Origin of the sequence: Psychromonas sp. KJ10-2 (assembly GCF_047323255.1) — a bacterium.
Taxonomy (GTDB): Bacteria; Pseudomonadota; Gammaproteobacteria; order Enterobacterales; family Psychromonadaceae; genus Psychromonas.
In genome coordinates this window covers 403,699-461,369 of the sequence record NZ_CP178827.1, presented here as the reverse complement: position 1 = coordinate 461,369, position 57,671 = coordinate 403,699, and the positions used below count along the sequence as shown (strand labels likewise).

Sequence of the window (57,671 nt, the reverse complement as noted above, 5' to 3'; positions counted from 1 at the left end):
ACCTTTAATTACCGTTATTGGGTTAGCTATAGTAAAAGTGTCATTAAACCTATCTATTATTGTTTAATGAGATAATTATTATTCCAATAATCAAACTAGCGATATTAATAGAAAGCGAGTTAAACTTTTAATAACCGACTATCTAACTTTTATACCTAGACAGTTTGTTACTATTAACACAATCTTTGTTTATTAATTGAACTAAATGATTATTTGTCAGAAAAACAGCCAAATTCTACCGTAAAATCAATATTAAAATCATCAAAATAATTGATTCTAAAGCAAAACACTGCCATGCAACTGGAAATGTGCAGCGAATAGTAAACTACTATTGCACCCCTGTCGTTTAGGATTTTATAACTTAATGTTATATAATAGAGAGTTAGCCCTTCTCTGCTTGAGAATAGAACAATTTATCAGCACTTAGCCAATAGCAATATAATCTGCATGATTTTTTATACGTGAGATCCAAGCCAAAATCGCCGGATAACCATTTAAATCAAAGCCACCTTCATAGGCCACATGCGTATAAGCAAACAAACAAATATCAGCAATACTAAAATCATCGCCGACTAAATAGGGATAATCTTGTAACCTTACTTCCATCACGCCTAAAGCTTTATTACCGCCCGCTTGTTTACCCGCTAACTCCTCAAGTCGGTCTGCTGGGCTGCCTAGGTATTTATGAATAAAACGTGCGACGGCAATGTACGGCTCATGGCTATATTGTTCAAAGAACATCCATTGCATGCAAATTGCTTGCTGATATTGAGTTTCAGGAAACAATTCACTTTGTTGTGCTAAATAATAAAGAATAGCGTTGGATTCAGATAAAAACTGTTGATCTTCGGTGACGAGTAACGGGATCTTTGCGTTGGGGTTCATGGCTAAAAAGCTATCTGTACGGGTTTCCCCTTTTAAAATATCAACCTCAACCCAATCATGCGGTATCTGTAATAAAGCACATAATAATTTCACTTTATAACAATTGCCTGACAGGCTATCTCCGTATATGGTTATTGGCATACTCTATCCTTAGGGTACTGTAGTACCGCACAATGACACAAATCATAAATGAGCGTAGCTCTCCTGACCTTATCCTGGTAAAGAAAACACTAACAATAATGGATTACTCCAAGCATGGCGACAAAGCCTAAAATAAACACGATGACAGCACTGTATGTTAATAATGCTTTAAGATCAAAATCCCCCGTTACTTTACACTCATTCTGCGAACTTTTTTAATGGCTTAAAACTATTCAAACAAGCCACCAGCAGATAATTTTATTAGCCTATACACAGGCTTTGTAATAAATAGAATGTTCAAAGACAATTAGGATAATAAATAAAATAGGCGCTTTCTCACATTATCATAGGTATCAATAGATTAAATACTAAACTATGCGTTAAGAAACAACAAAACTGCACTGATTGAGGTAACTTATAGGCCTATTTTGAGTAAAGGGATAATGTTGTGACAACTAATAATATGCCATTAGGACGCCGTATTAATACTTTATGTTTTTTATTATACTGCATTACCTTGATTATTAGTCTCCACACACTATGGCAAACCAGTTACCAGTCATTACAAATCAGCAACCAGCAACAATTAGAGCGCTTTAAACGTCACTTAGATAGTCAACTTGGACACTATGCGTTTATTCCACAGTTATTATCGGCACAGGATGTCATCTTTAACGCGTTTCAATACCCAAATAATCCATCTGTCATAGATAACATCAATAAACATCTGCAATCTATAAATAACATCGTCACTGCGTCTGACACTTACTTACTTGATAAACATGGGACTACCATTGCAGCCAGTAATTGGCAAAAAGACACTACTTTTATCGGCAACAATTTCGACTTTCGTCCCTATTTCCAAGATGCAATACAAGGGCAGCGTGCGCAGTACTTTGCGTTAGGATCTCGTTCAGGAAAACGAGGTTACTATTTTTCCTATCCAATTAAGAATGAACAACTGGTGATTGGGGTTATCGTGGTCAAGATGGACCTTTCTTTAATTGAAAAGGATTGGATAGGCAAAGAGCAGGATTTTTTGGTTACCGATAACGATGGCATCGTATTTATTTCATCAAGAGCAGATTGGCTATTTCATAGTTTAAAACCTTTATCGGAACAACAGGTCAGAGCCATCAATAATGAAAAACGTTACTTACAGCGCCCGATACCATCTTTACCACCTATTTATGGTGCATTAGATAAGCAAGCAAGTTTACTTACTTTAGCGAATAAACGCCCTTTCTCTAATTATTACTTATCCTTGTTCACTGTCTCTGAAGATAAGCAATGGACAGTAAGAGTCTTTGCGCCGATTGTCCCTATTATTATCGAACTATTAATTTTAACCTTAATAATCACCTTACTTTATTTACTCATCTATCTCTCTTTAATCATGGTTAAACAACAATTACATCGCCACCAAGAACAAGTTCGTTTAGAAGCGAAAGCAAAACAAACCTTAGAAATGACGGTATTAGAAAGAACGTCTGCGTTACAGGCGGAAATCGAAGAAAGACATAAAGCGGAAACAGCTTTACGCTCAACTCAAAAAGAGCTTATACAATCAGCCAAACTCGCAGTATTAGGACAACTATCCACCAGCATAAGTCATGAATTAAATAACCCTCTCTCAGCCATTCGCAGTTATGCTGATAACGCCATTGTTTATTTGGACAGAGACAAACTAGATAATGTTCATGAAAATTTAACGCGTATCACTTCCTTAACCGAACGTATGGCCAAAATTAGTGCACAACTTAAATCTTTTGCGAGAAAATCCGATGGAGAATTACAAGTAGTCGCGTTACAGCCGGTAATTTTAGCGGCACAAGAGTTACTTAAAGCACAATTTAAAAGTCAACAAGTTGAATTGACATTAGATATGCCAACCACCTTCATTGAAGTTAAAGCTGACGCTATCCAACTAGAGCAAATTATTATCAACCTACTCTCTAATGCTTTGCAATCCATGCAAGGTAGTCAGCAAAAACAGATAAAAGTAAGGCTTAGCTATAACGAAAATGAAGCGATTATTAAAGTACTGGATAAAGGTACAGGCATAGATAAAAACCACTTAGCACAGCTCTTTGAACCTTTTTTTACCACCAAAAAAACAGGATTAGGGTTAGGCCTTTCTATTTCACAACAAATTATTAATAACATGCAAGGTAAATTAACTGCCCAAAATAGACAAGAGCAAGGCGCTGAGTTCACCATTAGCCTGCCAATCTATCTGTCCCTTAAAACAGTTAATGAAAACAGCAGTAAGGAGCACGCTCAATGATATTTTTATTGATGATGAAGAGGATATGCGCATCGCTCATCAACAAAGCTTTGCTTTAGCAGATATACAAGCACAATGTTTTGCTGACGCAGAATCCGCGTTAGTGGCAATGCAAAGCCACTCTCCCTTAATGATCATCTCCGACATTCGTTTACCTGGGATCACAGGTCTACAACTGTTAAATACAATACAGCAAAAAGACGCCGACTTACCCATTGTGTTAATTACCGGTCATGGTGATATCTCTATGGCAGTAGAAGCAATCAGAAATGGCGCTTATGATTTCATAGAAAAACCCTTTGCCTCAGACAGGTTAATAGAGATAACCCGTAAAGCCATTGAAAAAAGACAGTTAACCCTGGAAAACCGCGAATTAAAAAGAGCCCTACAAAGTAAAGATATATTAGGCCCTAGGATCATAGGCAATACACCAAGTATTGTTGCTTTAAAGCAGATGATCTGCCGAGTTGCTGATAGTCATGCGGATATATTACTTTATGGTGAAACGGGGACAGGCAAAGAGTTAGTCGCGCGATCATTACACGAACAAAGTCAACGCAGTGAGCATAACTTTGTTGCAGTAAATTGTGGGGCAGTACCTGAAAACTTAATTGAGAGTGAGCTATATGGCCATGAAAAAGGCGCGTTTACCGGCGCAGAATCGCAACGCATAGGTAAATTCGAATATGCACAGGGAGGCACTCTATTTCTTGATGAGATTGAGTCTATGACGATGCAAGCACAAGTTAGGTTGTTAAGAGTATTACAAGAGCGTACTTTAGAAAGAGTCGGCTCTAATAAAGCCATAGACTTAGATATCAGAATCATAGCAGCAACAAAAGTAGATTTAAAAGAAACCGAAGATTTTCGACAAGATCTCTATTATCGCTTAAACATGGTCACTTTAGACTTACCGCCATTACGCCAACGTAAGGAAGATATTGCTCCGCTGTTTCATCATTTTTTACTCGTCGCAGCAGCACGTTATGGAAAAGCAGCACCCGCGCTCCCTGCTGATTCGTTACAAGCCTTAATCAGTCATGATTGGCCTGGCAATGTCAGAGAATTAAGAAATGCCGCAGAGCGATTCATCTTATTAGGAAGTTTATCAGATTTGAATCAAGCCAATAATAACATTAACGCTGGCTTAAGTTTGTCTGAACAAGTTGAGGTATTTGAAAAGACCTTAATAGAGCAAGCCTTAAGTATCAGTAATGGCTGTATTAAAGACACCATGGAAGCACTTACCTTACCGCGTAAAACCTTATACGATAAAATGCAAAAACATGGCTTACAAAAGCAGAACTTTAAAAGTGAGGAGTAGAGTGAAATAGCGAGGAGTAAGAGCCAGTTACTTATTCTAATTACTTTTGTTAAATACAAAAATGCTGGAGTCATTAGCTCCAGCATTTATTAACCACCAATATTAAAATAGACTTACTACACCCACTCAATAAGGTCTATTTAATAAAAAACTAGCTACTTAGTGATCACTTCTGGCCCCATCATCAAATTAGGTAACCAAGTAGAGACAGCAGGAATGTAAGTCACTATCATTAAGAAGATAAACATCACCCCAACTAGCGGTAGAGAAGCTTTAACCACTTTCATCATAGATAGCTTAGCCACACCCGCAGTCACAAATAGGTTCAAGCCAACAGGTGGCGTGATCATCCCTATCTCCATATTCACCACCATCATGATCCCAAGGTGAATTGGATCAATCCCTAATGCAATAGCAATAGGAAACACTAAGGGTGCCACGATAATTAACAGACCTGAAGGCTCCATGAATTGCCCACCAACTAATAACAGTAGATTAACCACTATTAAAAACTCAATCGGCCCAAGTCCTGCTGATAGCATAGACTCTGTGATCATTTGAGGAATACGCTCTTCCGTCAATACATGTTTAAGAATCAACGCATTGGCAACGATAAACATTAACATAATAGTTAATTTACCGGCTTCGTATAACGTCTTACGGGTATCTTCATGACAAAAGACATGCATCGCTTTTAACAAATAGGGTTTCGCTTTTTTATGCTCAAGCTCTTTGTCCGATAAAGGTCCCATATCTTTATATACAAAGTTAGAGATCACAAAGGCATACACCGCTGCCACAGCAGCTGCTTCAGTAGGTGTGAATACACCGCCATAGATACCACCGAGAATAATAACAATTAATAGTAATCCCCAGCCTGCGCCTTTAGCTGCATTAAACACTTCTCCCCACCCAACAAAAGGTTGGGCTGGAATTTTTTTGTATCGAGCATAAAGGTAGATGGCAAACATTAGCATTAAACCCGCTAATAAACCTGGTATAACCCCACCCAAGAACATACGCCCTACAGACACATCGGTAGCGGCTGCATAGACCACCATGACAATAGACGGTGGAATAAGAATCCCCAACGTACCGGCATTACAAATTACACCTGCGGCAAACTCTTTGGTATAACCATTCTTTACCATACCAGCAATCACAATCCCACCAATGGCCACAACCGTCGCAGGAGAAGAACCTGACAAGGCAGCAAACATCATACATGCCACCACAGACGCCATCGCCAGACCGCCACGTAATGAGCCAACCAGTGCAATTGCAAAACGAATAATACGTTTAGCCACCCCTCCCGTTGCCATAAAGCTAGAGGCGAGTATAAAAAACGGAATAGCTAATAAAGTGTAATGACCGGTAAAGGCATTAAGCAGTGTTTGCGCAATGGAGGCTAGAGACGCATCGGAATGAATCAACAGAAAGACAATACTAGAAGCACCTAAGGAGATAGCAATAGGCACACCGATCACCATCAATATGATCACCATAATAAATAGCATTAACATCGCCATTAGCTTTTCTCCTGTTTAACGTCCGTATCATGCAAAGCATCTATTTTTTCTTCAGCTTCATGGCTCGCAATCATGCGGTCCGTAGTATTAGTCATAATTTGCCATGCAATTTGTAAAAACCTAAAAGTCATTAATGCCATTGATAGTGGTAATGCAAAATATGGAATGAATCGAGGTAATCTTTCGTAGCGCTCGCCTTCATTAAACCAATCAGATAAAAACTGCAGTATCTCAGGCATTGGTATATCTTCCGTTTCATACCAAGCACGGTCAGTAATAAAGGGTACCCAATAATTCCAAGAGCCAATCAATAAAGCGATAGAAAAGAACAAGCAAGTAGCAACTGCCAATAATGCACACCCCTTTTTCAAACCTGTAGGCACCAGATTAATCACCACATCCACACCAATATGAGAATGCTTTTTAACGCCATAGGAAGCACCCACCAGAACCATCCAGGCAAACATAAATACAGTTAACTCTAATGCCCATAAAATGTTGTCGTTAAACACATAACGGACAATCACATTAGCAAAGGTCAGTAAGGTCATTACCCCTAAAAATGCAGCGATTAATGTCTCTTCAATATGGTCGGTGATTTTCCCTATACGGGTAAACAGTGTATTGGCCATTAACAACTCCTTCTTTAATGACAATCTTAGGAAAGCGGCACTCTTACTGTTGACATGAATAAGAGTGCCCAATTTACAGGTTATTTATTATTAGAGGCCTGTGCAGCTTCAATTAAGTCGCTACCAATATCCTTTTCAAACTTCTTCCAAACCGGTTTCAAAGCTGTCACCCATTGTTGGCGTTGATCAGGGGTTAAACTGCGTACCACACCACCAGCTTTGATAATGTTTTGTTTATTCAATTCATTAACGGCTGTTGACTCACTGTTACGTGTTTCTGTAACTTCTTGTAAAATAGTCGCTAGCTGATTACGCATATCATCTGGTAGTCCATCCCACCAATCGCCAGAAGTCACTACTAAGTAATCTAAGATGCCATGGTTACTTTCAGTTACCCCATCTTGAACTTCAAAGAACTTTTTACCGTAGGTGTTTGACCATGTGTTTTCTTGACCATCAATAACTTTAGTTTGTAGACCACCGTACACCTCTTTAAACGACATCTTTTGAGGGTTTGCACCTAGTTGTTCAAATTGAGCCACTAATACATCAGAGGCTTGTACACGGAATTTAAGTCCCTTAGCATCTCCAGGCACTAGTAAAGGTTTATTCGCCGACAATTGCTTCATACCGTTATGCCAGAACTCTAACCCTTTTAAACCACGACGATTCATGGCATTTTTTAATTTATCTCCTGCATCAGAGTTTTGGAAACGATCTACGGCAGCCACATCATCAAACAGGAAAGGCAGATCAAAAATACGGTATTTCTTAGTGATTTTTTCAAATTTAGATAAAGATGGTGCAGCTAACTGCACATCTCCGTTTAACAAGGCTTCTAGCACTTGGTTATCATCATATAAGGTAGAGTTTGGAAACACTTGCATACACGCCTTACCATTCATCTCTTCATTAACACGCTTTTCTAATAATGAAGCAGCAACGCCTTTAGGGTGTTTATCTGCATTGGTAACATGACTAAACTTAATAACCATTTCACCTGGGTCACAGTTTGCATAAGCTTGAGTACCTGACAGCAAAGCTGCGCTACAAAGAGAAATGACAGTAATTTTTTTAAACATGTGAAGCTCCTATATCCATATGATGCGCATCACTGCGCGGGTTTTGCTTATGACCGAACCGATCACAAATATTTTTAACATCAAACAGATATAGCAAAGCACAAGCCAACATTTAAAATAAACCATGGACCCAGTATTGACGGTAGCTAGAGGGAAGTGAGTAGGTTTGAAATAACAGCAACCTAAATATAATGGGTGGGATTTCACCCATTATATTTAGGTTAATGAGTCAGAACCCACCATTATTAATGTTTTGAAAAATAGAAGAAGAGTTTAGGCAATAAAAAAGGCCACCGAAGTGACCTTTTAAATAAGATTGGGAGTTTGTATTAACCTTTACGTTGTTGACGTCTTATGCCAACTAATCCCATTAACCCCATCGCAAACACTGCTAACGTAGTTGGTTCAGGCACAGAGGTGGTTGACGCAGTAAAATCAATATTACTGATTGCACCCGACCCATATAGATTAATCTCTATCGAAGAAACATCTGCTACATCAAAGTACAAACGGTCCCAGGTATTATCGCCACCTGTACTTGGTGTAAAGAACTCACCGATATTTAACTCTAAACCATTAACATCATATAAATGGATGGCGGTATTAGTATTTGTTTCAGTGTATTCAACATCAAAGAAATCGATACTTTTTAAAATAACACTTTCAGAGAAGTCGATAGTGAAATAACCTGCAGGACGACTGCCTTCATCATCAGGGTTACTACAGGTGAATGCATCACAAGACTTTGGATTTTCGTGGATAATTAATATATTACCTGGGTTAGATACACCTAGACTTGGGTTGTTTACATTAGTAAAAGGCGACTCTAAATCAGGATCAGCGGTATTATCTAATGTGCTATCAAATACAACGGCTAGATTTGATTTGTTTCGGTCAACATTAACACCATCAAAAGTGACACCATAAGTTGACAAATACTCATCATCAACACGTGTGCCGTTGTCTAAATCATCAAATGTAATAGTGGTAGCCGAAGCTAATGGCGCTATCACAGCAGACGCTAGTATCATCCAATGTTTAACAATCATCGTTACTCCTTAACGAATTTATAGTTCCATACAAGATAAAGTTTTTCATTCTTTGTTTAACACTTAATTATAGACACATTGCTGTAATAAGCTTATATACCATTAGTAATAATTATTGAGGTAAATGTGATTATTTATCACATTTACGCATACAATCGTTGCGCTTTTAATAAAGCACCAAACACTACCGAGCTAAACGCATCAGCAACATTAATATTGACCTCAGGATAACGCTCTTTCAGCGCGCTTTGTATTAAAGGAGAAAGTCCCATACCACCGGTTAAATAGATAATTTCAGGGGCTTTACCTGCTTCTGTAATAGCCTCATCAATCATTACAAACATCTTATCCAACCAATTAACCATAGTTTCAGAGACTTCCTGACGATCGATGTTTAACTGCAAAGTACTTTCAATAAACGAAAGCGATAACTCAGTTTGTGGTTTATCACTCAAATTTATTTTTGCAGATTCAATAGCGTGCATTAATTGGTGGGTTAAACGTTGTTTTTGAACTCGCTGTAATCGCATTAATGGTAAAGGGTCTTCACTTTCAAAAATGTACTCGGATATCAACTTAGCGCGTGCAGGTGAGAAAAATTCGCCCATTAACGGAATGTTATCGATATCGTAAACACCGGAGAACAACATATTAGGAATCGCTCTTCCAGTATCAGTTCTTCCACCACGACCAAACAATGGCGAAACAATCCCTGCGGCTAAGGCTTTATCAGACACAATACCACCTTGTCTGATCCCTTTTGTTGCAAAAATATCTGCATCTCTATCTAGATTATTGGCTTTATCCTGACTCAGTTCACAGAAGGTAACATCAGATGTACCACCACCTAAATCCACCACCATAGCATCTGTTGCTTTTTTAACGTTTTGTTCAAAGTGATATGCAGCTGCTAAAGGTTCGTGGATAAAGTCTACTTCAGTAAAACCAACTTTATGCGCTGCACGTAACATTAATGCTTCTGCTTGTTGGTTTCCTAATTCACCCATAGTGGAATGATAGTTAACAGGACGTGCGATCACCGCTTTAGTGATCTGTTTTGACAATTGTTTTTCTGCGCACTGTTTCAAGTAAGAGAGGAAACGCACTACTAAGGTTTCAAAACTATCTAGCAGGCGCTTTGGAATTTTCGCCCCTAGGAAGTTTTTAGGACTATTCACATAGCGCCCTTCATGGGGTGTTTCTAAAAAGGCTTTAAAACCTTGCTCTCCAAAAGGATCTCACCAGCGGCTAACATATCATTCAGTGTTTGCTCATTGGCTTTAGCATCATGGCTATCAGCGCCTGACTCATCATGCGCTAAATAGATAGCAGAACGTATTTTGTATGGGTTATCACTGTTTTCATCAACGACAATGAGAGTCGGTAAATTATCAACTAGTGCAGCAACAGCACAGTTACTTGTTCCAAAGTCGATTCCAATAAAATCAGCGCTCATAACATTTCCTAAATACAAAAAATAAAGGAGCGAGATATTACCCGATCCCATAATAAATACCTAGGTGATGACAGTTAAAAAAACATAAACAGTCACTGTTAGCTTAATTAGCACGCAACAATCAGGAACCAAAGCCTAAAACAAAAATTAGCAATAAAAAACCAAACGAAAAAGACAAGTAACTTATTCTTTATGGGTAACGCCCCTATTTAGTGCATAACGCTATTTTTGTTGTTCGATGGTGCAAAATAAATAGCTAAAAGATGAATCTAAAATACCGAATAAAGGTTAACTTATTGATATTTATATAAATTTAAAACATGGCACTCATCGTGCTATGTTTTACCAAGAACAACCTTGTTAATTAAATGTTAAAATGGATTTTAATGGAGGTAATAGCAATGGATGCGTTAACCAATTCTCACCCTAATCTGACTGTGTTATTAATTGAAGACAGGCCTAACGACCAGTCTGAATTGAAGCATCACCTCATCCACCTCAATTATACTATTTCTTTACACATTGATACCCAACAAGCTATTTCATCAACTTGCACTGATACCGTCGCAGACATCATGGTGATCAATACACACACACCTAGTGACCGTATTTTAAAAGAGCTCACCAACATCGATAAATTAGCACCATTACCTGTGTTAGTTTTTGCCAAACAAGATGCAAGAGAGATGATTCAATCGACATTAAAAGCCGGAGTAAGCGCGTATATAGTTGGTGAAATACAAGAAAGTCGATTGACTTGCCTGATTGATGTAGCAATAGAACGTTTCAAACAACGCCAATCTTTAATTGCAGAGCTTAAGAAAACTAAAACACAATTGGCCGATAGAAAAACAGTGGAGAAAGCCAAAGGTTACATCATGCAAGAAAAGCAAGTAACCGAACAACAAGCTTTTACCTTATTACGTAACATGGCAATGAATAATGGACAATCATTAGCCACTGTTGCAAAAAGTGTTATTGAAGTGACTGAGTTACTTGAACACAAGGTGAAATAATATTTAAACATTACCTGTAAGCTTTTTTATCAATGGCGATAAAAGCTGACTACACAAGGTAAATAGAAATACCCATTACTATCAGTAATAGTAAAGGCTATCAACGCATAAACAATGACGTTTATGTTTTAAAGAGCAACGGCGCTCATTAATTACCTAATTTATTAGGTGATTGGTGGGCGCTTTTTTTGCATAAAAAACGACTATACAATAAAAGGATTTTTATAATGAGTTGGATTAAACCAGTCAAGTTTGTCGCTAAAAAGCTAGCATTGAGCATCGCTATTTCGGCAACCGTTATCTCTTATTCTCACGCTGATAAAATTGGCTACCCAGAAAAAGAGGAACTTAAATTTGGTTTTATTAAATTAACCGATATGGCTCCCATAGCAATCGCTTACGAAAATGGTTACTTCGAAGATGAAGGACTGTACGTAACAATAGAAGCGCAAGCAAACTGGAAAGTATTATTAAACGGTTTAATTGATGGCAGTTTAGACGGCGCACATATGCTGGCTGGTCAACCAATTGCAGCAACCATGGGCTTTGGTACTAAAGCACATATTATCACCCCTTTTTCAATGGATTTAAATGGTAATGCAATCACCGTCTCTAATGAAATTTGGGAGAAGATGAAACCCAACATTCCAAAACAAGCCGATGGTAAACCAGTCCACCCTATTAAAGCTGATGCATTAAAACCCGTTGTTGAATCATATAAAGCCGAGGGTAAACCCTTTAACCTAGGTATGGTATTCCCGGTTTCAACTCATAACTATGAATTACGATACTGGCTAGCTGCTGGTGGCATACACCCAGGATTTTACGCACCACATAAAGGGGATACTAGCGGACATATTGATGGCGATGCGATCTTATCAGTAACACCACCACCACAAATGCCATCTACCTTAGAAGCTGGCACGATTTATGGTTACTGTGTAGGTGAACCTTGGAACCAACAAGCCGTATTTAAAGGGATTGGTGTGCCAGTGGTCACCGATTACGAAATTTGGAAAAATAACCCAGAAAAAGTATTTGGTTTAACAGCTGAGTTTGCAGAAAAGTACCCTAATACGACTATCCGCTTAACCCGCGCCTTAATCCGTGCAGCAATGTGGTTAGATGAAAATGACAATGCTAACCGACCAGCTGCGGTGAAGATCTTGTCACAATCTAACTACGTGGGTGCTGATTATGAAGTGATTGCAAATAGTATGACGGGAACCTTTGAATATGAAAAAGGTGACAAACGTGACGTGCCTGACTTCAACGTATTCTTTAGACACAATGCAACCTACCCATACTACTCAGATGCAATTTGGTACTTAACACAAATGCGTCGTTGGGGACAAATTTCAGAACAAAAATCAGATGAATGGTATAAGGATTTAGCGAAAAAAGTATATCGCCCTGACATTTATCAAGTTGCAGCACAATCACTGATTGATGAAAAAGTAGCTGATGCAAAAGACTTCCCTGACTTTGCCACTGAAACAGGTTACCGAGCACCACAACAACACTTTATTGATGATTTAGTGTATGACGGTAATACACCAAACGCTTACATTGATGCATTTGAAATTGGGCTTAAAAAGAGCGACAAACTTTAATTTAAACCTGGTCTTCAAATTAACTATTTAACCTTAATGGGTTAAGTAGATATCACTTAGGCTCCACTTTCACAGTGCGAGCCTAAGCATAAAGCGTTAAACAAGGAACAGTTAACATGACGACTAGCTCAGTAAGTAGCAAATCAGCCATTTCATCGGCAACAAACGTGAAAATTCAAAAGTTTGTTAAAAGTACAACCCGAATACTCGCCCTACCATTGTTAGGCATTATGGTATTTTTATTGTTATGGAGTATTGCCGCTAAAAATATACATACGTCTTTGGGTGAATTCCCAGGACCCAATGCGGTACTTAACCAATTTAGCTCACTCTACGATGAACACACCGCCGAACGAGAAAAAGCTGATAAATTTTACGAGCGTCAAGAGATTCGTAATGCCAAACGAGTAGAAGACGATCCAACCTACGTCCCTAAAATCAGAAAATACACAGGTAAAGAGACTTTTGTCGATCAAATATTTACTAGTTTAATTACCGTAACCAGTGGCTTTTTACTGGCAGCTATTATTGCCATTCCACTCGGTATCGCAATGGGATTAAGTAAAAACCTAAACTCCGCCATCAACCCTATTATTCAGATATTTAAACCCGTTTCACCATTAGCCTGGTTGCCACTGGTGACTATGGTAGTAAGTGCGCTATATGTATCAAGCGATCCATTAGTCTCTAAATCATTTGTTAACTCACTACTCACAGTAACCCTATGTAGCCTTTGGCCTATGGTCATTAACACATCAATTGGTGTTTCTTCATTAGACCAAGACTTAAAAAATGTAAGTCGAGTGTTGCGTTTACCAATTTTAACTCATATCCGCAAAATCGTATTACCAGCGTCGGTACCGATGATCTTCACCGGTATGCGTTTATCTTTTGGTGTGGCATGGATGGTATTAATTGCCGCAGAAATGCTTGCTCAAAATCCAGGTTTAGGAAAATTTGTATGGGATGAATTCCAAAACGGAAGTTCAGATTCATTAGCGCGCATTATGGCCGCCGTGATCGTGATTGGTTTCATCGGTTTTATCCTAGATAGAGGCATGTTACAGCTACAACGCTTTGCATCTTGGGATAAATCAGCAACAACAGTTTAATAATCGTTGCTTAACACTAGCAACATTAGAAATTAAGGAATAAAAATGAGCACATTACTTGATATAAGCCATATCGATATGGTTTTCCCAACACCAACGGGCGGTTTTACAGCCCTAAAGGATGTTGATTTAAAGATTAAAAAAGGTGAGTTCGTTTCATTAATTGGCCACTCAGGCTGTGGTAAATCAACGGTATTAAATGTGGTTGCAGGACTTTATCAAGCAACCACAGGTGGTGTTATTTTAGGTGGTAGAGAAGTCACAGAGCCAGGCCCTGAACGCGCCGTTGTTTTTCAAAACCATTCATTATTACCTTGGTTAACAGCCTACCAGAATGTTGAACTCGCCGTTGAGCAAGTATTTGGCTCTAAAATGGGTAAAGTAGAAAAGAAAGAATGGATTGAGCATAACCTCAAGTTAGTGCATATGGATCATGCCATGTACAAACGCCCTAATGAAATCTCAGGTGGTATGAAACAACGTGTAGGTATTGCTCGCGCATTAGCTATGCAACCGGAAGTGTTACTAATGGATGAACCATTTGGTGCATTGGATGCATTAACACGAGCACACATGCAAGATTCACTGATGGAAATTCAAAATGAATTAAATAACACCGTGATTATGATCACCCATGATGTGGACGAAGCGGTATTATTATCCGATAGAATTGTGATGATGACTAATGGACCGAGTGCAACGGTAGGTGAAATATTAGAAGTAAACTTAGAGCGTCCTCGTGACCGTTTGAGTCTGTCTAAAGACCCACACTACAATCGTTTACGATCAGATGTATTAACTTTCTTGTATGAAAAACAACGTAAGGTTGAAACAATCAAAAGTAAAACCGTGGCCAGTGCGACACAAAGTAAAACCGCTTAACTAACACCGCTTAACTAACACCACTTAGTTACTTTATTAATCATAAATATATCAGAGGGCTTAACAGCCCTCTTTTTGCATCAACACATGACTATTACCTGACATCACCTTACATACAGAGCAATAGAGATAAAGTGGCTAATTGAGCCCATTAAAACAAACAAATGCCAAATACCGTGTGCATGACGCAGCTTTTTAAGGTTATCTAATACATAGAAAATCACCCCCAAGGTATAAGCTAGCCCCCCACTGTTAACCAAATAATGCCACCACCTGGGATCACCTGCATTAAGGATGAATACTTAAAGACACAAACCCATCCCATGGCAAGGTAAATTAAGATCTGTAACCATTCAATGCGTTTTTTAATAGCCACATCCATGATTAAACCAAAGATCGCCAGCCCCCATACAATGGATAACATTAATAAACCATCGTCTCCCTGCAAAGATAACAACATATAAGGGGTATAAGTGCCCGCAATCAGCAAATAGATACAAACATGATCTAAGGTTTGGAATATCTTTTTAAGATTAGCGGGTTGCAGACTGTGATACAGGGTGGACATGGTATAAAGCAACACCAGCGTTGCCCCAAACACACTATAGCCAACAATAATGCGCCAATGTTCCTGCTGTAATGCAATGGTTAACAAGGCACCTAAACCCACTAAAGCTAATATAGCGCCAATTAGATGAGTAATACTATTAAACTTCTCGCCGTAATACATTAAAGTCTCCTGTACTTTCAACTAATAAGATGATTTATTAACAATAAATGCCATACCAGCAAACAATAACAACAAGGAAATGATATGACAGCAAATGCATTTTACCCCATTGGACAATCCAGGTGCCATGGTCAGACAAAGAGAAACAACAATGGTTTAATCAAACCGTTAGATCTCGTTCATATCTACAACAAGTGGTCACTGAATTAACTGCGTTAAGTGACGATTTCACCTTAACAAAATATGGTGAATTAACCATTAATCCAACACTATATCCACTTTATGCACTGACTTCCTCAAACTGGGATAACAGTAAACCTATTATGCTAGTTACTGGTGGTGTTCATGGTTATGAAACCAGTGGTGTTCATGGTGCGATAGCATTCTTAAAAGAACAAGCAAAACATTATCAAGGACAATGCAACATCGCTGTCTTGCCCTGCATCAGCCCATGGGGTTATGAGCATATTTTACGTTGGAATCCCTACGCCGTAGATCCAAACCGTTCTTTTGTTGAGAATAGCATCAGTGAAGAAGCTGCCAAGGCCATGCAATTTGTTGCCTCTTTAGAAGGCGAAATAGCCTTACATATCGACCTACATGAGACCACTGATTCAGATGAAAGTGAGTTTAGACCTGCGCTAGCCGCTCGTGATGGCGAAGATTATGTCGCAGGTACCATTCCAGATGGCTTTTATTTAGTAGGAGACAGTGACAATAAACAAGTCGCTTTCCAAACAGCGATCATTGAAGAAGTAAAAAAAGTAACGCATATCGCCCCCGCCGATGAAAACGGTGAAATCATAGGTTCAAAACAGGAAGGAGTAGGCATTATTAACTATGCTGTTAAATCACTGGGTTTATGTGCAGGCATGACCAATGCCCCTTACACCACAACAACAGAAGTCTACCCAGACAGTGAAAAAGCTACTGCAGAAGAGTGTAATAAAGCACAAGTCTGTGCGGTCACAGCTGCTATTGATTATATCTTAGCTTAACTTAGAAAGAGTTCACTTCCAGTGGTGTTAAATAACGCCACTGTCCTAACTCCACATCCAGTTTAACCTGTCCTATTTGTTCACGATGTAAACCAATAACACGGTTACCCACTGCTGCAAACATGCGCTTAACTTGATGAAACTTACCTTCAGTAATAGTTAACAGCACTTGCTGTTCAGATATGATTTGCACTTGTGCAGGCTGTGTTAATGCCTTTTCACCTTGTAATTGAATGCCTTGTTTAAAAGTGTTAATTAATTCAGGCTTAAACGGTTTAGATAAGGTCACTCGATACACTTTAGGGCATAAATTAGTTGGTAAGGTAATGTTGAAGGTCCAACGGCCATCGTCGGTTATCAAAATTAAACCCGTGGTATCTGCATCTAAACGACCTGCAATATGCAGTTCATCTCGTTGGTTAATGTCATTTTCTACTTCTGCCCCATTAATCTGTCTGTCTTGAGTTAATAGATTTAATGCAGATGGGTACACTTCATCAATATTAGAGCAAATTGTATTAGCCGGTTTGTTCATTAATAAATAACGAAACGGCTTTGCTAGCAAACGTTGATTGGCAAACATCACCTCGTTATTCTCATGCACTTGCTGCGCGACTTCTTGCACAACTTCTCCATTTACCCTTACTTCACCAGATTCTATAACCTGTTTGGCTTGTTGCTTGTTGAAGTCAGTACTTTTCATAACAAATTTATCTAACCGCATTAATCCTCTGTTTTAAAAATTTTTTATTTACCACTTAGTAGCACCACTTAAACGCTTACCTTCCCTTTCAAATACAATACAGCATAACCAGAGACTAAAACGCGATCATCTTGTATTTGGCAATATAAAGTTCCGCCTCTATTGGAGGCTTGGTATGCCACTAGCGACTTTTTATTTAAAGCGTTCGCCCAATATGGTGCGAGCCCCGCATGGATAGAGCCTGTAACAGGGTCTTCATCTCCACCATTGGCAGGCCAAAAATAACGAGAAATGAAATCATAATGTCCTAAGTCTTTATAATGTTGAGATTGCTTACTGGCGGTAACAACTACATCTAAAGGTGTTAACTTTTTTAATAGTTCGGACTTATAACTTATATTTAATACTTGATCCACTGAAGCTAACACAACAACATAAGCTTGACGGTTTTTTAAAACCAGTAAAGGCTTAATCGATAAAGCTTCTATTAAAGCTGTTGGTGGTTGTTCTAATAATTTCGGAGACTGATTAGGAAAGCTCATTTCAATACGTTGATCATCAAGTTGTTGTACTGTTAATTTACCCACTTCTAAGGTAACAAACTCGATATCACCCGTCATCCCCAAATGATGATAAAGCACAAATGCACTCGCTAAAGTCGCGTGCCCACAAAAATCTATTTCAGTTAATGGTGAAAACCAACGAATTTCATAAATGCCCTGTTTAGTTTCAACAAAGAACGCCGTCTCAGACAAATTATTTTCGATAGCAATCTTTTGCATCAAGTCATCGTCAATCCAGTTTTCTAAAGGTACGACTGCCGCTGAATTGCCTTTGAATTGCTGTTCGGTAAATGCATCAACCACATAGATATCCAGTTCCATTTGATTTCTTCCTTTGAATATATAAAAGCAACAGTGCATATTAAATGCAGTCATTAATAAAGATACAGTTTAAAAACTAACAAACAGTACAGAAAAGTAACATCTATTGCGTTTAAAATAAAAAAGCAGGCCGATGCCTGCTTGATAGAAGAGATTAAGCTAACGACTGCTTGCTAGCAATAGGCTAGATAGGATTAACCACGGTAGTAGCTTTGTGCAACAACCGGCATTTTTGTCACTGTCATGGCTAGTTTTTTACCACGTACTGCTGCATAAACAACAGACTCGAGCACCGCATTTTCAGTTTTTACGTAACCCATAGCCACTGGCATTCCGTAAGTTGGACCAAAGGTACCACTGGTCACAACACCGATTTCATTATCGTCAGCATCAAATAATACCGCACCTTCACGTACAGGAGCCTTTGATTGACCCACTAAACCAATACGCTTACGGCTAACATTTTTAGTCGCAATTTGATCTAAGATGATATCGCTACCAATAAATCCACCTGGACGTTCGCCATCACTGCGGCGTGCTTTGCTAATTCCCCATAACAAGCTAGCTTCAACAGGAGTTGTAGTTTCATCAAGGTCATGTCCGTAAAGACATAAACCACACTCTAAACGTAAAGAGTCACGTGCGCCCAAACCAATCCACTCTACTTCTTCTTTTGCAAGCAGTTCACGTGCTAGTTGTTCTGCTTGTGCAGCAGGTACTGAAATTTCATAACCATCTTCACCAGTGTAACCAGAACGACTTACGTAACATTCAACGCCAACTAATTCAATTTTAACAGCATCCATGAACTTCATTTCTTTAACGCTTGGATTAAGCTCACCAAGTACAGCTGCAGCTTTTGGCCCTTGTAAAGCAAGCAGCGCTCTGTCTTCGATAATTTCTATTTCTACATCATCAGGCAAATTAGCTTGTAAGTGTGCAATATCTTGTGCTTTACAGGCTGCATTAACCACTACAAATAGGTGATCACCAAAATTAGTTACCATCAAGTCATCACTAATGCCGCCTTGCTCATTCGTTAAGAAAGCATAACGCTGTTTACCATTAGGCAGGTCAATAATATCTACCGGTACTAGTTTTTCTAAACCAGCCGCTGCATTGGCACCTTTCAAACGAAGCTGTCCCATGTGTGAAACATCAAATAAACCAGCAGATTGGCGACAGTGTAAATGCTCTTTCTTCACACCTAAAGCATATTGCACAGGCATATCATAACCAGCAAATGGCACCATTTTTGCGCCCATTTCGATATGTAAAGCATGTAGGGGTGTAACTAATAATGGTTCAGACATTGAGTAGATCTCCATTCAAACGTTAAGTATGTAACCAGTTATAATAAAACTAATGATTAATATTCTAAGATGCAGTCACCCATAGGATTTGCGCATCGTCTTCACTAACAGAAGCAAGCATATGCCCCATGTTAGCGTCGTAATAAACTGAATCACCTTCAACTAGGTTGACCGGTTCATAATATTCAGAGAAGAAAGTTATCTCCCCTTTTAACACTAATAAAAACTCTTCACCGTCGTGACGTATCCAATCACTGTAATCATCAAAACTGCGCGCACGTACCAATGATTTAAAAGGCATCATCTTTTTATTAGATAACTGTGTCGCTAATAACTCATGTTCATAGGTTAAAGTTGGATGTGATTTACCCAACTCATTACGTGTAATATCTCGACGCCCTGTTGTGTTGACCTTTTTAGGCGTTGCAAACAATTGCGGAATATTAATATCCAAACCAGTTGTCAGCTTTTGCATCGCTTGGAAAGTCGGTGATATTTGTTCATTTTCAATTTTCGACAGAGTCGAACGGGCTAAGCCAGTCTTTTGGCTAGCCTCTTCTAAAGTTAACCCTAATGCGCGTCGAATATCTTTTAATCGCTCACCCAACTTAATAGGGGCGATGTTTTCAGTCGATTGCTCTGTCGAAATGGTCATTGATGGATATACATCTTGTTGATCAGTCATGGCCGACCTCCTCTCTTTCTTTTACTTATCGTTTTAAAGAAAGCACATTACTACAAATATAATAGTTAAAGTGAAAAACCAAGTTTCCTTTAGGAAACTTATTTCTACTTATATTAATAACATTTACACAAATGTCCATATATTAAGCGCTTAACCTGTAAATAAGTGTTTTCAGCCATAATTTTAACCACTTGGTTAACTGTTAACCTAGAAAATAAATCCACTATAGGAAACATTTACTATTGATATCTTTTTCTAATATGGTAAAAATACATAAAATTGCGCGGAGTTTCGACGCAACCTATAAATCAAACTGCATTTTTAGCTAAGGGATCATTATGGAAAGCAACTTAAAATTCACGGAAACACACGAATGGGTATTGGACAACGGTGACGGTACTATCACTATGGGTATTTCTAACCAGGCTCAAAAATTATTAGGTGACGTGGTTTACGTTGATTTACCAGAAGTGGGTGATGATGCAGAAGCAGGTGAAGCTTTTTCACTGGTAGAGTCTGTAAAGGCGGCTTCAGACCTGTACGCTCCAGTAACGGGTGAAGTAGTAGAAATCAATGAAGAGCTTGAAGGTAGCCCAGAGCTTATCAATGAGTCACCTTATTCAGCGGGTTGGATTGTTAAAATTAAACTATCTGACGCTGCAGAATTAGATGGCTTAATGTCTAGTGAAACTTACCATGAAGCAAACGAGGAATAAGCAACTTGCTTATCTCTTTATTCAGCAATAACTGTAAATAGAGTAAACCTAAGGCGGCTTCATTGGAACTCGCCTTTTTTTAAACATAACTTACTGCGACTGTTTAGGATGAATATGACTGCCAACACATTACTTGACTTATTAAGTGACCAACAAGAATTTGCAACACGCCATAATGGCCCTGACTCAACTCAGCAACAAACTATGCTGGAAATCATTGGTGCAGACAGTTTAGACCAATTGATTGATCAAACCGTACCTGCCGCTATCCGTCTTAAAGACAAGATAAACCTTGCTGAACCACAAAGTGAATCAGCAATGTTGGCGTCATTAAAAACCATCGCAGAAAAGAATGTGGTTAACCGTAGTTTCATCGGTCAAGGTTACTACAACACCTTAACGCCTAACGTAATATTACGTAATGTGTTAGAAAACCCTGGTTGGTACACAGCTTACACGCCATACCAACCAGAGATTTCACAGGGTCGTTTAGAATCATTACTGAACTACCAACAAGCAGTGATGGATTTAACTGCAATGGATTTAGCCAACGCCTCTCTTTTAGATGAAGCGACTGCAGCTGCTGAATCAATGACACTCAGTAAGCGTGCGAGTAAAAATAAAAGCAACGCTTTCTTTGTGAGCAATGATTTACACCCACAAACTGTTGATGTGATCCGCACTCGTGCTGAATATATCGGTTTTGAGATTATTACTGGTAGTGTTGAAGAATTAGAGCAGCATGATGTGTTTGGTGCCATTCTTCAATACCCAAGCACCACTGGTAACGTGACTGACTTAACTGACGTTATTGAAAAAGCACATGCTAAAAAAACCTTAGTTACCGTTGCTTCTGACCTATTAGCGTTAACTATATTAAAAGCACCTGGTGAAATGGGCGCAGACGTCGTGATTGGTAGTGCACAACGTTTTGGTGTACCAATGGGCTTTGGTGGTCCACATGCAGGCTTCATGGCAACACGTGACAAATTCAAGCGTACCATGCCTGGTCGAGTAATTGGTGTATCAAGAGACAGCAAAGGCAAACAAGCCTTACGTATGGCAATGCAAACACGTGAACAACATATTCGCCGTGAAAAAGCCATGTCTAACATCTGTACTGCACAAGCATTATTAGCAAACATGGCTGCATTTTATGCACTTTACCATGGTCCTGAAGGTTTATTAAAAATTGGTCGCCGTGTACACCACTACACAGCCGTACTTGCCGCTGCTTTACAAAGTGAAGGTATCGAACTAGAAAACACCGCGTTCTTTGATACGATCACAATTAACACTAATGAGCATACTAAAGCGATTTATCATCGTGCATTAGCAGAAGGGATGAATCTTACGTAAGTTCCCTGCAGTACCTAATAATGATGCAGACAATACAACAACAGATAATACACCAATTAAATTGGGTATCAGCCTAGATGAAACCACTACAGTAAAAGATGTAGAAGACCTAATTCTAGCAATAACAGGCAAAGCATTAAGTGTTAGTGACTTTAGCGAAACCATTGCACAAGATGAATTTGCAGCTATTCCAACAGCGTGTCGTCGTACCAGCAAATACCTAACACACCCAGTTTTCTCAGCACATCATAGTGAAACACAAATGATGCGCTACATGAAAAAACTAGAAAATAAAGATTACTCATTAACTCACGGTATGATCCCGCTAGGTAGCTGTACCATGAAGTTAAATGCAGCAGCTGAAATGTTACCAGTTACTTGGCCTGAATTTGGTCAAATGCACCCTTTTGCACCAACAGAGCAAAGCTTTGGTTACCAAGAATTAGCTGAAAAGTTATCAGCTATGTTGTGTGAAATAACTGGTTACGATGGCATGTCATTACAACCAAACTCAGGTGCACAGGGTGAGTATGCGGGTTTAATCGCTATTCAACGTTACCATCAAAGTAACGGTGATTCGCATCGTAATGTTTGTTTGATCCCAAGTTCAGCTCACGGCACTAACCCTGCATCTGCGGCAATGGTATCAATGAAAGTTGTGGTTGTTGGCTGTGATGATGAAGGTAATATCGACCACGCTGACCTTAAAGCTAAAATTGATAAGCATCGTGATAACCTGTCGTGCATCATGATCACCTACCCTTCTACACACGGTGTATATGAAGAAGCAATTCAAGAAGTATGTGATTGGGTACATGAAGCTGGTGGTCAAGTTTACCTAGACGGCGCTAACATGAATGCACAAGTTGGTATAACAACACCAGGCTTTATCGGCTCTGATGTCTCACACCTTAACTTGCATAAAACATTCTGTATTCCACACGGTGGTGGCGGCCCAGGTATGGGACCAATTGGTGTTAAAGCACACCTTATTCCATTCCTACCAGGACACATTGAAGTCACTGAATCTGCAGATAATAAGCACTATGCAGTGTCAGCAGCTGAGTTAGGTTCAGCATCAATCTTGCCTATTTCATACGCTTATATTGCAATGATGGGCGAACAAGGTTTAACGCAAGCAACTAAACTAGCAATCTTAAACGCCAACTACGTAATGGAGCGTTTACGCCCTCACTACCCAGTTTTATACCTAGGTAAAGAAGGTCGTGTTGCTCATGAATGTATTATTGATATTCGTCCAATTGAGTCAGTATCTGGCATTTCTGGTGAAGATATCGCAAAACGTCTAATGGATTATGGCTTTCATGCACCAACGATGTCATTCCCGGTTGCTGGTACATTGATGATTGAACCAACAGAATCAGAAAACCTAACCGAGTTAGATAGATTCTGTGATGCAATGATCGCAATCCGCAACGAGATCAAACAAGTCGAATCAGGTGAATACACACTAGAAGACAATCCACTAGTTAATGCACCTCATACTCAAGTTGACCTAATGGAAACAGAATGGACACACACTTACTCACGTGAGGTTGCGTGTTTCCCATCTGAATTCAGTAAAGGCGCTAAATATTGGCCAGCTTCAAACCGTGTAGATAATGTATTTGGGGACCGTAATTTAATTTGCTCTTGTCCAAGTATTGAAAGCTATATGGAAGACTAACCAGTCACTTAGCAGTGCCACTGTGTGATAATAACATATTGTTTTTATCACATCTCATCCAAACGACATCTTTAATCGGGTGTCGTTATTTAAGCCATTAATTAATAAAAATTAATCTTTTTAAAGGTGACGATTTCACTCGTTCTAAATTTCTACTTTTCGCAAAATAAGCAATATCAAGGCATCTATTTATAAGTATAAAACACTAAATTTAAGGAGTTAAAAATGAAGGATAAAGAATCAATAGTACCCACTTATGTTATCACTGCAGACTGCCCTAGCCGCTCAGGCACAGTGGATGTTGTAACACGTTTTTTGGTTGAACAAAGCTGCTACATTAATGAAATTCACTCATTTGTGGATACCACGGAAAATAGATTTTTTATTCGTGTTGAATTTAGGTTAGATTCAGACGCCAATTTCGACCAAACTGAATTTAGTGAAAAGTTTGAACAACGCGCACAACAGTTTGCGATGAAATGGCAACTTACACCAAGTGATTACCAATCTAAAGTAGTGATCATGGTGTCAAAGCATGACCATTGTTTAAATGACTTACTTTACCGCTACCGTACAGGCGATCTTAATATACAAATTCCAGCGATTATCTCTAATCATCCGGACTTAGAGGAACTAGCTGACTGGCACGGAATCCCTTATTACCATTTACCAATCACCAAAGAAACCAAGCCAGATCAAGAAGCAAAAGTGTACCAAATCATTCAAGATTGTAATGCAGACCTAGTGGTTTTAGCACGTTACATGCAAGTACTCTCACATGAAATGTCTAAAAAACTGTCAGGCAAAGCAATTAATATCCATCATTCATTATTACCTGGTTTTAAAGGTGCTAGACCTTACTATCAAGCCTACGATCGCGGTATTAAACTAGTAGGTGCAACAGCTCACTATGTGAGTGATGATCTAGATGAAGGCCCAATCATCAGCCAAAGTGTGGATACCGTAGACCACAGTTACTACCCACAAGATTTAGCGGCAAAAGGCCGCCATATTGAATGCTTAACTTTATCCCGTGCGGTGCGTTACCACATAGAAAACCGTATCTTCCTTCATGGTAATAAAACCGTTGTATTTGGTAAGTAATCATTTTTTAAAGGTGGATTTAGAATCTGCTCAAACCTGAGCAGATATTTTACAATCATATTCAAAGGGCTTTACTTTAATAGGCTAGAGCATTGTTCTTACAAAAAATAACAGAAGATTTCCTGGAGAGCATCGCTTATTTCTCATGGTTCAACTTTCATTATATCTAAATACAGAGTAATTTAGCCTGACCCCTGATACGAATCCAAATTTAAAAGCTCCAAAAAGAAAGTAAAACCAGTAGACTTTACTTTAAAAGATTACTAGGAGTATTATAACTTGCTAATAAATTGAGATTAATCAGTAAAATTATCCCATCCAAAATTACCTTAATTTGTTAAATATTGATTTTAACGAGTATTCAGCATTAAAATATAATCCAAGATTGAGGCGGTGAATTTAAAGATATGTCAAATGATACAAAAATATACCAAAAAATATTAAATGCGATTGTAGAGCATCAACTTCCTCCAGGTTCCAAACTTCCAGAAGATAAACTTTCAGAAGTTTTTGGTGTAAGCAGAACAGGAATTAGGAAGGTGCTTCAGCGCCTGGCTGTTGAACAGTTTGTTACTATCAAAACGAACAGAGGCGCATATGTAAATAGCCCTAGCGAAAAAGAAGCCAATGAAGTTTTAAATACTAGAATTTTGCTCGAACCTTTATTGATAACAGATATCTTAAAAAATTGGAACAAAGCTCATTCGGACCAATTTAAAAAAAGTGTAAAAAAAGAAAAGGTAGCTGAAAAAAACAAGAATTTACCAGAAGCAATACAATTAACAGCTCAATTTCATTATGAGCTTGCTAAATTATCTGGAAATGATTTATTAGCGGATTTTATTAAAAAACTTTGTTTTAGATCTTCCTTAGTTGTTGCTGCGTATGGTTCAAAACATAGTGTGAGCTGCGAGTGTGGTGATCATAATGAATTATTAAATTTAATAGATGAAAACAAAGAAGAAGAAGCCAAAATATGGATGTCCCGTCACCTAGAAATAATAAAAGCCTCTCTTAATCTAAATATAAAAAACGATACCCAGATCAATTTTAAAGATATTTTTTAATATACCTAACATTTAAAAAAGAAGATACATTATGCTAAATTTGTAAGAGTAGTGACTGTTGATACTCAATATGAACAGTCACTTGAATTTAAACTCCTTCAACCACTTCTGACGCCCAATTTTTTATTATAGATAATGCCTTATCCGGTTCATGCTGTGATGAACAGATTACCCTTTCTTCAATCGGCATACCTACTTGTTTTCTTGAGATCATCTGTATCACAATTTTTATAGATAGAGTTTTTTAGTGGTTCAAAATACTCAGTACAACTTGATAAGTCTGACGCATAATAAATAGCATCAATACCCACAACATAAATTGTAGCAACACAAATAGAGCATGGTTCACAGGATGTATAGAGTTCACACCCTGTTAAATCAACAGTATTTAATCGTGTACAAGCATTTCTTATCGCTTCAATTTCTCCATGTGCAGTAGGATCAAGTTTACTTAAAACTTGGTTGTAGCCCTCACCCACAATTTCTCCATTTTTAACGACAACAGCACCAAAAGGTTGTCCCTGGTTATGTTCAACCGCTTTCTTAGATAAGCTTAAAGCAAGATACATAAATTTCTGATTATACATTAGTTCATCCCTTCTGTTTTTATGATGCTAGTAGAAATGCGTTATTCGCATTCCAAGATAAAATTAAATCAGATCCATGTTTTAAATTTAATGATTCAACTTCATGCTGTTGCTTTTGAACTCTAAATTCTTGCCCATTTTCGAGCTCAACAAACAAAGTGATAACAGACCCTACAAACTCTTCACCGCTAATTCGACCATGAACTTTTTGCTCTCCTTTACCATCAAGTCGAATACAATCAGCAGCAATAACCATTTTAGCAGAATCACCTTGCTTAACTCCTTTTAATGGTTTTACATTAAAAGCACCCAACTCAGTGGTTATCGCAGCTAAACCAGAACTTTCATTTTCTGATATAGTCCCATTTAATAAGTTATTCATCCCAATAAATTCAGCTACGAACGAATTAGATGGTGCACGATAAATTTCTTTTGGTGAGCCTATTTGTTGTATTTCCCCCTTATTCATAATGACAACTCTATCTGCCATCGTAAACGCTTCAGATTGAGAGTGAGTGACATAAATAAAAGTAATCCCTAATTCTTTATGTAACCTAGTTAATTCGGTTTGCATTTTTATTCTAAGGTGTGCGTCTAAAGCGCTCAGAGGCTCATCAAGCAAAAGTATTCTTGGCTCTGTTACTAGTGCTCTAGCTAAGGCGACCCTTTGTTTTTGCCCACCAGAAAGCAGAGATATTTTTCTTTTTGAAAACTCAGTTAACCCCATTCGTTCAATCCACTCTCTAGTCTTCTGAGATCTTTGCTTTTTATTAACCCCTTCATTTTCAATGGAAATTCAATATTTTCTTCGACATTAAGGAACGGAAATAGAGCAAAATTTTGCCATACCATAGGCATTTCTCTCTGCTCAATTGGCAATTCTAATTGTGATTGTCCGGCAAGAAGTATATCCCCTGATGTTGGAGCATCTAATCCAGCCATCATACGTAATGTAGTTGACTTACCACATCCACTTGGCCCCATAAGCGATATAAATTCTCCTGCTTTTATATCAATACTTAAATTCTTAACAGCTGTAAAGTCAGTATATTCCATTGAAATGTCTTTCAAGCTAAGTAATATTCTATTCATAATAAAATCCTTATATATATAAAACCTTACTTCGGTTTCTTTCTCATAAACCAAAGTGCACTAATAACTAAACTAAAAGTTAAAGTGAAAATTAATGTACCTATTGAATTAATTCGAGGGCTTACTTGTCCTTGAAGCAGGTTTAAAATGCGGACAGGCAGAGTTTCATTCATCCCCCCGACAAACCAAGAAATCATAAATTCATCAAATGATATGGCAAAAGAAAGAAAGAATGCTGCGAATATGGCATTTCGACAATGCGGTATAATTACAAATAAAAGCCCTTGTAATCGTGTTGCACCAAGATTCCATGCAGCTGGTTCGATTGATGAATCCAATTCTTTTAAGCGTTGGCTTATCAATGCCATAGAAAATGAGGATGCAATCGCTATATGAGCAAAGATAATTGACTTCAGTTCACCAAACACACCTACCCTTGATAAGAAAGCTAACAAAGCAATCCCCATTACAGTTGGTGGTATAGCTGGAGGTATGACAACCATAAAATTTAAAGCTGACTTCCCTCTAAATTTATATCGATAATCAAGATATGCAGCTAAAAAACCGATAATAGTTGCTCCTATTGCAGTAAATAGACCAACAATAAAGCTGTTTATTGCACTATCTATAACCATAGGCTCATTAAATATAGCTTCATACCAACGAAAGCTAAACCCGCTCCAAGGGAAGCTGGGAAAGCGCCCTTCATTAAATGAAAAGACTATAATGACTGCAATTGGAAGTGCGATAAAAGTAAAGACTAGTAATAAATATAGTCTTTCTAATAAACGAATCAGAATAGAATTCATGATTAAGTTCCTCTTTTCGATATATATTGAGATAGCGTTAATACAAGCCCTATACAGAACATCATTACAATTCCAATAACAGCAGCTCTAGGCCATTGAGAACCAGACTTTATAGTATCAACAATTAAGATACTTAATGTTGGAGGGTTGCTACCAGACAGTAGCAAAGGGGCAATATAGTCGGCAAACGTCAACATAAAAATGGTTGTTATAGCTAAAAATAATCCTGCTTTTATAGATGGAATTAATACATACCAAAAGACTTGATAAGGAAGGCATCCCAGGTTTGAGGCTGCTTCTAAATGGCTTTTATCTATACCTAGTAATGCGAAAGTTAAGATCAAAATGACGACAGGAAGACAAAGCGTTATGTAGCCTATTTGAAGAGCAAGGTCACCACCTAACATATATTGAGTGTCGAGACCTATAAAGCTAATAACCCAGTTAATCAAACCATTGGGGCTTAATATAATTTGCCATGCGTAGGCACGTAAAACATAACTTGTAAAAACAGGTACAATTAATAATGCGATAAATAACGGCTGGTACTTCTCAGATACACGTAATGCAATGATCATAGCTGCAGGTAAAGCAATTAAGATAATCACGACAGTACTAATCAAAGACATTTCAAATGTATATAAAAATGCTCGTTGAAATGAATTAGAGCTTAAAACCTTAATCCAATTATCTAAAATAAATGCAGGAACGGGTTTATAAGACTCAACTTTCCAAAAAGTTAATATAATCAAGAATGACATAGGCAGTATAAAAAATATAAATTGCCAAAGTAATGGTGGTAAAGCCAATAAAACAGGAAAAGGGTTGGCTTTTTCCTGTTTTTCAACTTAACACTTGTTGTTGTTTTAAGTGTTAATGCATTCATACCATTCTCCAAGTTTAAGAACTTTTAAAGTCAGACCAAAGATCATTCCAGACTTCAATTGATTGGTTAGAAGGTAATTGACGGTAAGCTATTTTTTTAGATCTGAATTCATCGATAACGTTCGGAGCATTTAGTTCCATGCGAAGTAATTTTGCTTCATCTGGTAAGGTTTTATTTAATAACTCCCAACCCGCTTTACTAGGAATACTCTTCTTATTATCAGGCTTAGTTGCCATTAAAACTTGACCCTTAGGGAAGTTGTCCATTGAATAAGTTTTTTTGCTAATTCCTTCTTAGGGGAACTCTTTATGATAGACATTGATTCAGTCCACTGTAATCCTCCCTCCTTTGGAATTAAGGTATCTACAGGTACTCCATTTCCCCTCAAACCTAAAGTTATCCATTCACCAATACCAGGAATCAAAGTAGCTTGCCTATTAGAAAAAGAAGAGAAAATATCTGCAATAGAGTAAAATCCTGAAGCCTGATCCCTAAGCGACATTAATTTTTTCCATAGATTTAAATTGTGTTGCAGACAGGTCAAAAGGGGCACTATTGCCACTTGCTAAACTAATACATCCCATTGAAGGTAAATAAAAATCAAAAAATCCAACCTTACCTTTCGCTTTTTCACTCCATAAAGCCTCATATGATTCAAGTTCTTCTGGTTTGTATATATCAGTGTTATACGAAAGCCCTAAATATCCAAAATCAGTCATTACAGAATATAAGTCGCCATCGAACCAATGTAATGGAAATTTTTGAAATTCAGGCCAAAAGTCTTTGAGGGGTAATCATCTGGGTCTAATTTATCTAGGAAGTCACCTTCTTTTAACAAATGCATATATTCAGCATCTGTCATTACTACATCAAAGGTTCCAGGAGGAGCTTGATGTAATAGAGCCATCATTTGATCGCCTCCTACGTACTCCTTAATTCTAACTTTAACATTATGAACTCTTTCGAATTCTGCAATGACATATGGGTCAGCATTTCCAGGCCAAGCCAAATAATTGAGGATAGTTGGGGATTTATCATCAGCAAAAACCATACTTGGTAAAGTTGTAGAGACCGCTGCTGCGGCTCCCCCTACTGCAGTTGCTTTCAAAAACTTCTGCGAGACAGATCTACCAACTTGCTACTTTTACACTTCATATTTATATCTCCGTATACAATAAAATCAAATAAACAAGAGCAAATAACATGCCTAAAATAATAATAAAAACAAAATTGAAATTAAAACAAACGCTTACAACAAACCAAAAAACAAGCTAAAAAATAAAAGCTAATAAACAAAAAAATATTGTATACAATAAACCACTATTTTGTTCAGCAAGACACCAAATTGGTGCGTAATGCACCAACTTGGAATCATTTTTTGTACACGGAAAATTATTTTTTCCAATTTCTTTCTTGTAAATATGGGGTTGGAGTAGTTTTATTAATTGACTTCAAATCAAAATATTCGCGCGTTCTAACGTATCCATGCCCACCCATTCTCCCTACCGCATCTAGGCCAATTTGATCAATGTACAAATTTTTAAATTCAATTAGATCTTCATCTATATGTGCCATAACAATTTTCCCCAAAATTAGGTCGCCTCTTTCTCCGGTTGATATTGCATCATGTAGAACGCACTCCAATGATATTTTTGACTCTTTAATTCTCGGAGTTTTTATCAAAGTACCAGGCTCTTTTGAAAGGCTTGCCATGGTTAGTTCATCAACATCACTTTCAAAATCAATTCCACAAATATTCATTGCTTCAACTAGTTCATCAGATACGATATTTACTGTAAATTCGCCTTTATTAACAATGTTTTTATAAGTATCTTTTTCGGTTCCATCTACTCCTCTTTGAATACCAAATCCCAACAGTGGTGGGTGAGCAGATAAAGCATTAAAAAAACTAAATGGGGCAGCATTTACAATGCCATCATCACCCACTGTTGTTACAAGGGCTATAGGCCGAGGTACTACGCTCCCAGCTAAAACTTTGTATCGTTCATGACTTGATATTTTTTCAAAATTAATACTATGCTTACTTTTCATTTTAATTCTCCTATAAATAAAATTAACTTTGTATACAATAAAGCATTTTTCATGCCTGTTTTTTGAGGTAACTAAATAGTATTTTTAATGGAGAAAATGGAATTTCGCTACAAACAGCGTTGAAACTAGTTATAACAATAGGAGTCAAATGATAAATAGCTTGATTATTTCATTAAGGAAATAGATGTAAATTCTCGTCCTCCCCACTAACAGTAAGCCTTCTTTATCAAACAAAAAAATAAAAAAATCGTATACAAAAATAGGTGAGGTTATTATAGTGAAAGTCAAAACTATAAGATTTAAATGAAATCATTTAACAAAGGTTTCATAGAAAAGCATTAAGGAGGAATTATGGCAGGTATCAGTTTGTGGCAATTAGTTATTGTTGGAGTTATTGTCATTATGTTATTTGGAACTAAAAAATTACGGGGTGCAGGAAGTGATTTAGGGCAAGTAATAAAAGGGTTTAAAGATGCTACTAAAGAAAAAGAGTTAGATAAAGTTGATGAAAAAGAAAGAACAAAAATAAATTAGAACCTCTTTCAAACACTATATGTAACTGCTATTTTTAAGCCTAGTCTTTAAGGTTACTTTTGAATCCATATAGACCAAAATTATATTTATTATTAGCAAATTATATTATTTTAATCCACTCATTCCAGAGAAAGAAACTACCTTTGTTTAGCTTATAATAAATGTTGTGAATTTCAATATATGTTCGTACTAACCTAATTATTGAATATTGTCGAGATATTGAATATACAATGCCCCTTTTGTCTACTACAAGCAAGCCTCCTATGATGATATACCTTCAAGTCATAATATTACTTTTGGATACGCACGCTTTTATGTGTTTCCGTATTGATGACTCTTTAACTTTATGATTTAGATAAAACTAATTAAACTATAAAGCATTAATGTTAGGGTGTGTTGATCTTTCAAGAGTGATTTTTGAACAGCATAATGGAAATGTATAATGGTTTCGCCAAAAATCAACATACAAGAATACCACCATGCCAAGAACAATGTTAACAGATGCACTGTGGTTAAAGCTATTACAGTTAATGCAACACAGTGGAATAATTTATAATAAGCCCGAACATAGAATGACCTTTGAGGGGATCCTTTTTAGAATGCGAACCGGTTGACCATGACGAGACTTACCATCTGAATTTGGAAAATGGAGTGCTGTATTTCGGCGCTTTAATTTATGGTCAAAAAAGGCGTTTTACTTAATTTATTCAATTGGTTATCAAAAGATACAGGTTCATAATGGCTGTTTATTGATGGCAGTATAGTCCGTACTCATCAGCATTGAACAGGGGCTGCCACAAATGACGATGAAATGGCAACTTACACCACGTGATTACCAATCTAAAGTAGTGATCATGGTGTCAAAGCATGACCATTGTTTAAATGACTTACTTTACCGCTACCGTACAGGCGATCTTAATATACAAATTCCAGCGATTATCTCTAATCATCCGGACTTAGAGGAACTAGCTGACTGGCACGGAATCCCTTATTACCATTTACCAATCACCAAAGAAACCAAGCCAGATCAAGAAGCAAAAGTGTACCAAATCATTCAAGATTGTAATGCAGACCTAGTGGTTTTAGCACGTTACATGCAAGTACTCTCACATGAAATGTCTAAAAAACTGTCAGGCAAAGCAATTAATATCCATCATTCATTATTACCTGGTTTTAAAGGTGCTAGACCTTACTATCAAGCCTACGATCGCGGTATTAAACTAGTAGGTGCAACAGCTCACTATGTGAGTGATGATCTAGATGAAGGCCCAATCATCAGCCAAAGTGTGGATACCGTAGACCACAGTTACTACCCAGAAGATTTAGCGGCAAAAGGCCGCCATATTGAATGCTTAACTTTATCCCGTGCGGTGCGTTACCACATAGAAAACCGTATCTTCCTTCATGGTAATAAAACCGTTGTGTTTGGGAAATAAATATCCTTAAAAGGTGAGCATCATTGTCACTTGTTATAAGCCATTTACACCTTATCTTTTTCAAGACTTTTCATGTACCTGATTACACTTGAATCAGGGTTAGATTTGGATATGTTTTTAAAATGTTTAAATACTTCAGCTGCTCCGGATTCAGAGATAATCATATCTTTAGATTCAGCATAAGCTTGCATGATTTTTGACTTTTCTGCTTCTCTAACAACGGGATCTGAATAGCCCATCACATCTTCCGCTCCCATGTATGCAGATGATACTTGAACAGTAAGGTATTTATCTAAATAGAACTGATTTTTATCTGTGTATTCACAGATAGGAATAATTACTGAGCTAGCAATATCTTTGCGTTCATCTTCTGACAAGCCTTCATGTTCCATTAGATTTGATACAACGGAATAAGAGTCCTGCATCAAACCAAATAACTCTTCGTGAATCGATAACCTTTTATCAAATACCTTTTGAGAGTAGAACTCAATCCTATTTTTACGGCGAAAGTGCTCTGCACACAAAATACCTACTAACACACCAACCAAGGCTATTAAAGCATTCTCCATTTGCAACTCCTAATCATCGATGGCTTATAACGCTTCAAGCTGCGGCTGCGAAGCAGTCCGGCAGACTTGACTTTTTATGTGCGATGCAAGTAATTGTTAAGCTCCTCGACTAACTCAAGTGCTTCACTTTTTGTCAGATAAGGTACCTTTATAGTTCTAGCCCAAAAGAAACTTTTACCTGTTTTTGAGCTAACTTCTGAAAAAGGCATAGCCAACAGTTTGTTATCTTTACGGTTCGGAATAGGAGTCAAAAACTCTACATCTCGATACAAAGTTTCACTGTCTGGAGCTTTAACCTCACCTTTTACTTTTGCGGCAGCTATTAAGCCGCACCATTTGTGCGAAAAGAAAACAATATCTCCTACATGAACATGGTGAACAAACCTCTTTGCATCACCATATGCCTCAAGACGACTATTACCCATCATCGACCAAATAGAATTCTCATCCCAACTACGATTTGTATCAAATAATACACCTTTTACATCACTTGGATTTTTGTGCTTATCATATGGAAGCGCAAAAAATTCAAAGTACTTTTCTCCAGCGAGTTCGTAAATTCGATATGGTAGGAAATCAATAGATATACCATTTTTCTTCCAATAATCGACGGAAGATGTTAATGATTCATCGGCTGCACTACCGATAACTAATAAGTGTTGTTTATTATTTATTTCTTTTGGATCTAATTCATGCTCAAGACTAAAAGCCTCTCTATGGGCTTCAACAAGCGACATTTCGCCTTTACTATATTCTTTGAACTTTTTTTCTAATTTTTGGTAACTCCATTGACCAGCATCTTGCGCATATCTTAATGCTTGATGGACGGCATCTTTCCCAGCTGATGAACGCTTTAATTCAAATATAACTAATTCACCATTTTCATTAAGTGCATATATATCAGCTTCTGCTTGCCATTGTCTTTCCTGAAACACAGGCATTAATCTAGCATCTTCAAACAATACATCTAAAATGCTGTTTGCAATTAAGTTTTCTAGATCTTTCTCAAGTTTTCCAAAACTAGAAAAGTCTTTGAACTCTACAGGCTCTAACTTTTCAAAAACTTCGGCTTTTTCTTCTATTTTGTAGAGCATCTCTGCATTCCTTTGAGTACATAACGAGGCTGTAGAATTTTTCATTTTTAGCCTGATTATTTAAATTAAACACCACATTAATTCATATTTAGTTGAGATTCCAACAGATAATTCGATTTTCAATAAATGATTGATTAATTTGAGTTGTAAAGACGTATATAAGGTTAATTAGGCTGAATTATGGCGGTTTAAGGGTTTAGCCTTTGGCTTAATGTAAACTATTCCTTAACTTCTCTATATTATGAACAAGGCAATACATTTGCCATTACGCATTCACTTTCTCTTACCCCCGCAGTGTGAATTTATTCATCCCTTTATTCACACTAATATTGCCGAACACAGGTTCAATGGCTCCGAGTCGTTTACTGTATTCTCGCCGCCAGGACTGCTGTCTATTTTGACTCGCATTTTATCAGTATACGAGATGGGTTTTGCAGATACATTTATTTCAAACTGTACCTGCCGGCCTTGTTTTGTGGGTTTCTTTCTCATGCATTGAGTTTGCAGTGGGCAAACGCGGCAATCTTTTAAATACCCTGAGTAGCGAACATAATGCCGACCTGCTGTTTCCACATCTTTTACACTCAACCACATTTCCTTACCTCCTGGGCAATGGCACGTTTGTTTCTTTTCATCAAAGTGGAAGTCATTACTATTAAATAATCTAGACCGGCCTTTACTTCGTTTTAATCGTCGTTTCTCTTGCTCTATTTGATACGTTTCACTTTGACTAAATAAGGGGTACGACTTCTAAAGGCGCTATCTGCCATGTAAGCATCGAGTCCCGTCGTTGCCATGAATTCAAGATTAACTTCACTATGGAAACCGCTATCTGCGGTAAATTTAGTGGTTGAAAAAGTATCAGGAGTGCCTAACTTGGTAAGTTGTGTTTGCAGCTGTTCGATGGCAGGTTTTAAGGTTTGTTGTTCACCCACTGAGCCCCATGTTTGCGCTTGTAGGATGATTTGATGTTTATCGTCGTTAATGGCAATGCCATTGTAGCCTTGAATAGTGCCTTTACTAGTCGTCATTTTCGCACTGTCTGGGTCGGTGATATTACTTTTCACAGGCGTCTTACGACTGACTAACTTTTCTTCATTCATTGCTAAAAATGCTTTAATTTTATTCACACTTTTATCAAGCTTGGACTGCTGTTTTAAATCATGCGCAACTTCATCTTCATTTAACCCATCTTGCGCTTGATGACGTGCAAGTATGCGTTGGCTTGCTCGACGTAGTTTTGCTTGTTTACGCTCAAGTTCATCGAATGTACCACTCCATTCTTTACTGGCATTCGATCTTATTTTACATCCATCAATCGCAAACATGTTTCGACCAATAAACCCTTCACGGTCGCATATCATTAATACTTGTGTAAATAACGGTTCAATTTGGTCTTTCATTTTAGCGACAAAACTAGCAATAGAAGTGTAATGAGGTTGTTCATCACCAGATAAACTCATAAAAGTAATATTGGTTTCACACACATTTGCAATACGACTGCTACTGACTAACCCACGCGAATAACCAAACAGAACTATCTTCAACATCACTGACGGTGAGTAAGCTGCAGCGCCACCTTTGTAGTTGTCATACCATTTATCAAAAGAACTTAAATCAAGGTGTTTGTCCACAATATGGAAAAGTGCATATTCAAAAAGTACCGGGATAATTTGCTGGGCGAAATCAATCGGAATGAATTTACTTTGGCAAGATAAGTCAGGTTTGTAGTTAGCCATCACATTTAACTCTGAGCGAATAATAACTATTAGGTCACAGGCGACAAGCTCAACCAAGGTTGTTTTTTTGTACAATGAAAGATTATGAAAAAAGAACGTAAAAACGTTCTTTTCGGAGAAATTCTACAGCTTCAACGCCGCACTAAGCGGACTAAAATAGTGGGTTATAATGTTTAGCGAAGCGAAACCTAACCCACTGTTTTTGTTCTATTTAAATGCCCTTTTTAGGAGTTTTCAAGGCATTCCATTGATGTTTACGAAACAATTCCCTACCTGACCGGAGTATCCAGACGTGTGGAACCCTAAATAGCTAAGGTATGCTTTAGGTTCTTCACCTTTTACATAATTTAGGGTTGAATAAGGATGAAAGCCTGAAGGGTCACAAATACCCATTTGTATATGACCGCCTACTGTTTCATATTTATCTGTTTGCACGATTTCTTTTAGTACAGTCTGTGGCGCCCTTTGCCATAAAATATGATCCGAAGAGTAACTTGTGCGCTTATTGTTTATTTCTTCGTTAATTTCATACCTTTTGTCTCCTAGTAATAATACGAAGTTATTATCAACTTCGCTTTCAAGGTATGTAATTATTTCTATATCAAACATACCACTGCTCAAATCTGGTTTTAAGTGATACATTTTTAATTCATTATCTACATGACAATAGCCGAACATCGAGAACTCGCACAATGCCCCTCGATCTGCACTTACGGCTAATGTACTTATATAGCTTTTAATAATGTTTTTTGAGAACTCAACAATAGAATCCATACTTGGAGCTATCCCAGTCCCACCCAAATTCGCAAATACTGTCGTTAAAGCTGCTTGAACATTTAATCCAACTAAAGAACTACCTGCGTATGCCAAACCAATTTTAGTTTCTAAAAAAGTTGAATCAAGAAAACCTGACTTACCAACCCCCTTACAAATTAGTGGAATACTAAAAATTTTTGCACCAATATCTATTAACATAGAACTAGTATTTGTAATTTTTGAGTCACCAACGACCCATATTGAATCATGCCCTTCATTATGGAACCAACTTGCTATTGATGTCATCGAATATATTCCTAACGAGGCTGTAGAATTTCTCATTTCCAGCCTGATTTTTAATTATACAAACACAGTATTTTATATTTACGTGATATTCAAATACATTATTGATGTTTTAAATAAATAATTGATTAAATTGAGTTGTAAAGACGTATATAAGGTTAATTAGTCTGGATTATGACGGTTTAAGGGCTTAGCTCTTAGGTTAATATAAACTATTCCTTAATTTATCTTTTATGAACAAGACAATACATTTGCCATTGCGCATTCACTTTCTCTACCCCCGCAATGTATTCTGGTCAAGCACAACTGGACACCTGACTTTGTAAATTTTCATAATTAACCGGAGTTAAATTTCCGAGTGTTGTATGGAGTAGCTCATGGTTGTAATAGCGGATATATTCTTCTACATCAGCCATCATTGACTCTCGTGTTAAATGAACAATATTCAATAACCACTCATTCTTTAAACTACCAAAAATCGCTCTACCACTCGTATATTGAGAGCCTCGATCACTATGAAACAGCAACCCTGAACTCGGTTGTCTAATATTAATAGCCATTTGCAACGCACGTTCAACCAAATCAACCGTCATCCTCGCGGAGATAGCCCAGCCAAAAATCCGACGAGAATACAAATCCATGACAATAGCTAAGTACATCCAACCTTGATTCGTTCTTAAGTATGATACGTCACCAGCCCAAACTAAGTTTGCCTGGGCTGGGTTAAATTGCTGACTTAAAACATTATCTGCAAAACTATTACTATGCTTACGCTTTGTTGTGACTTTGTAAGCCTGCCGCTGCTTCACAACAAGTTTTAACTTACGCATGATGCTACGTGTTCGATACCGTAAAGCCTTCCGCTCTTTACTTTTTGCACAGCTGGCGACAGCCTAATCTGCCACGGCTACGTTTAAAAAACTGCCGTGCGGTAAGGTATAGGTTCAGCTCTTTTCACTAATTATTGTAGCTTGCCGTTCAAGCCAATCATAAAATGCACTACGACTTACTTTCAACGTTTTACAAAGTAATTTTATGGGATATTTAGAACGGCATGCCCGAATATATCGAAGCTTTATTCATTTCTTTTGCGAAGATGGCTCTGGCCTTTTTTAGTATTCCTTTCTCCATTCGGAGGGTTTTAACTTCTTTTCGTAGCGCTAATAACTCAGTCCGCTCATCAGAATTTACGGTTGAATTTGCACGCTCTTCCACTTTTTGTTTCCAGCTGTAAAGTAGGCTAGTCGTGATGCCCAATGCTGATGCGGCTTCTGAACGGTATAACCTTGCTCACTGACTAACGATAAGGCTTCGGTTCTAAATTCACTGTATAAGTTCTGTATTGACGTTTTGTATTCATGTTCGCCTCGATAGTGAATAGTATTATCCAGAATTAAAGTGTCCGGTTCAATTAGACCAGAATACTTTGTCATGTGGATAGGCAGAAAAAGTCCGTACTAATAGTGGGAATATGGACTGTCGATAAAATGTATATGAAGGCTAAAGTCTCAACCAACAGTTAACCTTTAGAAAATTTAACTATACATAAAATGCATTTGGGGGAAAGAAACTTGAGTTGTTATTTGCAAGAACCAAAAAAGTAATCTCCGTAATACTGAACAGTTTAAAATTGAATGACATTACGAAGATAATTCTATTTTCACTCAAGAGAATAAAAAAGAAGTTAGTACTTATCAGTTTTACAAAGCTACGAACAACAAGCGCAATTACGTTTGGTTTTTTCCATCTTCCCAATGCACTGGGTTAAAAGTATTGGTTGGGTCTAATTTTTTGTAAAACTGTACTAACCCATCTTCTGCTTTATAAAGGTGACCTACATTATGTTCCGCTGGGTATTTTGCGCCACGAGCATCTAATATTTTGAGCATTTCCGCTTTCACTTCTTTGGCATTAACACCTTTTTTCAATACATAGTCTTGATGAAAAACATGGCAGAAGAAATGCCCATAATATAAAGGTTTATCGATTTTATCTTGCAGGGAAGCCGGCAGTTGCTCGACCCAATCAAATTCATTTCGACGTAATGCGATATCCAACGCAATTAATTCACCAACTTGCTTTTGATTTAGCAACTCGTAACGTATTGCCGCGCCCGCTGCGGCAAAGCGATGTAAAGCTGCACTAGTGGCTTCTTCTGCATTACATGCAAAATATTCACCGTTGCCTTTATCCGCAAAGAACTCAGGTAAAAAAGCTTCGGTTTCAGCGATCCCACCATCACTTACTTTTAAAATAAGGTAATGCTCGTACTTTTCTCTATATTCAAGTAAACGTTTTGGAAGGTGCTGCGGAAATAGACTTGCTACAAATTGCATGACACGATCGGAGAGGTGACTCGGTAGCCATTTAACATTCTTTAAAGTGGAATCGATTCGACCTTTTAACGCAAATAATTTAGGCATTCTATCTGTTCCAAAATGTTTCACGCTCAGGAAAGTGTCTTTACCGTAATTTTGGGACACATCAAAGATATCACGATGCATGTATTCACCTACTTCGGGTAAGTTTGTAAATTCGCCTAAAATTTTACGTCTTAGATTGGTTAATGCAGTGGCGCTGTTTGTCCCGATATAAAAAGTTTTCACTTTTTTAGGCACCGGAAAGCTATCAAGTCTCACAGCAAAAACAGCCAATTTACCAGCACAACCGCTTGCTTCATATAAGCGAGAGGTGTCTGCATTATAGCGGCTTGGTGTATCGGCATCGACATCACGCAATAATGCTTGGTAGTTTCTGGCACTGGCTTGTTTTCTAGTACCTGTATCTGGGGTGTCACTGGTTTCTGGAGCAACATAAGCATGATCAAATTGACCATTTTCAAGATTTTGTAACATCTCTTCTGGGCTATTGCCTAAATCGATACCAAGGTGATTGATGAGACTTAGCTCGCCTTGTTCATTCACTTGAGCAAAAAGCGCTAATTCTGTATAGGCAGGACCACGTTTAACTAACGCACCGCCGGAGTTATTCGCAACACCACCAACCACAGTTGCCCCCAAACCAGACGAGCCAATCACAGAATGTGGTGAACGAGATAAAGGCTTTAGTGTCTTCTCTAACTTATGAAGCGTTGTACCGGAAAGCTAACTATTTGCTCACCGTCACCCAGCATAATAAGTTAATCACCACCACCTCGTGATCATAATCATCACCACTCGGTGTAGACCCTTCAGTAAGCTCGGTTTTAGCAGCCTGCATGATAACGATGCAATTATGGGTAATACAAATATCTAAAACACGCCAATACTCCACTAAGGTCTGAGGGAAAAGTACCGCTAATGCAGTACCTATACCAGAGCGCCAACCAGAACGATAATGCTCCGTTCGGCGTGGATTAGTTACAACATGCTCTTGTGATAATACATTTTGAAATTTTTCGACGGCAGGATGTTGAGACATTTTTTCTCCGAAAGATAAGTATTTGTGTTTATGAGGGGACTTAATAAGTTAAGAAATAGCAGAGATGTGACTCTCTTACCCCCTGAAAAATTGGACATCAATATGTTTGTTGTTAGCAAAAGTGCCTCACATTAATAAATGCTTAATGTGCAATGACTATATCCTATAACTAATAGGCAAGCTTAACTGCGTCGGACTTAGCACTTTAGGAAAAAGCCAAAACACCGAATGACCGAAGAATACATCTATAACATTCCCCCTATTTTCCAGGATGCTAGAGATTAATTTTCGAGAATTTTTATCCCTGCAGGGATGCCAAGCAATCTTGTTTTTCACTTAACTGAACATGCTTACTCGGTTATATTCGGATCTAAATAGTACATTCTATTTTCACCTGTAGAACACAACTTAGCTGAATTAATATTTACACTGCAAAACAATGTAACTTTAACAATTTACTTTGGAACATTTTTCATCCTTACCTTTTCCAAATACCCTTTACAAACACACTAAAACTTAATTATTCATTTAAATTCAAAAACTTAAAACAATCCTGCAAAGCTGGCATTGCCTTTGCTACGTTATAGTTACTTATGCAATAAAGAGGTAACTGTTAAATGAGTAATTCAATACAAACGATCAACCCTTTTACTGAGAAACAATTAAATGAATACAGCTTACTTAGCCATGATGAAGCTAAAGATGCTGTGGCTAATGCCAATGATTGCTTTGAAGAATGGAAGCTTGTTCCTATTGCAGAACGTGCAAAATTAGCTAATAAATTAGCTGACGTCATTGAAGAAAATCGCGAATCATTAATTGAATTAATGGTCAGTGAAATGGGTAAAGTCCAGTCACAAGGTGAAGGTGAAGTCACACTGTGTGTGAATATTTGTAAATACACAGCAAAAATGGCAGAGAAAGAGTTAACCAACGAGAAACGAGATTATGAAGGTGGTGAAGCCATCATTACTTACCAACCTATTGGTGTTATTTTAGGTATTCAACCTTGGAACTTCCCACTTTACCAAGTAATTCGATACAGTATCGTTAATCTAGTTGCAGGTAATACTACCGTCATGAAGCATGCATCAAACGTGTTTGGTATGGCTGAAAAAATACAGTCTCTCTATGAGCAAGCAGGTTTCCCAAAATATGCTTACCAATCATTATTAATCGATGGCAAAACCGCAAGTAAACTAATTAGCCACAAAGCGGTTAAAGGTGTCACTTTTACAGGTAGTGATAAAACTGGTAAAAAAGTAGCAAAAGAAGCTGCAAAACGCAGTAAGAAAACAGTATTAGAGCTGGGTAGTAATGATGCTTATGTTGTTTTAGATGATGCAGATATTAAGTTAGCAATTGAAACTAGCGTTAAGGGTCGTATCGTTAATAATGGTCAAACCTGTGTATCAGCGAAACGCTTTATTGTTACTGAAAAGAATTATGACAAGTTTAAAGAAGGATTCACCCAAGCGATGTCGGCGCTTAAAACTGGTGATCCAAAAGCAGATGACACTGACATTGGGCCATTAGCGAGAAAAGACTTACAAGAGAAACTACACAAACAAGTGACTGATTCCATTGAAGCAGGTGCAACCGCACTTTGTGGTTGTGAAGTTCCTGAGGGTAAAGGTTTTTTCTATCCGGCGTCTATTTTAGAGAATGTTTCACCAGGTATGCCGGCTTACGATGATGAGTTGTTTGGTCCTGTAGCAGCACTGATTAAAGCTAAAGATGACGATGATGCAATGCGCATTGCCAATGATTCACGCTATGGTTTAGGTGGTGGTATTTTCTCTACCGACGAAGAGAAAGCCACAGAGCTTGCGATTAAACACTTTGATACGGGTATGGTGAATATTAATGGCTTTGCCCTATCACAACCTAACCTACCCTTCGGTGGTGTAAAAAGCAGTGGTTACGGTCGTGAACATGGCGGTTTTGGTTTAAAAGAGTTTGTTAATATCAAGTCAGTCATGGTTGCTAAAAACAGCTAATTACTGACTTTTAACGAATATTTATAGCACTCAATATTAAAGGGTTATTTACTGAGGTAAATAACCCTTTTTTCTTCTAACTATTTGTCTTCCGACTTATTTTTCAATGAGTCAGCGAGATATCTTAACAGCCTTTCTCAGCTGCCTTAAGTGGGTTTAGCGATTGAAACTCAGCACTGGATCCACTGATTTTTTTGTATTGTTTTAAAAACATTGATCCGCCTACTAAGCCCGATAAGAAATTACCAACGGTCGCACCAGCCAAAATACCCATTAGCCCAAATAACTCAGAGCCTAACCATATCAATGGCAGATAACAGGCAAATAATCTTAGTATTGAAATGATTAATGCCGACTTAGGCAAGCCCATTGCATTACAGGCAGAGACACAGATCATACACACACCCAAAGCGCCATAGCTGATCGGTACTATCCATAAATAGTGTAATAATAACGTCTCAATATCTGAACTTACTGATAATACATGCGCCACGGGTTTAGAAATCACTAAAATAATCAGTGTTATTGCTAGTTGAGAACAGATAACCGTATAGGCTGCGGTTTTCACTAGAATAAAAATCTCACTAATTTCATTTCTACCTTTCAGTTTTCCAATCATAGGGGGCAATGCCATGGTTAACGCTAAAATCAAGGTAATAGAAATATATTCAATACGATTCGCTAAACCCCAAGCGCCTACTGCGAAACTACCGTAAGATGCAATAATAACTGTCACTAACATCGCTGAAACAGGTGGTATGAACTGACTCGACATGGCAGGGATCGTAAACTTAACAATCGTGCTGATGCCTTTTTTGGCGCGATCAATACTGTACAACATCGCGATATAGGGCTTTTTAATAATCGCTCTAAAGATGATCATACAACCGATTAAAAACGCAACGCATGTTGCCCATGCAGCGCCTGCTAACCCCATGTCAAAGGTGAACATGAAGATCGGATCTAAGATTACGTTAAGTATGCTGGTGATCACCATCACTTTGCCAGGCAATAGAGTCTCACCATGCGCTCGGCAGATACTGTGGCCAAAGTATAAAATTGCACCTAGCCAACAACTTAAAAGCCAAGGGAACCAATAGCTATTTAATAAGGTAAATAAGGAAGCCTCAGCGCCTAAAGCAGCGGCAATGGATTCTTGATAGTACCAAAGTAACGTGCACAATAAGGTGATCACGATAAATCCAATAAATAACACCAGCGTAGCCAGGTATTTGGCATATAACAGTCTGTTACAGCCTATCGCATTGGATATCGAGGCCGTCGTTGCGATGCCTAAGCCCACTTGAACGCCAATCACCAATTGATAAATTGGAATTGAAAACCCAACGACAGCTAATGCCTCTGAACCCAGTTGTCCAATAAAAGCACTATCAACCAGTTGAGAGCCCATAATAGTGAATAGTCCCAACAGCATTGGCCAGGTTTGTTTGTATAATAATTTGAATTGTTGTGTTTTAAATATGTTCATGGCCTGTTACACATCGCTTTTTGTATTTTAATATTTCGTTGAAGGTACTTAGAGCTAAAATAAATAGAGTTATTTTGCGCTGTCTAGTGAAGTCCGTTCACGCTGCTGAGTGCCACATAGGTTTTAACATAAAAATGACATGTAAAAATAAGCCGTCAATATAAGCTGTGATTAAGTCCTTTTCAAGCAGTCAATGCCTGTCCCTTGTTTGTCATTAAGTGCAACCAGTACACTCTTTCTTTACTCTATTTTGAGGTCATCGCGTTTTGCGGAACACTAACTAATAGAATCAGTATATTGATAAAATCAATATTTGATAATACAGCGAAACAGCTAATCAATTTATACTTTTTGTTAATAATCACTGATTCGGTGCTATTTGAAATGGGTTAACAGGCAGTCATTGGGAATGCTTCTGAGAGAATGATAAATACCCTTTCGGTAAAAGGTAAGAGGTAAAGGAAAGAGATATCGAAAGTAAACTTAGTACTTTCAACATCTCTTATTCACTATTTACGCTTTGGTTATTTGTAGGTAAAGGGAGTCTTTTAATCCGGCTCTTTCATGTTTTAATTGGTGGAATGGTTCATCTTCGATGGGTGCATTTCTTAATTCTAGTTTTCGAATCTCAGAGTCCAGTTGATGGTAACGCTTAGCACTTGATGCAAATGCTGGGTCTGTTTGGTTTAACTCTATGATTTTATCTTTATGAGCTGGAAACTCGTTCAGTAATGAATGATCTTCACCTAACATAATAACTCCTTATCAATTAATGTTTATTCTAACGTTTATGATTAAAGTTTCAGTAACAAGGCCCTTTGTATTCAGTTTGAGCCTGTTACCTGACTATCTTAATACTAACAAGCCTTAATTATTTTGATAACGGCATGCTTTCTGTAAAGAGATTATAGAAAATATTAATAATCGACTATGATTCTGGGCTTTTAACTGCCCAGGCTTTATCTAACGCAATTAATTTGCACAAGGCATGATTGCCTCTGACGGTATTCAATGGGATAGACAAAGTAATGCGCGGTATACAACCGATGTATTTTATAACGCGGTTTATAAGTTAGATATACAAGGTAAGCTGACTTTATTGTCTAAAAATGGCGATACCAACGGGATAAATGGTGAGCTTGATGCACCAAATGAAATGATTGTTCGCGGAAATAATACCAATTGTATTAAATAACTGATCTAAATTTTGTGCCGGAAAAATGGCTTAGTTTGAGGCGTAAGTTGATGTATATGGTTGTTCCCTATACGAAACTTACAACGAAAAAATAAGTTGTTTTAACAAGTAAAATAGATCAGTTACTTACTATGATTGGTATAAAGCATTGATGCCGCTTTTGGCGTTCCAAATATGGTCAACACAACATCAAATGTACCAGTGACATTGTCCGTTATTACGTTAGAATAATTTAGCTTCAAAAAGCGAGTGTTAAATTAATATTCGCTTTTTCACTAATTTTTCCAATGACTTAAAGATTAATATCACTTAATTTTCACACCTAAAGCTAGCGATACTAAAGTACCAACCACTATGGTGATCACCATAGATAACAAGGAACCAATTAAGACATACTCAGTCATGCTACGGTCACCGGATTTACTTAACTCACCAAATCTGAATATTGATTTAGCCGCTAACACAAACCCCACAGCCGCGTAACTGCCTACTAGGGTAAAGGTAAGTATTAATACTCGCTCTAAATAACCGATCAATTCACCACCAGCCACTAATCCATTGGCACTCGTATTATCATTGCAATTGGTAATGGGGTACTTTCTTAACACTGTACCAATCACAACTCAGGTTGGTTTAAGAATTAACAAATAAGCAAAAATCACCATTAAGCCATCAAACAACTTATTATGTTTTAACACACCTTCAATAGTGACACCTTTTGCCATATAAAAAGCGATCATCGCCAACAGCAAAAAATACACAGTTTGTTGCATAACAAAGTGAGAGAACTTGCCCTGCTTCTCGGTACTTACTTTCCATAAATCCACAATGAAATGACTAGTCGTGACAATAGCAAGCAAGTAAGCCGTTGTTTTTAAATCAAAGGCTAACAACCAAGCTGGCAACAGTATTGCCAAACCATGTAATAAAGAATTGAAATACAATTCAGATGAACGGATACCCTTTTCTTTTTTAGCTTCTAGCCACGTTTTTGGTTGCAGGTAAAATTCACAAATAATGTGCATCATTAACAAGGGGATCAAAATATTTAAAAAATCAATCATAGTTAAGCGCCATCACTTGTTGATTAAACTTCAAGTTAAGCGCTTTAATAAGAGACCAACCTGAGGCTTTTAATGATTTACTTGCCGTCGCTGTGGCGATATCAAGTTGCTCCGCTAATTCGCTAATGCTTAACTCTTGTTGATTTTGAAACATGGGCAACATCACTTCACATTGTCGCGCAGTTAACTCTGTAAGTTGCTTATCAAGATATTTAAACAATAAATCAAACTGTTCAGTCAGTGTTGGTTTGTCACTATTAAAAAGTAAGCGCTGGTTTTTTATCCCTTTTAATCCTCTACCAGACAGCACAAAGGCTTCGCCCATGGATTCAGAAATGGAAGATCTCAGATCAGCGTTTGCTGCAATAGCAAAACTAATACGGCAATCAAAGGCTTTACCAAGTGCTTTAATCGCTAGCCGATAAATAATGGTATACCTGAGTGCTTCTTCAATATCATGAATAACAGACTGAAATTCATCACCACGCTCAATGCTGTGAGCATTAGCGCGATTCGTTGTTGTTATCCACTTTTGAACATCTTTAATACACAGAATTAATTGTTCATACTGTTTAGCATTCAACTTAGTTGAACTCACAATATCACCGCTGATCACCGCAATCGATTTGAAAATAGGCTCCACACTAATACCCCTTTTAACATCCAGCCTCTAATTTAGCCGTTTTCATCTAAAAACACAAATTTAGCCATTTTCGGCTAAAACAAGAAAGATTGCTATTTTTGGCTAAAGTGTAATACCAAAACCTATTACTCATACTATCCATTCTGTGGGTAAACATCATGACCAGCTAATAACATAATTACAGCGTTCATTATTCGGTGAAGATAGTTAGGGAAATTATGAAGACGTTTATTTATTAAAGGGAGGATTAGCTGTGTTGTAAATAATCATCTGTCACTTCCATCTCATACACTGTTTTTGATGGAGCGATACAATCCCTCATATTCTTTCTGGCTAAAACAAACTGTTCATTGCTAAATGTATGCTGCTCAGCCCAAACTTCACGACTCGGCCATTGTGCATAACCAACAAATACTAATTCATTGTATGTTGCATGTAACCTTGAGTCTTTACTGCCAAACTATTCATAAATGCCCTTGGTTGGTGCTAACCAAAAACGCCTAAAATCCTCAGACAAACCAGATTTAATTGTAAATTCGTATACAGCAATGAAGATAGGGTTTCCTTTGGTGTTTAATAACCACAATAAAGTCAAAAAAGAGAATTAAAGTAAACTTCCCTGTTTTTGTTACTGCTGCGCATTTAAAATTGTATTTACTTTGCAAAACATTGATTTAGATACTCATAAATGAGTAATTTTGTACTAGAATAATAGAGGTGGGATTTATTCACATAAGGATGTGTAGCTCACTTAGATAACTAGTTGCTATATGGCACAGAAAGTGACTTTATATTACTCTAATTTTAGGCTTATCTTATATGCATTTCAAAAACTTAAATATAAGTTCACCTCAAATATGCTTAAGCAGGATGCTGGCGGTATTTGTACTTATTGTTATGTCATCTCATTTACTTGCACTAAGCAGCACAACTGAATCATCTTCAGAAAAGACGATAACTACCGATCAAACCATCAACATTCAATTGGATGGCATTAAGTCACTTATAAAACAAAAGATTATGCGGCAGCGCAGTTAATGGTTAATCTCTTATTCGATGAAGTTAATGAGCAGAACAATTCAATTAAGCAGATTGAGCTCTATACCGTTTCAGGAAAGCTTTACTATAAACAAAAACAATATTACAAAGCGATTAATCAATTTGAAAAAGGGATTACACTCATTACAGCAAAAGACGATCAATCTAAGAAAACATTAGCCGGCTTGTATCATGAAATTGCACAGAGTTATAAACACTTACAGAATATTCCAAAGTCTATTGATAATTATAAAAAAGGTTTAAAAATACAAAAAGAAAGAAAAGATAATTTTTTTATCGCAACGGCTTTAAAAAACATTGCAATGGCTCAGAACAAACAGCAAAACTATATGAAAGCGCTGGAATTGGCTCAAAAAAGTTTAGCCATTCTAGAATCAGGTAAATGGCCTTTACGCCATGCACAAGTACTACTCATTACGGGAATTATTTACCGAAATATAGGCCACTATGAGAAATCATTGGATTATATTCAACAAGCGAAAGCTATTTATGAACAAGAAGATGATATACAACATTTAGCCGAAGTTGATAATCAAATAGGTTTGATCTACACCAGTTTAGATCAGTTAAACAATGCGAAGTCTTTTTATCAACAAACCCTAGATTTACCTATTGAAAGCGTTAAACCTGAAACGCGTGCAGCTGCATTTCGTGAATTAGGCGTCATTAGTTACCACCAAGGTAAACTAACAGAATCTAAAAAAATGTTACGCTCTGCTCAGGATATTTACGAATCAATGACTAAACTATCAAAAACCACACGTATTGAATTGTTATTAGGACGTAATTATCTACAACAAGGCAAGCCTGTTACTGCAATGGGTTATTTTAAACAGTCATATGCTTTAGCCAGTGAATTTGAGCAAATTGAATTACAAATTGAATCACTTAATTACTTAGGTGAAATTTTGATGAAGGACGACATTGATCAGGCTATCTCTTTATTTGAAAAAGCGTTAACCCTCTCCGAGAAAGTAGATGCTAAAGATCAAAAAATGAAAACTTATCAATGGTTAAAAGAGATTGAAAAACAAAGAGGTAACCTAGAAAAATCACTTGAATACTCAGAAAAAAGATACCAATTATCATTAGCTATTCAACAGGAGCGCAAAAACTTAGACTTTACTAAAAACCAAGTTATTTTAGCCTCTTTTAAATTAGAGATGGAGCTTGAAGGGTTACGCGAGAATGCGGAGTTGAATACCTTAAAGTTAACCAAGCAACAAAATGAACTCGCTATCATGAAGCAGTTGCAACAAATATCTGAATTAGAAATTAAGAAAAATCGTTTTGCTAATTGGTTGCTGATCACCCTACTGCTGGTATTTTCGTTGCTTGCTTTGTATATGCTATATCAATATAAAAATACCCGTGCAAAAAATAAAGAGCTTGATTATTTAGCCTCAAGAGACCCCTTAACCAACTGTTTTAATCGACGAGTATTATACCTACGCTTTAACAAAAGCCTTGAACAGCAGGAAACACTGCAGCACTACTCAGTGATATTAGCTGATATAGATTCGTTTAAAGCGATAAATGATACATACGGCCACACCACTGGCGATCAAGTCATACAAGGCGTAGCTAACATTTTACAAAACAATACTAGTGAACATGATACGGTAGCGAGATTTGGCGGTGAAGAGTTTTGTATTTTACTGCCTAATGCTAAACAAGAGGAGGCAGAAAAAGTAGCTGAAAAGATGCGTCTTGAAATAGAAAATAGCCGCTACGAGTCAGTTAAAGTGACCTGTAGTTTTGGTATTGCCTCCTTGAATCATCAAGTGGAATCTAACTTAACCTTAATTGAGCGTGCGGATATGGCGTTATATCAATCGAAATACCAAGGTAGAAATCAAGTATCAGTATGGAAGCCTCAAGACATAGATTCAAAGGAGTCATAGACACATTTGAATCACTATAAGTTAAAAGAATTAAGGTATTTAGTATTAGGTTCAACTACTTTACTAGCGGGTTGCAAATCCGCAGTTTTTAACTAGTCATCTATCGTCTGTGCGATATAAAGTAAATCTGCTTTGATTTCGATAAAAGCGTCAACGACATCAGGATCAAAGTGGCTACCTGAAGCTTGTTTAATATAATTAAAGGTATCGTCAAACCCTACGGCCTTTTTATATATACGTTTGTTTATCAACGCATCAAATACATCTGCCACTGCCATCACTCTTGCTGACAGAGGTATAGTATCGCCTTTCAAGCCAATTGGATAACCACTTCCATCCCACTTTTCATGATGATAATTGGCAATTTCTATAGCAATGTTAAGGTAAGGATTCGGCCCTAACTTTTTAATTGTTTGTCTTAAGATATCCGCCCCTAATGTGGCATGTGTTCTCATGATCACCAGTTCATCGGCAGATAATTTACCAGGTTTGAGTAAGATATGGTCGGGAATACCTACTTTACCTATATCGTGCAATGGTGAAGCAGCAGAGATAAATTTAATGTAATCATCATTGATTTGATGTTTGTATTTAGGTTTTGTTTGTAGCTGTTTAATCAGCGCTTGCACATATAACCGAGTCCTAGTTATATGCCCACCTGTTTCAGAATCTCTTAATTCCGCTACCGTCGCCATACAATCAATAATTGATAGATTAGCGTTAGCAATGGCATCTTGAACAGAGGCTAACTGTCGTTCTGCGCAATAATGTTTTAATGTCATGATCCCAATGAAAACTGTGATTAAACTAATAATAGCGATAAATGGGGAAAGGTACACTTGTGTAGTATAAAGAAAAATAGCTGGTAAAAAGGACAATAAAAATAGTAAACAAACGGCCGATATATTTAAGACATTAACGCTTTTACATATCATTAATAAAGACAGCACTGCCCCAACTAGCAGGATAATGATCGATTCAGCAGCTTCAAACCACACCGGTATTGTTAACACATCGCCACTGATTACATTGTCAATTATCGTTGCATGTAACTCTATGTTAGGGAAAACAGGATCCAAGTAAGTATTAGAAATATCATTCAATGCTGACGCTGTAGCTCCAACTAGCACTACTTTCCCGGTAAAGTAGTCGGGTGAAATAGCACCACTCAATAATTTTAGTATTGGAATCGTCTGATAATGGCGCCCTTTTCCCCTAAAATTGATAAGCGCATCACCGGATTGATCAACTGGAATATGATTGTTATGTAGATCAACAACTGGCCCTAACAGGTCATTAGTAATAGAAAAATCACTGCCAAACATAACCGTTAAGCCAGCCAGAGATAGACTTGGCATTAGCTTTTTCTGGTATTGTTTAACAATAGGCATCCGCCTAACTAGACCATCTTTATCTATACTTGGATTAATAAATCCGGTTGCTGCACTATGTTGATAAAACTGTTGTAAAGGGCAAATAATGCCTTGGTACTGCTCGGAATTAAGGTTAGGTAAACGGCTCGCTTGTTTCTCTGTAACGATTTGTTTATTAATGACTTGTTTAATATTACTATTAACGCACTGTCCTTGCTGTTTCACTGTATGTTGAGAAAGTAATGAAGGCATGATAACAGGAGCACCATCAATGACCTGTGAAAAGTAATCATCATAATCCTTTAAACCTGGTGGGATAGATGATAAATCTAAATCGATAGCAAATCGTGAAGCAAAGAGTTGTTGAATATTTATGAGGGAAGAACCGTCTTTCTCCGCTAATAATATATCCATCAAAATAGAGGATGGTCTGCCTTCAATAATAAGACGTAACGCTTCAGCAATTTGAAAACGAGGCCATGGCCACTGCCCAATGGTTTCTATACTTTGGTCATCAATATCAATAATGATGATGCTATCGTTAGGCTCAGATTGTGGATAATGACTATTATAAAAATCGTATACTTTCCAGTCTAATACTCTCTCATTAATCGGCGTTGATATTGAGTAATAAGCAAACAAAGCAGTAATAATAAAACCGACTAATGACGGTAAGTAGTTTGTTGGTTGAGTAAGCATAGCAGTTAAGATGCTTCTCATAGAAATGAGTTACCAAATTTCAACTTCGACCCGTCTATTTTGTGGTTCAACCTCTTTATCAGACTTAATCAGTGGGTCATTTTCTCCATATGAATCGATTCTATATTCAGCCCCTGTAATATTCTCAGACTGTAATAATTTAGCGACAGAATTTGCTCTTTCATTAGAAAGCTTCAAGTTGTATTCACTGCTTCCTGCTGCATCAGAATGACCAATGATATTGATAATAGGTGATTTTCTGGCCTTAGCGGCTTCAATAATGCTGGGTATTAAAATTTGCGATTCATTAAGTAATACTGCCCCATTACTTTCAAAATAGAGTAGAAAGTTAGCGGGTTTTTCAGGTTGAATAGCAAACAAATCAGCGTGCTCAGACTTTATACTTTCCAAGTCGACTTGTTCTGGCTGTGTCGGTAAATCATCATTAGAAGTGACCATCACAGCATAACCTTGCTGATCAACCTGTTGCGAGCCTGATTCATTTAGGACAATTATTTTACTATTTTCTTTGTCATCAGGCAGTAACGTCACCGTCGTGATTGTTGACTGAGTTGCGCTTAATATCGCTACCACAGTAAAGGTAATTAAAATGAAGATTTCCATATATTACTCCACCTCCACTAGGAATTTTGTACCACGCACACCAATCGTGGCTTCTGGTGTTTGTACTTTAATTGATTCTGGAGATAGTTCACCAAGTTTGCCCGATGAATAGATAGCGCTGCCTTTCTCAATCATCACATCAAAGGAATACTGTTTTTGTTTAGGAGAGAATAAGTAACGATTAATAATAACTTGGGAGCTTGGGCCAATAGATAATTGCGTACCATCGATAAACACGAGACCAATATTACTATGGTCCTGTGTTGCGATCAGATAACCCTCGTAAAGTTTATCATTTACTTGTGCGTCAAATGTGCTTGAGCCAACTTGGATTGATACCTTGCCTTGCAGCGTTTTTATAGTACCAATGAACGCTGGATCTGCATGCGCAGAAAAGCAAGATAGAAAAAGCGCCAATATGACGTAAGAAAATACTCTGGTTCCCATACAAATCCCTTTAGCATGATGAATTGAATACATTTCAGTTATGAAAGCATAAATCTATAATAGACACACAAAATAATAATACAATAGCATTTAAATATAAGTATGTAGAAAGTGATCTGTTTTACTAAATGATGGAGTTTAAATTAAGGGTATGAATTATTAATCAGCAACTTTCCTTTAGAATTTAACAGGTTATTTCCTCAAAATAGCAACAAAACAAGTTGTTTTATTAGTTAATAAAGAAGGCTAAACAAGCTCTTGAATAGCCTTATCGTTTACATTACTTCTATTTTTACAAATAACGTGTTTCTAAATGCTTTTTAAAATGAGCTGCATTTAAAGTTTCACCTGTAGCGCGTTTGATCAAGTCGTCAGTATTGTGCAATGAAGCTTGTGACCAAATATTATCACTTAACCAAGTAAAAATTGGGCTTAGGTCACCGCTTTTAATGGCACCATTAATATCAACAGTTTGCTGCATTGTCGCTTTATATTGTGCGGCATACATCGCACCTAATGTATAAGATGGGAAGTAACCAAAGGCCCCATCGGTCCAGTGAATATCTTGCATACAGCCATTTTGATAATTACCTTCAGTAGTAAGCCCTAATGACGCTTTCATTTTCTCATCCCATAACGCAGGTACATCGCTATGTTCTATTACACCATTAATCAGATCACGCTCTATTTCATAACGCATGATAACATGTGCAGGATAAGTCAATTCATCAGCATCAACACGAATGAATCCTTTTTCAACTTGAGTGTAAATTTTATAAAGATTGTCCTCTGCAAATACTGGATCTTGATGAGCATTAAAAGCATCAGCAGAGAGTTGCGACAAATGAGAAATAAACGGTTTACTGCGACCAATTTGCATCTCAAAAAACAGCGATTGGGACTCATGCACACCCATTGAGCGCGCTTCACCAACTGGCAAACCAGCAAAGGCTTTCGGTAAACCTTGTTCGTAGCGTGCATGCCCTGTTTCGTGAACAATCCCCATTAGTGCTTGTACAAAATCTTTCTCATCATAACGAGTGGTAATTCGCACATCCGATGGTACACCACCACAAAATGGGTGAACACTTTGGTCCAGTCGACCATGGTCAAAATCAAACTTCAGTAGTTTCATGGTTTCAACACCTAAGGCTTTTTGACTTGCTGTCGAAAAAGAACCTGAAGGCATAATGACCGATTGTGACTGTTGTTTATCTAAGGCTTTTTCGATTAATTCTGGTAACCAGATTTTGACATCTGAAAATAAAGTGTCTAATGAAGCCGTTGTTGTGCCTGGTTCATATTTGTCAAGCATCGCATCATAAGGCGTTAAACCCAGTGCTTTACTACGAATTTTGGCTTCTTCACGGGAGAGTTTAACTACCTCTTTCCAGTTCTTTTCAAAACCTACCCAGTCATTCGCTGGACGTTGTGAGCGCCATGCATGTTCACATTTAGATCCGGCAATAGACTGAGCTTGTACTAGGTCTTCAGGTACTATGGTTGCCTGTTGCCATTGTCGTTTCATTTCACGTAAGCTAGATTGCTGTTCGCTGCTTAAAGATTCCTGTTGAGCTTTATCAAACCACTCACCAAGTTGTGGTTGTGTTGATAGACGGTGTACATGTACCGATAATTCAGCCATTGCTTGTGAACGAGCATCATTACCACCAGCAGGCATATTCGCAGCTGCATCCCAGCCCAACATGGATTGAGCATGATTAAAATGGTCAATGGTTTGGTAATGCGCAGTAAGTTGGTCGTAGTTTGACATAATCTATTCGCTTCCTATTTTATTTCGGCTTTATCGACAACATATTATTACAGTATTGAACATTGGAACAGTGGTGAATGCGTTTGCGAATAATTGAGCAGGTTTGATTCGAAAAAATACCGTAGCTACCAAGCTTCAAAAATAAATTTATCAGACTATTTACAATAGTCTTTAAAACAATCAGTGTTTCAATAGCTTCAACTTCATGTAGTACTATAAATAACATGAAAGGTGTTAAAGCAATGAAAAGTGCCTTCAATGCCAATAAGGAAAAAATTAAGCTATTTGAGAAAGGAGAGCATCAAGTGACTCATATTGAATAAAAATAATCGGAGATTCAATCTCAATAATAACCACCGAAGGTGCAAAATTGGAAGACCACTTATTATTAGGAAATAATACATTTACCTTCAGCACCCCTGGTAATATAGAAAAACGTTTTACATATATAACGAAAACTACTCCCTCCCCAACAACTTGAGTGCAAAACAACCATTATTGTATATTGATAATCAAATAAACATAAAATATCATCAGTGTTATTAAGATTATGAAAATTTGTTTGTTGAGGGGCCCACATGAAAAAGATGAAAACACTATTATTTGCGTTATGCGTAGCGCCATTAATTATTATTGATAGCGCGCACTCTGACACAATGAAAATGGAGCAATGTAGCCGTCTTGAAATAAACCAAATATATCAGCATGATCAATCGAAAGATCCGCAAACGACTTCACAATTATATGGTAAACAGATTACAACGTTAAATAATATTGCAGAAAAAGAAGGGTTACATACATTAAGTATAATACCAGTAAACCCTGAACACGCTACAGATGATGAGATTACCGATAAATCAGAGCTCGCTATTTTAATGACCTTCACTGGAAGTCATGACAATCAGATTCTTGATAAGATCAACGCAGATTTAAAACCATTAAACTTTACATACTCTTCATTAATATTGAAAAAAGTGAGTTGTAACGTCTAGTCATCAGTATTTCCCAGCAATCTGCAAACATTTGAGCAATAAAAAACGAAGCATGCCGCTTCGTTTTTTTATTTACTAGTTTATTAGAAATGCCATTTGACTAATAAGTTAGGGTTATTCTCTGTTTCCCCATCGACACCAAATTTATTTTTCCAATAAACATATTCAATACCAACATCTAAACGCCCTGTTTTTAAATCTAACATAGGAGCAATATTGTATTTGATTTGTGGAGTGAAATTAAAGCCAGCTTCAGTATCACCAAATGCAGTATCAGCAGAATCAACAATATCCAGGAAACCATCAAAACGGAAATTACCTTTATCAAACTGCCAAGTCACAGTTAATTGATTGTTATCCCCTCTATCAATACCTAGATCCTCCTGAAAGCGACGATAATAAATGATATTAAAATAGTTAGCACCAGGTACAGCAAGACTAACCCCTAAACCCATTAAATAGTTATTAAAATTAGAATCCCCAGAACTAAACTCTACTTGTGTAGCTAAAAATACACTCTTTAGCAAGCTATCATCTTTATATAAAGTAGGATTAATGCTGAATTCACCGTAGGTGTCATCCGGATTGCTTAGCCTATCGACAAACAAGAAGGTTCCCCCCAATTGTGCCCAGAGGCATGTTCAAAGGTAAACACCTTACGTGTATCTTCAGTACTGGAAAATGGATCGACATATTCGCTTCCTACCAAACCACTTAAACTAAAATCTGACCATAGTTGTTCCGCTGAGGCATTTGTAACATGACATGCTAACACCGGTAGAATGGCTAATTTTCCGATTGTTGTAAGTTTCATATATTCCCTTATTAATAGTTAAAATATCATAGGTTGTTCTACCCGCAATTGGGTTAACTTACT

At 37.4% G+C, this 57,671-nt stretch carries 49 protein-coding genes and 8 pseudogenes; 18 read left to right on the top strand and 39 right to left on the bottom strand.

Annotation, left to right across the window (positions count from 1 at the left end; translation table 11 throughout):
* Window positions 1–423 precede the first annotated feature (423 nt).
* Window positions 424–1,020: a glutathione S-transferase family protein gene (locus tag ACLKL2_RS02225; protein WP_413694230.1), complete on the bottom strand. Its 597-nt coding sequence runs from the start codon at window positions 1,018–1,020 to the stop codon at window positions 424–426.
* 454 nt (window positions 1,021–1,474) lie between these two features.
* Here ACLKL2_RS02225 and ACLKL2_RS02220 point away from each other — a divergent pair, with 454 nt between their 5' ends.
* Together ACLKL2_RS02220 and ACLKL2_RS02215 are read left to right on the top strand one after the other, a co-directional pair.
* The gene (locus ACLKL2_RS02220) at window positions 1,475–3,313 is read left to right on the top strand and encodes a sensor histidine kinase (protein ID WP_413693212.1); all 1,839 of its coding nucleotides are present in this window, start codon (window positions 1,475–1,477) and stop codon (window positions 3,311–3,313) included.
* Window positions 3,282–4,637, top strand: a complete 1,356-nt coding sequence (locus ACLKL2_RS02215; RefSeq protein ID WP_413693211.1) for a sigma-54-dependent transcriptional regulator — start codon at window positions 3,282–3,284, stop codon at window positions 4,635–4,637. The genes ACLKL2_RS02220 and ACLKL2_RS02215 overlap by 32 nt, the downstream gene beginning before the upstream one ends.
* A gap of 155 nt (window positions 4,638–4,792) precedes the next feature.
* On the opposite strand, the gene ACLKL2_RS02210 is transcribed toward ACLKL2_RS02215, so the two are convergent.
* The 6 genes from ACLKL2_RS02210 to ACLKL2_RS02185 all read right to left on the bottom strand — a co-directional run bounded on the left by ACLKL2_RS02210 (window position 4,793) and on the right by ACLKL2_RS02185 (window position 10,385).
* Entirely contained in the window at window positions 4,793–6,166 is a 1,374-nt protein-coding gene (locus tag ACLKL2_RS02210) for a TRAP transporter large permease (RefSeq protein WP_413693210.1), read from the bottom strand.
* The gene (locus tag ACLKL2_RS02205; protein WP_413693209.1) at window positions 6,166–6,798 is read right to left on the bottom strand and encodes a TRAP transporter small permease; all 633 of its coding nucleotides are present in this window, start codon (window positions 6,796–6,798) and stop codon (window positions 6,166–6,168) included. Before ACLKL2_RS02205 ends, ACLKL2_RS02210 begins: the two co-directional genes overlap by 1 nt.
* An 80-nt stretch (window positions 6,799–6,878) precedes the next feature.
* Window positions 6,879–7,880, bottom strand: a complete 1,002-nt coding sequence (locus ACLKL2_RS02200; RefSeq protein ID WP_113820229.1) for a DctP family TRAP transporter solute-binding subunit — start codon at window positions 7,878–7,880, stop codon at window positions 6,879–6,881.
* Window positions 7,881–8,209: 329 nt separating this feature from the next.
* The gene (locus tag ACLKL2_RS02195; protein WP_413693208.1) at window positions 8,210–8,929 is read right to left on the bottom strand and encodes a PEP-CTERM sorting domain-containing protein; all 720 of its coding nucleotides are present in this window, start codon (window positions 8,927–8,929) and stop codon (window positions 8,210–8,212) included.
* A gap of 143 nt (window positions 8,930–9,072) precedes the next feature.
* Window positions 9,073–10,107: an Hsp70 family protein gene (locus tag ACLKL2_RS02190; protein ID WP_413693207.1), complete on the bottom strand. Its 1,035-nt coding sequence runs from the start codon at window positions 10,105–10,107 to the stop codon at window positions 9,073–9,075.
* Window positions 10,108–10,130: 23 nt separating this feature from the next.
* Entirely contained in the window at window positions 10,131–10,385 is a 255-nt protein-coding gene (locus tag ACLKL2_RS02185) for a hypothetical protein (RefSeq protein ID WP_413693206.1), read from the bottom strand.
* A 386-nt stretch (window positions 10,386–10,771) separates the two neighbouring features.
* Between ACLKL2_RS02185 and ACLKL2_RS02180 the strand changes: the two genes are divergently transcribed.
* The 4 genes from ACLKL2_RS02180 (at window position 10,772) to ACLKL2_RS02165 (ending at window position 15,008) form a co-directional block, all read left to right on the top strand.
* Window positions 10,772–11,401: an ANTAR domain-containing response regulator gene (locus ACLKL2_RS02180; protein ID WP_413693205.1), complete on the top strand. Its 630-nt coding sequence runs from the start codon at window positions 10,772–10,774 to the stop codon at window positions 11,399–11,401.
* 227 nt (window positions 11,402–11,628) lie between these two features.
* Window positions 11,629–13,014 carry a CmpA/NrtA family ABC transporter substrate-binding protein gene (locus ACLKL2_RS02175; protein WP_413693204.1) on the top strand — a complete coding sequence of 462 codons (1,386 nt, stop codon included), beginning with the start codon at window positions 11,629–11,631 and terminating at the stop codon, window positions 13,012–13,014.
* A gap of 116 nt (window positions 13,015–13,130) precedes the next feature.
* A complete protein-coding gene (locus ACLKL2_RS02170) occupies window positions 13,131–14,126 on the top strand; it encodes an ABC transporter permease (RefSeq protein WP_413693203.1) in 996 nt (331 codons plus the stop codon).
* A 45-nt stretch (window positions 14,127–14,171) separates the two neighbouring features.
* Window positions 14,172–15,008 (top strand): ABC transporter ATP-binding protein, encoded by an 837-nt coding sequence (locus ACLKL2_RS02165; protein ID WP_413693202.1) that lies wholly within the window; start codon window positions 14,172–14,174, stop codon window positions 15,006–15,008.
* 104 nt (window positions 15,009–15,112) lie between these two features.
* Here the strand turns inward: ACLKL2_RS02165 and trhA are convergent.
* Window positions 15,113–15,738: pseudogene (gene trhA, locus ACLKL2_RS02160) on the bottom strand (PAQR family membrane homeostasis protein TrhA).
* Window positions 15,739–15,822: 84 nt separating this feature from the next.
* Between trhA and ACLKL2_RS02155 the strand changes: the two are divergent.
* A pseudogene (locus ACLKL2_RS02155) lies at window positions 15,823–16,736 on the top strand (M14 family metallopeptidase).
* Between the two features lies 1 nt (window position 16,737).
* Here ACLKL2_RS02155 and ACLKL2_RS02150 read toward each other — a convergent pair.
* From ACLKL2_RS02150 to ACLKL2_RS02135, 4 genes are all read right to left on the bottom strand, one after another.
* Complete coding sequence (locus ACLKL2_RS02150) at window positions 16,738–17,460, bottom strand: pseudouridine synthase (protein WP_413693201.1); 723 nt, start codon at window positions 17,458–17,460, stop codon at window positions 16,738–16,740.
* A 47-nt stretch (window positions 17,461–17,507) separates the two neighbouring features.
* A complete protein-coding gene (locus ACLKL2_RS02145; protein ID WP_413693200.1) occupies window positions 17,508–18,323 on the bottom strand; it encodes a PhzF family phenazine biosynthesis protein in 816 nt (271 codons plus the stop codon).
* 194 nt (window positions 18,324–18,517) lie between these two features.
* Complete coding sequence (gene gcvT, locus ACLKL2_RS02140) at window positions 18,518–19,636, bottom strand: glycine cleavage system aminomethyltransferase GcvT (RefSeq protein WP_413693199.1); 1,119 nt, start codon at window positions 19,634–19,636, stop codon at window positions 18,518–18,520.
* Window positions 19,637–19,700: 64 nt separating this feature from the next.
* Window positions 19,701–20,321, bottom strand: coding sequence for a helix-turn-helix domain-containing protein (locus tag ACLKL2_RS02135; RefSeq protein WP_113820241.1), 621 nt, complete (start codon window positions 20,319–20,321; stop codon window positions 19,701–19,703).
* Window positions 20,322–20,659: 338 nt separating this feature from the next.
* Between ACLKL2_RS02135 and gcvH the strand changes: the two genes are divergently transcribed.
* The 4 genes and pseudogenes from gcvH to ACLKL2_RS02115 all read left to right on the top strand — a co-directional run bounded on the left by gcvH (window position 20,660) and on the right by ACLKL2_RS02115 (window position 26,254).
* A complete protein-coding gene (gene gcvH, locus ACLKL2_RS02130; protein ID WP_113820242.1) occupies window positions 20,660–21,037 on the top strand; it encodes a glycine cleavage system protein GcvH in 378 nt (125 codons plus the stop codon).
* Window positions 21,038–21,151: 114 nt separating this feature from the next.
* A pseudogene (gene gcvP / locus ACLKL2_RS02125) lies at window positions 21,152–24,083 on the top strand (aminomethyl-transferring glycine dehydrogenase).
* Between the two features lie 225 nt (window positions 24,084–24,308).
* Complete coding sequence (purU, locus tag ACLKL2_RS02120) at window positions 24,309–25,187, top strand: formyltetrahydrofolate deformylase (protein WP_413693198.1); 879 nt, start codon at window positions 24,309–24,311, stop codon at window positions 25,185–25,187.
* Window positions 25,188–25,594: 407 nt separating this feature from the next.
* On the top strand, window positions 25,595–26,254 hold the full coding sequence (locus ACLKL2_RS02115) for a GntR family transcriptional regulator (RefSeq protein ID WP_413693197.1): 660 nt from the start codon (window positions 25,595–25,597) through the stop codon (window positions 26,252–26,254).
* 179 nt (window positions 26,255–26,433) lie between these two features.
* Here ACLKL2_RS02115 and ACLKL2_RS02110 read toward each other — a convergent pair whose 3' ends face one another.
* The 10 genes and pseudogenes from ACLKL2_RS02110 to ACLKL2_RS02065 form a co-directional block, all read right to left on the bottom strand.
* Window positions 26,434–26,841 (bottom strand): nucleoside deaminase, encoded by a 408-nt coding sequence (locus ACLKL2_RS02110; protein WP_413693196.1) that lies wholly within the window; start codon window positions 26,839–26,841, stop codon window positions 26,434–26,436.
* 19 nt (window positions 26,842–26,860) lie between these two features.
* A complete protein-coding gene (locus tag ACLKL2_RS02105; protein WP_413694229.1) occupies window positions 26,861–27,097 on the bottom strand; it encodes a TOBE domain-containing protein in 237 nt (78 codons plus the stop codon).
* Window positions 27,098–27,505: 408 nt separating this feature from the next.
* Window positions 27,506–27,825 (bottom strand): annotated as a pseudogene (locus tag ACLKL2_RS02100) (ATP-binding cassette domain-containing protein); the annotation flags it as partial.
* A gap of 134 nt (window positions 27,826–27,959) precedes the next feature.
* Entirely contained in the window at window positions 27,960–28,742 is a 783-nt protein-coding gene (locus ACLKL2_RS02095; RefSeq protein WP_413693195.1) for an ABC transporter permease, read from the bottom strand.
* Between the two features lie 2 nt (window positions 28,743–28,744).
* Window positions 28,745–29,551: an ABC transporter permease gene (locus ACLKL2_RS02090; RefSeq protein WP_413693194.1), complete on the bottom strand. Its 807-nt coding sequence runs from the start codon at window positions 29,549–29,551 to the stop codon at window positions 28,745–28,747.
* A 91-nt stretch (window positions 29,552–29,642) separates the two neighbouring features.
* A complete protein-coding gene (locus ACLKL2_RS02085) occupies window positions 29,643–29,864 on the bottom strand; it encodes a hypothetical protein (RefSeq protein WP_413693193.1) in 222 nt (73 codons plus the stop codon).
* Window positions 29,864–30,130: a hypothetical protein gene (locus ACLKL2_RS02080; protein ID WP_413693192.1), complete on the bottom strand. Its 267-nt coding sequence runs from the start codon at window positions 30,128–30,130 to the stop codon at window positions 29,864–29,866. The genes ACLKL2_RS02085 and ACLKL2_RS02080 overlap by 1 nt, the downstream gene beginning before the upstream one ends.
* Entirely contained in the window at window positions 30,120–30,347 is a 228-nt protein-coding gene (locus ACLKL2_RS02075) for a hypothetical protein (RefSeq protein WP_413693191.1), read from the bottom strand. Before ACLKL2_RS02075 ends, ACLKL2_RS02080 begins: the two co-directional genes overlap by 11 nt.
* Window positions 30,347–30,736: a hypothetical protein gene (locus tag ACLKL2_RS02070; protein WP_413693190.1), complete on the bottom strand. Its 390-nt coding sequence runs from the start codon at window positions 30,734–30,736 to the stop codon at window positions 30,347–30,349. The genes ACLKL2_RS02075 and ACLKL2_RS02070 overlap by 1 nt, the downstream gene beginning before the upstream one ends.
* Window positions 30,737–31,020: 284 nt before the next feature.
* Window positions 31,021–31,680 carry a flavin reductase family protein gene (locus ACLKL2_RS02065; protein WP_413693189.1) on the bottom strand — a complete coding sequence of 220 codons (660 nt, stop codon included), beginning with the start codon at window positions 31,678–31,680 and terminating at the stop codon, window positions 31,021–31,023.
* A gap of 351 nt (window positions 31,681–32,031) precedes the next feature.
* Between ACLKL2_RS02065 and tatA the strand changes: the two genes are divergently transcribed.
* The 3 genes and pseudogenes from tatA (at window position 32,032) to ACLKL2_RS02050 (ending at window position 33,650) form a co-directional block, all read left to right on the top strand.
* Window positions 32,032–32,214 (top strand): twin-arginine translocase TatA/TatE family subunit, encoded by a 183-nt coding sequence (gene tatA, locus ACLKL2_RS02060; RefSeq protein WP_413693188.1) that lies wholly within the window; start codon window positions 32,032–32,034, stop codon window positions 32,212–32,214.
* A 479-nt stretch (window positions 32,215–32,693) separates the two neighbouring features.
* A pseudogene (locus tag ACLKL2_RS02055) lies at window positions 32,694–32,995 on the top strand (transposase); the annotation flags it as partial.
* Between the two features lie 19 nt (window positions 32,996–33,014).
* On the top strand, window positions 33,015–33,650 hold the full coding sequence (locus ACLKL2_RS02050) for a formyltetrahydrofolate deformylase (RefSeq protein ID WP_425475320.1): 636 nt from the start codon (window positions 33,015–33,017) through the stop codon (window positions 33,648–33,650).
* A 44-nt stretch (window positions 33,651–33,694) separates the two neighbouring features.
* On the opposite strand, the gene ACLKL2_RS02045 is transcribed toward ACLKL2_RS02050, so the two are convergent.
* The 6 genes and pseudogenes from ACLKL2_RS02045 to dld form a co-directional block, all read right to left on the bottom strand.
* The gene (locus ACLKL2_RS02045) at window positions 33,695–34,219 is read right to left on the bottom strand and encodes a hypothetical protein (protein ID WP_413693187.1); all 525 of its coding nucleotides are present in this window, start codon (window positions 34,217–34,219) and stop codon (window positions 33,695–33,697) included.
* 74 nt (window positions 34,220–34,293) lie between these two features.
* Entirely contained in the window at window positions 34,294–35,358 is a 1,065-nt protein-coding gene (locus tag ACLKL2_RS02040; RefSeq protein ID WP_413693186.1) for a hypothetical protein, read from the bottom strand.
* A 220-nt stretch (window positions 35,359–35,578) separates the two neighbouring features.
* Window positions 35,579–37,052, bottom strand: a pseudogene (locus tag ACLKL2_RS02030) (transposase).
* Between the two features lie 234 nt (window positions 37,053–37,286).
* Entirely contained in the window at window positions 37,287–38,114 is an 828-nt protein-coding gene (locus ACLKL2_RS02025; RefSeq protein ID WP_413693184.1) for a hypothetical protein, read from the bottom strand.
* Between the two features lie 293 nt (window positions 38,115–38,407).
* Window positions 38,408–39,471 (bottom strand): annotated as a pseudogene (locus tag ACLKL2_RS02020) (IS3 family transposase).
* A 348-nt stretch (window positions 39,472–39,819) separates the two neighbouring features.
* Window positions 39,820–41,531: pseudogene (dld, locus tag ACLKL2_RS02015) on the bottom strand (D-lactate dehydrogenase).
* 617 nt (window positions 41,532–42,148) lie between these two features.
* Here dld and ACLKL2_RS02010 point away from each other — a divergent pair.
* Window positions 42,149–43,531, top strand: a complete 1,383-nt coding sequence (locus ACLKL2_RS02010) for an NAD-dependent succinate-semialdehyde dehydrogenase (protein WP_413693183.1) — start codon at window positions 42,149–42,151, stop codon at window positions 43,529–43,531.
* 124 nt (window positions 43,532–43,655) lie between these two features.
* Here the strand turns inward: ACLKL2_RS02010 and ACLKL2_RS02005 are convergent, their stop codons facing one another.
* Together ACLKL2_RS02005 and ACLKL2_RS02000 are read right to left on the bottom strand one after the other, a co-directional pair.
* Complete coding sequence (locus ACLKL2_RS02005; protein ID WP_413693182.1) at window positions 43,656–45,020, bottom strand: MATE family efflux transporter; 1,365 nt, start codon at window positions 45,018–45,020, stop codon at window positions 43,656–43,658.
* A 513-nt stretch (window positions 45,021–45,533) separates the two neighbouring features.
* Window positions 45,534–45,773, bottom strand: a complete 240-nt coding sequence (locus ACLKL2_RS02000; RefSeq protein ID WP_113820256.1) for a YdcH family protein — start codon at window positions 45,771–45,773, stop codon at window positions 45,534–45,536.
* 235 nt (window positions 45,774–46,008) lie between these two features.
* Here ACLKL2_RS02000 and ACLKL2_RS01995 point away from each other — a divergent pair, with 235 nt between their 5' ends.
* A complete protein-coding gene (locus ACLKL2_RS01995) occupies window positions 46,009–46,215 on the top strand; it encodes a hypothetical protein (RefSeq protein WP_413693181.1) in 207 nt (68 codons plus the stop codon).
* A 305-nt stretch (window positions 46,216–46,520) separates the two neighbouring features.
* Here the strand turns inward: ACLKL2_RS01995 and ACLKL2_RS01990 are convergent, their stop codons facing one another.
* From ACLKL2_RS01990 to ACLKL2_RS01980, 3 genes are read right to left on the bottom strand one after another with little or no spacing between them, the layout of a single operon-like run.
* A complete protein-coding gene (locus tag ACLKL2_RS01990; protein ID WP_413693180.1) occupies window positions 46,521–46,823 on the bottom strand; it encodes a hypothetical protein in 303 nt (100 codons plus the stop codon).
* A gap of 15 nt (window positions 46,824–46,838) precedes the next feature.
* On the bottom strand, window positions 46,839–47,279 hold the full coding sequence (locus tag ACLKL2_RS01985) for a DUF3307 domain-containing protein (protein ID WP_413693179.1): 441 nt from the start codon (window positions 47,277–47,279) through the stop codon (window positions 46,839–46,841).
* Complete coding sequence (locus ACLKL2_RS01980) at window positions 47,272–47,922, bottom strand: hypothetical protein (RefSeq protein WP_413693178.1); 651 nt, start codon at window positions 47,920–47,922, stop codon at window positions 47,272–47,274. Before ACLKL2_RS01980 ends, ACLKL2_RS01985 begins: the two co-directional genes overlap by 8 nt.
* A gap of 1,037 nt (window positions 47,923–48,959) precedes the next feature.
* On the opposite strand from ACLKL2_RS01980, the gene ACLKL2_RS01975 reads away from it, so the two are divergent.
* Window positions 48,960–50,885, top strand: a complete 1,926-nt coding sequence (locus ACLKL2_RS01975; RefSeq protein ID WP_413693177.1) for a tetratricopeptide repeat-containing diguanylate cyclase — start codon at window positions 48,960–48,962, stop codon at window positions 50,883–50,885.
* 92 nt (window positions 50,886–50,977) lie between these two features.
* Here ACLKL2_RS01975 and ACLKL2_RS01970 read toward each other — a convergent pair whose 3' ends face one another.
* From ACLKL2_RS01970 to ACLKL2_RS01955, 4 genes are all read right to left on the bottom strand, one after another.
* Window positions 50,978–52,978, bottom strand: coding sequence for a CHASE2 domain-containing protein (locus ACLKL2_RS01970; protein WP_413693176.1), 2,001 nt, complete (start codon window positions 52,976–52,978; stop codon window positions 50,978–50,980).
* A 9-nt stretch (window positions 52,979–52,987) separates the two neighbouring features.
* Window positions 52,988–53,581, bottom strand: coding sequence for an OmpA family protein (locus tag ACLKL2_RS01965; protein ID WP_413693175.1), 594 nt, complete (start codon window positions 53,579–53,581; stop codon window positions 52,988–52,990).
* A 3-nt stretch (window positions 53,582–53,584) separates the two neighbouring features.
* The gene (locus ACLKL2_RS01960) at window positions 53,585–54,028 is read right to left on the bottom strand and encodes a FecR family protein (protein WP_413693174.1); all 444 of its coding nucleotides are present in this window, start codon (window positions 54,026–54,028) and stop codon (window positions 53,585–53,587) included.
* A gap of 292 nt (window positions 54,029–54,320) precedes the next feature.
* Window positions 54,321–55,802: a carboxypeptidase M32 gene (locus tag ACLKL2_RS01955; protein ID WP_413693173.1), complete on the bottom strand. Its 1,482-nt coding sequence runs from the start codon at window positions 55,800–55,802 to the stop codon at window positions 54,321–54,323.
* A 578-nt stretch (window positions 55,803–56,380) separates the two neighbouring features.
* Here ACLKL2_RS01955 and ACLKL2_RS01950 point away from each other — a divergent pair.
* Window positions 56,381–56,794, top strand: coding sequence for a hypothetical protein (locus ACLKL2_RS01950; protein ID WP_413693172.1), 414 nt, complete (start codon window positions 56,381–56,383; stop codon window positions 56,792–56,794).
* A gap of 83 nt (window positions 56,795–56,877) precedes the next feature.
* On the opposite strand, the gene ACLKL2_RS01945 is transcribed toward ACLKL2_RS01950, so the two are convergent.
* Together ACLKL2_RS01945 and ACLKL2_RS01940 are read right to left on the bottom strand one after the other, a co-directional pair.
* The gene (locus ACLKL2_RS01945; protein WP_413693171.1) at window positions 56,878–57,402 is read right to left on the bottom strand and encodes a DUF5020 domain-containing protein; all 525 of its coding nucleotides are present in this window, start codon (window positions 57,400–57,402) and stop codon (window positions 56,878–56,880) included.
* The gene (locus tag ACLKL2_RS01940) at window positions 57,384–57,608 is read right to left on the bottom strand and encodes a hypothetical protein (protein ID WP_413693170.1); all 225 of its coding nucleotides are present in this window, start codon (window positions 57,606–57,608) and stop codon (window positions 57,384–57,386) included. Before ACLKL2_RS01940 ends, ACLKL2_RS01945 begins: the two co-directional genes overlap by 19 nt.
* Between the last annotated feature and the right edge of the window lie 63 nt (window positions 57,609–57,671).

What these genes read in the sequence shown, in the direction of transcription:
- ACLKL2_RS02025 (WP_413693184.1), bottom strand. Translation starts at nt 38,114, where the DNA reads ATGACATCAATAGCAAGTTGGTTCCATAATGAAGGGCATGATTCAATA.
- ACLKL2_RS02170 (WP_413693203.1), top strand. Translation starts at nt 13,131, where the DNA reads ATGACGACTAGCTCAGTAAGTAGCAAATCAGCCATTTCATCGGCAACA.
- ACLKL2_RS01975 (WP_413693177.1), top strand. Translation starts at nt 48,960, where the DNA reads ATGGTTAATCTCTTATTCGATGAAGTTAATGAGCAGAACAATTCAATT.
- ACLKL2_RS02215 (WP_413693211.1), top strand. Translation starts at nt 3,282, where the DNA reads ATGAAAACAGCAGTAAGGAGCACGCTCAATGATATTTTTATTGATGAT.
- ACLKL2_RS01985 (WP_413693179.1), bottom strand. Translation starts at nt 47,279, where the DNA reads ATGATTGATTTTTTAAATATTTTGATCCCCTTGTTAATGATGCACATT.
- ACLKL2_RS02115 (WP_413693197.1), top strand. Translation starts at nt 25,595, where the DNA reads ATGTCAAATGATACAAAAATATACCAAAAAATATTAAATGCGATTGTA.
- ACLKL2_RS02050 (WP_425475320.1), top strand. Translation starts at nt 33,015, where the DNA reads ATGACGATGAAATGGCAACTTACACCACGTGATTACCAATCTAAAGTA.
- ACLKL2_RS02150 (WP_413693201.1), bottom strand. Translation starts at nt 17,460, where the DNA reads ATGCGGTTAGATAAATTTGTTATGAAAAGTACTGACTTCAACAAGCAA.
- ACLKL2_RS02135 (WP_113820241.1), bottom strand. Translation starts at nt 20,321, where the DNA reads ATGACTGATCAACAAGATGTATATCCATCAATGACCATTTCGACAGAG.
- ACLKL2_RS02005 (WP_413693182.1), bottom strand. Translation starts at nt 45,020, where the DNA reads ATGAACATATTTAAAACACAACAATTCAAATTATTATACAAACAAACC.
- ACLKL2_RS01995 (WP_413693181.1), top strand. Translation starts at nt 46,009, where the DNA reads ATGATTGCCTCTGACGGTATTCAATGGGATAGACAAAGTAATGCGCGG.
- ACLKL2_RS02175 (WP_413693204.1), top strand. Translation starts at nt 11,629, where the DNA reads ATGAGTTGGATTAAACCAGTCAAGTTTGTCGCTAAAAAGCTAGCATTG.
- ACLKL2_RS02195 (WP_413693208.1), bottom strand. Translation starts at nt 8,929, where the DNA reads ATGATTGTTAAACATTGGATGATACTAGCGTCTGCTGTGATAGCGCCA.
- ACLKL2_RS02110 (WP_413693196.1), bottom strand. Translation starts at nt 26,841, where the DNA reads ATGTATAATCAGAAATTTATGTATCTTGCTTTAAGCTTATCTAAGAAA.
- ACLKL2_RS01960 (WP_413693174.1), bottom strand. Translation starts at nt 54,028, where the DNA reads ATGGGAACCAGAGTATTTTCTTACGTCATATTGGCGCTTTTTCTATCT.
- ACLKL2_RS02095 (WP_413693195.1), bottom strand. Translation starts at nt 28,742, where the DNA reads ATGAATTCTATTCTGATTCGTTTATTAGAAAGACTATATTTATTACTA.
- ACLKL2_RS02205 (WP_413693209.1), bottom strand. Translation starts at nt 6,798, where the DNA reads ATGGCCAATACACTGTTTACCCGTATAGGGAAAATCACCGACCATATT.
- ACLKL2_RS02040 (WP_413693186.1), bottom strand. Translation starts at nt 35,358, where the DNA reads ATGAAAAATTCTACAGCCTCGTTATGTACTCAAAGGAATGCAGAGATG.
- ACLKL2_RS01955 (WP_413693173.1), bottom strand. Translation starts at nt 55,802, where the DNA reads ATGTCAAACTACGACCAACTTACTGCGCATTACCAAACCATTGACCAT.
- ACLKL2_RS02045 (WP_413693187.1), bottom strand. Translation starts at nt 34,219, where the DNA reads ATGGAGAATGCTTTAATAGCCTTGGTTGGTGTGTTAGTAGGTATTTTG.
- ACLKL2_RS02000 (WP_113820256.1), bottom strand. Translation starts at nt 45,773, where the DNA reads ATGTTAGGTGAAGATCATTCATTACTGAACGAGTTTCCAGCTCATAAA.
- gcvH (WP_113820242.1), top strand. Translation starts at nt 20,660, where the DNA reads ATGGAAAGCAACTTAAAATTCACGGAAACACACGAATGGGTATTGGAC.
- ACLKL2_RS02010 (WP_413693183.1), top strand. Translation starts at nt 42,149, where the DNA reads ATGAGTAATTCAATACAAACGATCAACCCTTTTACTGAGAAACAATTA.
- tatA (WP_413693188.1), top strand. Translation starts at nt 32,032, where the DNA reads ATGGCAGGTATCAGTTTGTGGCAATTAGTTATTGTTGGAGTTATTGTC.
- ACLKL2_RS01950 (WP_413693172.1), top strand. Translation starts at nt 56,381, where the DNA reads ATGAAAAAGATGAAAACACTATTATTTGCGTTATGCGTAGCGCCATTA.
- ACLKL2_RS02185 (WP_413693206.1), bottom strand. Translation starts at nt 10,385, where the DNA reads ATGAGCGCTGATTTTATTGGAATCGACTTTGGAACAAGTAACTGTGCT.
- ACLKL2_RS02200 (WP_113820229.1), bottom strand. Translation starts at nt 7,880, where the DNA reads ATGTTTAAAAAAATTACTGTCATTTCTCTTTGTAGCGCAGCTTTGCTG.
- gcvT (WP_413693199.1), bottom strand. Translation starts at nt 19,636, where the DNA reads ATGTCTGAACCATTATTAGTTACACCCCTACATGCTTTACATATCGAA.
- ACLKL2_RS02145 (WP_413693200.1), bottom strand. Translation starts at nt 18,323, where the DNA reads ATGGAACTGGATATCTATGTGGTTGATGCATTTACCGAACAGCAATTC.
- ACLKL2_RS02165 (WP_413693202.1), top strand. Translation starts at nt 14,172, where the DNA reads ATGAGCACATTACTTGATATAAGCCATATCGATATGGTTTTCCCAACA.
- ACLKL2_RS01970 (WP_413693176.1), bottom strand. Translation starts at nt 52,978, where the DNA reads ATGAGAAGCATCTTAACTGCTATGCTTACTCAACCAACAAACTACTTA.
- ACLKL2_RS02075 (WP_413693191.1), bottom strand. Translation starts at nt 30,347, where the DNA reads ATGACTGATTTTGGATATTTAGGGCTTTCGTATAACACTGATATATAC.
- ACLKL2_RS01940 (WP_413693170.1), bottom strand. Translation starts at nt 57,608, where the DNA reads ATGAAACTTACAACAATCGGAAAATTAGCCATTCTACCGGTGTTAGCA.
- purU (WP_413693198.1), top strand. Translation starts at nt 24,309, where the DNA reads ATGAAGGATAAAGAATCAATAGTACCCACTTATGTTATCACTGCAGAC.
- ACLKL2_RS02180 (WP_413693205.1), top strand. Translation starts at nt 10,772, where the DNA reads ATGGAGGTAATAGCAATGGATGCGTTAACCAATTCTCACCCTAATCTG.
- ACLKL2_RS02085 (WP_413693193.1), bottom strand. Translation starts at nt 29,864, where the DNA reads ATGGCAACTAAGCCTGATAATAAGAAGAGTATTCCTAGTAAAGCGGGT.
- ACLKL2_RS02080 (WP_413693192.1), bottom strand. Translation starts at nt 30,130, where the DNA reads ATGTCGCTTAGGGATCAGGCTTCAGGATTTTACTCTATTGCAGATATT.
- ACLKL2_RS02065 (WP_413693189.1), bottom strand. Translation starts at nt 31,680, where the DNA reads ATGAAAAGTAAGCATAGTATTAATTTTGAAAAAATATCAAGTCATGAA.
- ACLKL2_RS02210 (WP_413693210.1), bottom strand. Translation starts at nt 6,166, where the DNA reads ATGGCGATGTTAATGCTATTTATTATGGTGATCATATTGATGGTGATC.
- ACLKL2_RS02105 (WP_413694229.1), bottom strand. Translation starts at nt 27,097, where the DNA reads ATGGTTATTGCTGCTGATTGTATTCGACTTGATGGTAAAGGAGAGCAA.
- ACLKL2_RS01965 (WP_413693175.1), bottom strand. Translation starts at nt 53,581, where the DNA reads ATGGAAATCTTCATTTTAATTACCTTTACTGTGGTAGCGATATTAAGC.